The sequence below is a fragment of the Cellvibrio sp. OA-2007 genome (assembly GCF_000953825.1).
In the GTDB taxonomy this organism is placed as follows: Bacteria; Pseudomonadota; Gammaproteobacteria; order Pseudomonadales; family Cellvibrionaceae; genus Cellvibrio.
In genome coordinates, this window is the sequence record NZ_BBUL01000075.1 from 1 (window position 1) to 41,518 (window position 41,518).

Here is a 41,518-nt window from a genome sequence, read left to right on the forward strand (position 1 = left end):
TTGTTCGTTTGCGTGGATTGTTTCTTGCTCATGGATCACCTCTGGAGTAAGTTTACTCAGTTTCTAAGGTGTCCGATATTCGCGGTAGGGATCACAGATGCTGCAGTATCAAAAACAGATTTTTCTCACATTCAAAAATAGAAAATATATAACAGAATGAGAAAACAAAAAATCATCGCCCGTACGTTTATGGCCGATGATATTCGCTGGATAGTGGATTACAAAAGCAGTGATATCGAAAGCGGGGAAACAGAAGCAGCGTTTATCGCAAGAGAAATGGAATCCTATAAAGCCCAATTATTGCGTTATCAAAATTTATCAGCCATAGCAGAAACAATGCCAATAAAAACGGCGCCTTATTTGATCAGCATTGAGAAGTTGGTTGAAACGGTGTAAATAAAAAACCCGAGTGCAGGCTCGGACTTTTGTAAGTTAATCACATTATTTTATAAGTCTTCACAGCAGTAATATCTTAGCAATCCAAAAATTTGGAACTGACGATATATGGCTTGATTAATTCCTAGATATATAGCCTCTATTTTTGAGCTTCCGCTTTGGGCACGTTACTCCCCTAAAAACTGTTGCAGTTTACAAACGCGATTACGCAATCCACCCCAACCAATTCACTCTTACCCTGCCGGCAGAAAATTTCGTAAATCACACCTGCCCGCAAACACAAAACCGCATTAAAGACTATTGCCGGATATTACGCCAGCGGGTATTACAGGATATTACATGAGGGGTTTTGTAGATTATTACTCCCCAAGAACAGCCTGCACGTATAGGATAGCGGCTGTAATTTTTACGATGATGAACCCAATGTATTCAACTATAAAAAACGAAATACTTTTAGCTGCTTTAGTGAGCATGGCGGTGCTGCTGGGTGTGTTTGTTGCGCTTGAGCAGTTCACCGCGCTCAATGCGCTGCAATGGTTGCTGCTTGCCGATGGTTTGTGGGCTTATGTGTGCTGGCAGTTGTGGCGGCGGGTGGAGTTGAACCGCGCGGATGAAAGTGCGCCGCTCTACCCTACGTTGGGTTGGGCAAACCGGTTGACTTTAGTGCGTGGTGGGTTGATTGCATTGACCGGGGGATTTTTGTTGCAACCGCAGACGGCAGGATTGATTGCTTGGGTTCCGGGCGTACTGTATGCGGTTGCGGCGCTGCTTGACCGCATGGATGGATTTATTGCGCGCCGCACCAAACACACAAGCTTATTGGGCAGCGAATTGGACACAGTGTATGACGCGCTGGGTTTATTAGTAGCGCCGTTACTCGCCGTGGGTTACGGCAAGGTTCACTGGAGTTTTTTACTGGTAAGCGCGGCTTATTATATTTTTGTGTGGGGCATGTATTGGCGGCGCACACATAATTTGCCGGTTTACCCGCTCATGCCCAGCCTTTTGCGCCGCACCCTTGCAGGTTTTCAGATGGGTTTTGTCGCGTTTGTTTTATTGCCCTGCTTTCACGCGCCCTTAACAACACTTATGGGTATAGCATTTATGCTGCCAATTTTATTCGGGTTTATTGTAGATTGGCTTGTCGTGAGCGGCAGGATTCCAAGCAATACACAGAGCCGCGTTTTTTTTGATCGCCTCGCACAGTTCAGCCAATATTATTTTCAACCATCGTTGCGCACACTGCTGTTTGTTGTTGTTGTTATTTTTATCTTCCTCGAAAAAACTCATACACCGATATCAATACAGACGAGCTTACTGCTATTAGCCGCCGCCGCCCTGCTCGGCTTCGCTGGCCGCGTTGCGGCGCTGTGCATCTTAATAGTGATTACTTTGCTGCAAGGAGAAAATGTACTTAATGCGGTGAACGCGGCAATAATACTAAGCAGTGTTTGGTTGATGTTATTAGGCACTGGCCGGTTTAGCATCTGGCAGTGGGATGACCGCTGGGTTAACCGCCGCGATGGTGAGGACAGCCATTAATGCAGCGCGCTAAATTATTTACTTTTTTACTTTGGCTGTGCGCATTGGCATTAGCTGCCTGGACACTCGCACAATTACCGCTCGCCGATATAACCACCAGCATTACCACACTCAGCGCAGCGCAATGGCTTGTTTGGATTGGGCTAAATTGTGCAATTATTTTGCTACTCAGCCTGCGCTGGCAAATATTGCTACAAGCTTTAGCGGTGCCGATCAATTTTTTCAGGCTGTTAATTATTCGCCAAGCGGGGCAAGCGGTAAGTTTTATTACCCCCGGCCCACAATTTGGCGGCGAGCCGCTGCAAATTTATTGGTTGTACCGCTACGGGTTGCCCTTGCGCAAAGCACTGTTGTCATTGGGTTTGGATCGCTTTTTTGAACTCTGGGTTAATTTTTCAGTGCTGTTATTGGCGGTACTGATTTTACTTTTTGCGACTGGCGATGGCGGAAACCCTACAATTGGCGATTGGAAAAATGCGTTGCTGCCGCTTTTGTTATTTTTAGGGTTAATGTTGTTACTGGCTTGGGTATTAATAAAACAACCAAACTGGATTAACGCGCGCCTTGAACGAGTCGCCGCGCGCTGGCAACACAATTATCGGCTCAGCAAGATTAATCAACACTGGCAATCATTAGGCGATGATTTACGCAATACGCTACGCACACAAAGAATGCGATTTACCTGTGCGATTGTTTTATCGCTGCTCGGTTGGCTGGGATTATTGGGTGAGCTGTATTTGATTTTACGCTTTGTGGGTATTCAGGCGGATTTGCACAGCTTTTTGATTATTCTAGTGGCAATGCGCATGGCTTTGTTACTGCCTATGCCCGGTGGCGTTGGTACATTGGAGGCGGCGGTACTTTGGTCTTTTACTACGCTGAATTTACCGGCGAGTGCAGCACTGGGTGTGATTGCTCTAATGCGTTTGCGCGATGGGATTATTTTGCTGGTTGGGCTTGGGTGTTTGCGTTATAGATCAAAAGCTGGATCCCCGCTGCGCGAGGATGACGACTCCCTACTTGATGAATCCGCAAACGAGAATAACAACTCCCATTAATACCAGAACATTCTCATCGTCACTCCCGCTTGCGGAAGTCCAGCTTATTATTTTGCTTTAAAACCTATCGATCCCCGCGCGACTTCGGTTTAAAACTGCTTGCGGTACGCCGCCCAGCAGGTGGCATTTTCCCACAATTTAATATTGAGTGAACCTGTTCCGGGTGGATTAATCAGCGCGATGATTTTTTCATTAATGATGCGGCTGAAATGTTCGATACTGGGGTTCAATCCGGCGAATTCTTCTTTTTCATTCAGCATACTATCGCGAAAATAGCTGACCACTTTATCCAGTGCGGCTTCTATTTCTACTATATCGACCAAATAACCGTGTTTATCCAACTGGTCGCTTTCGATACTTACTTCTGCTACATAGTGATGGGCATGGGGAAAGTTTTCACTGCCCCAGTCACCGCCGATTAGGAAATGGTTGGCAATAAAATCGCGGGTTACTGCAACGGTATACATAAAAATCTGCCTATATTGAAATTAAAAAGATAAACGAAAAAATGGAAATCAGTTATGCAGGTGCATAGGTAAAAACTGCCTGCAGAATTTGCTCAGGGGTTTGATGCAATTGCTGATAAATCGCAGGGGCATCGCACAGTGGCGCGCGATGGGTAATCAAATTACTTGGCTGCAATTTGCGCAGCATGTGCCAGCAAAGTTCAAACCGGCGCGTTTTACTCCAGCGGCCACTCAACTCCGGTGCAAGGCTGCTAACCTGGCTCGTAGTAATGTGCAACCGATTGCGATGCGCATCACCACCCAGAGCAATCGCTGCAGATTTATTACCGTACCAACTGCCGATCACAATGCGGCTGGCAAACCCGGTTAAATCTATGGCGAGATTTAACGCATCCGGCACGCCGCTCACTTCATAAATTAAATCGGCACCTTTAATATTTTCGCTGCAATACAATTGAGCGTTTAACATTTTCATGTCAGTTGCAGAAAATGGATCGGATACACTATTCGCACCTAACTGCAAAGCGCGCTCACGGCGTAAGGCAATGGCATCTACGGCGTGCAGTTGTGCAAGCGGAAATTGCGCCAATAAACTTGCGAGCAACAAACCGACTATGCCCTGCCCCAATACCACAACCCGTTCACCCAACGCGGGCTTACCGTCTTGCACTAAATTTACAGCGGTTTCCATATTGGGTAAAAACACGGCGTCTTCTGCGCTGATATCATCGGGCACAGGGATAAGATTTTCGGCGGTGGTTATAAAATGGCTTGCGTGGGGTTGAAACGCAAATACACGCCGCCCGAGCCAATCTGCATCTACTTTGTCACCCACACGGGTCACTATACCGACGCTGGCATAACCGTATTGCAGCGGATACTGCAGTTGATTTTGCAGCGCACTGATATTTGCATCCAGCGCCATGTCATTGGGAATTTGCCCGCGATACACCAACATTTCTGTTCCGGCGCTGATTGCAGAGCATTCGACGGCTATTAATAATTCATCATCGCGCAATTCGCGCACCTGATGCTCACGCACTTCAACTTGCTCAATATCGGTGAACCAGAGTTGTTGTATAGGCGGGATTTTTTTTGCTGGGGAGATAGTCGTCATGCTGCGGTATCGCCATAGGAAATATTTCCCCAGAGGATGAGATCATCACCCAGACGTTCGGAGAAAAAAGGATTTAATTTTGGTAATGCGGCGCGCGACGTTTGCTCTAAATCTTTAACCGCTTTGTAACCGCCAACAAATTGCGGCGTAATGGTGAGCACAACTGCATCCACCAAACGCGCCGATAAAAATGCGCTGATCACACTTGCACCGCCTTCCACCATCAAACTCTTGATGCCACGATTCCACAATAATTGTAATGCGTGCGGCAAACACACGCGGCCATCGGCATCGCCTTGCAGCGCGGTGATATCCAAACCCTCAATCACTGCGCCGTGATCATCCACCGTGGTTAACACCCAGCAGCGTTTATCGGGCAGGCAACATAAACGCGCCTTGGGGGGCATACGCAATTGGCTATCCAACACGATGGGCTGCGGATTTTGACCGACCCAGTGGCGCACGGTGAGCTGCGGGTCATCACTTAACACCGTGCCAATACCCACTAAAATGCCGTCGTGAATACTGCGCAATTGATGGGTTAAACGCAGCGATTGTTCACCACTTAATGCCAGTGGTTCGTCGCAGCGCAGGGCGATACTGCCGTCGAGACTCTGTGCATAACTGAGTGTGACAAAAGGTCGGCCAGTTGCGCGAAATGCTTTTTTATTATCAGACAGCCAATGTTCAATTCGTTGATTCAGATTCATGCATATCACTGTGATGGAGCGTTTATTGTGGTGGGCTTTGCGCAAGCCGAGCGCAACCGCGATCTTACGGCGCACTCTCACATTAGGCAAGGCAACTAACCCAATGATTCACAGGGGTGTGAATCACGCCGTTTATGCTGGCAATCACACTGCGACTCATGGAGAATTGCACCGCTACTGTTGAAGAATTGTGTTGCCATAGTCGGCTGAAAATTTTCTAACTATGTTATGTAACGAACAATTCAGGTCACGAACAATCTACGAGCAATGGCGTAATGGCGGTTATTTATTTTGCAATTCCCGGTGATATCAACACCTTAACCGGTGGCTATGCTTATGACCGGCGTTTGATCGTTGAGTTGCAGGCACTGGGTCACACTATTCACCTGGTTCAATTATCCAGTCGTTTTCCCGCACCAGATGCAGCGGTACTCGCTGCTACCGCTGCTATATTTGCTACCCTGCCCGACCAAAGTATTGTCATTGTTGATGGCCTCGCGTTTGGCGTTATGGATATTATCGCCGCAGAACATGCCGCGCGCCTCAATATTATCGCACTCTGCCATCACCCATTGATGCTGGAAACGGGATTAACACAGCAGCAAACGCAACAACTTTTTTTATCGGAACAGCGCGCACTGCATGCGGCCAAGGCCGTAATAGTGACCAGTGCAATGACGGCAAAAATTCTCACTGAACAATTTGTCCTTCCCGCAGCGAAAATCACCATCGCACTGCCGGGAACGGATGCACAAACCTTTGCACCCTGCAACGGCAATCCGCCGGTGTTATTAACCTTGGCCACACTCACACGGCGCAAAGCGCACGATGTATTGATCGACTCACTCGCTCAAATACAACACCTGCAATGGACTGCGCGTTTTGTGGGCGGAATGGAATTTGACTCGGACTGGGTTTTAGCATTGAAAAATAAAGTGGCCGATTACGGGCTGGAACAACGTATAGTCTTTGTCGGCAATGTCACTGATTCAGCGACAGAATATTCTTCGGCAGATGTGTTTGTATTGCCCTCACTGTTTGAGGGCTATGGTATGGCATTTGCGGAAGCGCTGGGTTTTGGTTTACCGATTATCGCCGCGCGCGCAGGCGCAGTACCTGATGTAGTGCCCGAAAGCGCGGGCATACTCGTCGCACCGAATGATTCAACCGCACTCGCCCACGCATTACAAACATTATTGACGGATAAGAACTTACGCCAGCGCTTGCAAACAGGTGCACAAGCCACCGCAAAAAAATTACCTCGCTGGGCTGACAGTGCGCGCACTGTCGCACAGCTGCTTCAGCAACATATTCCAAAATGAAAAGTAAAAGTGAGTCATCCTATGAGTAGTTTTTCAATCACTTGGCTGGATTTACGTGAAAATGCCGATTTTGCTGCACGCGATAAATCCCTCGCGACACAAGCGTTGGATTGGCTCGGCCAGGCAACCGATCCGATTTCACCTGACCGGATTATCGTTGATTTGGGTGCGGGCACCGGCGCAACTCTGCGTGCACTGACCAAACTTGGCGCCAACAATTTGGTGTGGCGACTGGTTGATTTGGATGGAAAATTATTAGACGAAGCCCTGCGCCGCCACGGCAAAAACTATTTGATTGAAGACTACCAAGCGGATCTGAATGTGATTGGCGAATTACCTCTGACCGGCGCACATATAATCACCGCCTCGGCATTGATGGATTTGGTCTCAGCTGAGTTTATCGATGCCTTGATTGATCGTATCAGTGCACACAAAACAGCATTGTACTGTGCGTTAAATTACGATGGCACAACCCAATGGATACCAGCGCATCCGCTCGATGAAAAAGTGCTGTCCGCTTTTAATCAAGATCAACGTAAAGACAAAGGTTTTGGCCCGGCACTCGGCCCTGACTGCACTGAGTATTTAACACAAGCGCTGGAAAACAGGGGTTATACCGTTTCAATCGCCCAGAGCCCTTGGCAATTAATGGCAAATGATGCGCAGCTGCTAACAGAATTAATCAATGGCATCGCAGCTGCAATTGATGAAGATTATGGATTAAATACTAACGAATTAACCGAGTGGAAAAATTTTCGTATATCGAACATAAACAACGGCAGTTGTGTTGTCGGCCACTTTGATGTGCTCGCGCTGCCGCGTTAATGATTTGGCAATGAAAAAGCCTCGATAAACTTATTGCGTAATTTATCCATGCGCCACACCGGCGCATCGACAGAGGGCACCATGCCCGCTGTCCAATCCCACTGTTCTATTGCTTTTATTACCTGTGGGTCACGCGCGATTATATGAATGGGTACATCCATGCTACCGGGTTTAGTGCGATCTGTTTCACCGGTAACAATCGGCGCGGGTTGATGATCGCCCAATACCAATACCACTAAATCATCATCACCGTAATTCACAATATAAGACGCAATAGTTTGCAGTGCATATTCGATTGACAACCGGAATTGCAAACGAATGCGCGCATTATTTTTCCAGACTTCTTCCGGGCTATCGCCACTGCCTGCTTGCGTATTAAACACAGTGCCATCACCCACCGCATTCCAGTCAATTAATTCAGGAATTGGCGTCCAGGGGGCGTGGGAAGAAATTAATGCAATTTCAGCCATCACTGGAATTGAGGATTTTTCCGCAAGTTCACGTTTATGAAAAGCAGACAAAGTGTATTGATCCGGCATAGTCACCCAATTAAAGGGCTTGCCTTGGTAACCGAGATTGCGCGAGTGGTAGATATGATCGTAGCCGTAATAATTTCCCTCTGGCCAATCCATAGTGATCGCGGGCATAACCGCCACTGTGCGCCAGCCTGCTTGATTAAACAGGCGGTTCAACGTGGGCTGTTTGCTCATCATCAAACTGTTGTAAGTGATTTGATTGTCAATCCACACACCTGACAAAGCCGTGCCATGGGCGAGCCAACTTAAACCACCCACGGTGGGGGAGGTTAAAAAGCCGCTGCGCATTGCAAAACCTTGCGCCTCCAGCTCAGTGGAAACTTGCTCTAGCAGCGGGCGCACATGGGGTGAAAATTCCGGATTATCCAGCACTGTGCGACCATAGGATTCCACAAATATCACCAGTACATTTTTACCTTGCAAACGGGAAAATAACGCGCGGTATTGATCAACGAATTTTTCGCTTTTATCTAATTGCGCATTGAAGGTTTTGAGGTCGGCAAGCGTCGCAACAACGGCGCGCGCGTGGTTGGATAAATGCTGATAGAACTGCATGGATGCTTTTATTGAACCGCCAAAAAACAAGGCAAACCAAAACGCCGCACCAACAAATAATCCAGCTATTAACACCAATGGTGCGCGCTGCTCAGCTTTGCGCAACAAATGCTGCACGCGCCCCAAGACCCAAAACGCCGCCAGGGTGATGCTCAACACCAACAATATTAATAATGCGGCCACCACTAACGCGCCCACTTTACCAATCGCACCGTTGAGCAAGTTCATACCATTAGCAAACAAATAGCCATCAAACACCGGATTAAATGGCCGCGCAAATACGTTAAACGTTGCCATATCGGCACACTTAAAAATAATTCCCAGGGCTAAAAACCCGGCCATTATCCAGCGCAGAATCAAACCCACACGCCCGCGCAACAGCAGGAGCACACTGAGCACTAGAATCTCTACAGGAAAAAAATAAAAGGATGAAATGCCCAGCGCATCAATGCGATTGGGAACGAGCAACGCAACCATTAACAAGGCAAGCGCAAAACAATGCAGACCAAACGACAAATAGGCGGGAGAAGAGCTCGTTTTATTCATGATATAAAGCTACGGCGACCTGAAATTTCTAATTATCGCTCAAGCTTATCATGCCGGGATCATTCAGGGCGATGCGCATAAAAAAACAAGGCGGTGGTTAGCCGCCTTGTTGATCTTGCAGTTTTGTACCAGCCGTTTAGGGATTAATCATCTGCCTTCACAATGGCTTGAATCAAGTTAGGGTAAAGCTGGGCACCCGAGGCGCGATCAAACAATGCCATGCCTCCGTTACCGCCGTAACCATTATCCCAATACACCGGTACCATGCCATGAGTGTAGGCAGATTTGGTGATGTATTCGTTCCAGTAGTTGCGATAGGTTTCGTGATCTGCAACGTTGGTGCGTGAAACCACACCGTACTCGCCCAGAATGACCCCGATACCTTTATCCACAAAATTGATTTTCATTTTTTGAAATTGTGCATCGGTATAGGCTTCATTTGCCCAGGTTTCCGTCGCATTGGGATTAGTCGCATTTTTGCCCCACTGGGTAATATTGCTGCTGGTGTTCAAGGTGAAGTTGTAAGGATCGTAATAATGCACTTCCATCATTAGACGATTACTAACGGTATCGGTCGGGATTTTTGCAAAATTAACCGTGTGATCGATATTGGTATTGAAGCCTTGCACTACCAAATGACGAGTCGCATTTTTTCCACCGGTCGCACGCACCGCGGTAACAAAAGTTTGGTTGAAACTATTTTGCACTGTGTAGTATTCGGCAGTGGGTGTGCCGTAATCGCCATCAACCATCACTTCGTTAGTACCTGCAAAGAGCAAGCGATCATCGTAGTTGGCAAAACGCGTGGCGATCTGCGTCCACATAATTTTCAAACGATTATTGACATAGGCTTGTTGCGCATAGGTGGGTTGCATCCAGCCATTATCCCAATGGATATTCATCACCACATACATATCCGCGTTTAGTGCGTAATTCACCACCTGCTCAACACGATCCATCCACGCGGTTTGAATCACAAAATTTTGCTCGTTTGAAAATTTACTCCATGCGACAGGCAAACGAATTGTTTTAAAACCTGCTGCTTTCACCGAGTTAATTAATTGCTGGGTAATTAAGGGATTACCCCAATTGGTTTCACCGCCGATTGCATCCAGCGAGTTACCCACATTCCAACCAATACCCATCAACTTAGTCAGTTGTACGCTGGTTACACCAGCAGAACTTAACGATGAACTGCTCGAAGAGCGACTAGAAGAAATACTGGAGCGAATACTTGAGGAACTTAGCGAAGAGCTGGATGAACTCGATTGCACACACGCGCCACCTGTTACACCAAACGGCGAAGGCTGGCTGGTACAGGTATTGCGGGAAATACAACTCTTATTGTTTTCATAGCCCCAGCCACTTTGCGTAGTCACGCACAAAGGATAAAGCGAGCCGTACCAGTTACATTGCTGTACGCCCGAACAAGCCGATGTTGATGAACTAACGGATGAGCGAAGGCTTGACGAAGACACACTACTCAATGACGAAGATACGCTACTCAATGAAGATGAGCGACTTGACGGAATATTCGATGAAGAGCTGTATGCACTGGTTGAAGTAGAAGAAGCACTGTAACTATTCGTACAAATACTGCCGTACACAGTAGGCGCTTCAATCGCGCCATTGCCATTAACCTGCACACCGACTGAAATGGTTTGACCTGGCTGGATGTTAGCGTTCCAACTTAAATTGCTAGCAGTGTATGGGTTGCTGCCAGTAACCGCTGCATTCCAACTGCCAGTCACACGATTATTGGCATAACTCCAATTCACACTCCAACCATTGATTACCGTAGACCTTATGTTGGTAATTTCTATGCTGGCCGTCGCACCACTTCCCCAGGAGTTATTCACTACATACTTACAGTTGGCGATGGGCGCTACAGAACTTAGCGCAAGCGAACCTTGCGCCGCGAACATACCGGCACTCAACAGTGCGGCGGTCGCGAGTTTTTTAAGCTGCGAGATATTCATCAGGGAGTGCTCCTGTTGTTATTGATTTTTAACCCGACGTAAGGACACATCCTTTCGGCCGGGAGGATCTGCCGTGGACTAAATACAGCGGCGCTATACAGCATCTACGAGGGAAAATATCGAGAAAAAGCTTTGTTATCAAAATAGTCAGCAGGACTACATACTAACGACTAATGCGATAAATAAGACTTGAAATATCCGGTCTAATGGTGGCTTTTAGTGACAGAAAACTGAATATGTGACGGGATTCACAAATAGAAATGTTTTTATATATGAAAAATTGAGATCACTATTCGGTTTTTCGGCCGTGAATGACATACAAAACAGCTTAATCATTTTTACTAATTGTTTTTTGTTTTTATATGAAAACAAAAAACATCTGTAAAGCAGCCCCGCTGTGAACAAATGTTTCAAAACAGGCTCCAGTCCACATTTTCATTACCGATGTTTATGTTTAAAAGCAAACCATATATGTATTATAAATCCGCAATATAGACATCAATAACTATATCCATAAAGGCAGAATTAAGGCCTACCTAGAACCAGCAACGAATCGGCAATAGCTTGGCAAATATCTCTGCACAAGCGTTTAAAACTACATAAAAAATAGCCAAAGCACTTTGTTGTTCGAACCTATACCGCAGTGATATCCAATATCGGTATGTGATCGCCTACCCACCCTAGCCTCTTGGCCTTGGATTGGCTTGCCATGTTCGATAACGGTGCTTCCCAAAAACCACTAGATTCGGGAACTTTATGAATTCGTCCACCACTACAAACCTACTTAAACTCTCAGTGCTCAGTGCTGGCATTATGCTGGCTGCTAGCCAACATGCCGGAGCAGCTTGCAGCTATACCGTCACAAACAATTGGGGCAACGGATTTACCGGTGAGATCAAGGTCACCAACAATACCGGCCAAACAGTCAACAACTGGTCGGTGTCATGGCGAGAACCCGGTGCGAGTGTGACTAACGCGTGGAATGCAACACTGAGCGGAGCTAATCCTTACACCGCGAGCGCTTTAGGTTGGAACGCGACACTGGCTCCCGGGGCATCGGCCAGTTTTGGTTTTCAAGCGAATGGCACCGCCAGTACACCAACAGTAAACGGCAGTTTGTGTGGTGTGGCAACCTCATCTACCGCGACCACATCCAGCACTCAATCAAGCACTCCGGCTGTCAGTTCGAGTTCGAGTATAAAAAGCAGTGTTGCCGTTAGCTCCAGTAAAAGTTCTTCATCCGCTGCATCCTCCATCCCTGCAGAAAGCAGCTGGATTTTTGAAGAAAGTGCGGTGGGATTTTGTAGCAACTCCGGGGTGATCGATACCAAACATTCTGGCTATACCGGCACTGGTTTTATCGATACAGAAAATGTTATTGGTGCATCTATCCTGTGGAGCATCAACGCTGCGAATAACGCGAGTTATAACATGCAAATTCGTTTCGGCAATGGTGGCAGTGCCGCGCGACGCGCAAGCCTTGAAGTTAATGATATTTCAATTAAAACGCTGGATTTCCCCACCAATAGCAATTGGACGCAATGGCAAACCGTTAATGTCAGCGTGCCATTTAAGGCAGGCGTCAACAGTGTAAAACTTGTTGCAGAAACGGCTGATGGTTTAGCTAATATCGATAGCATTAGCGTGACAGGCAATGGCGTAACACCTGCCGCTTGCCCTACTGCACCAACAACACCAGCCGCGCAGGATTGCAACAGCGTTACATCGCAACCTATTTTGCAAGTCGCAGCAGATGGTTCGGCCACTTACAAAACTATCGCGGCGGCACTGAATACGATTTCGAGTAGTAACACTACACCTACGCAAATTCGCATTAAACCGGGCACCTATCGCGAAAAATTATTGATCACCAAACCCTTGGTAACGTTTTGTGGACAAACCGGAAAAGAAGCATCGACAATTTTGACCTACAACGATGGTGCCAGCACCTTGAAGGCCGACGGCACTGCAATTGGCACATCCGGCAGCGCGAGTGTAACGATCAAAACAAATGATATTTCCATGGAAAATATCACCATCGAAAATTCATTCGGTATTGGTTCACAGGCGGTTGCGTTATTGGCGCAAGGTCAGCGTTTGCAGTTCCGCAATTGTCGTTTGCTTGGCAATCAGGACACTCTCTATACCCACAGCGGCACTCAGTATTATCGCAACTGCCATATTCAAGGCACTGTTGATTTTATCTTCGGCGCAGCAACTGCAGTTTTTGAAAACAATACCATTCACAGTGTCGGTGGCGGCTCTGCTCTAACTGCGCCTAGCACAGAACAAACCGTGCCCTACGGGTTGGTTTTTCTCGGCGGCAAAGTCACTGCCACACCCAATGTCGCCAAAGGTTCAGTGGCGCTAGGCCGCAACTGGAGACCTTATGGCGCAGCCGCCTATATCCGCACTGAACTCGGCCAACATATTTCTGCTGTGGGCTGGGTAAAAATGAGCGAGAACACCTTGGATACTGCGCGCTTTTCTGAGTATTTAACTACCGGTGCGGGCGCCAATACTTCTGCTCGCGCACCGCAATCCAAACAATTAACTGCAACACAAGCAGCGACTTATACCATCGGCAATATTTTTGGCAGCTGGCAACCCAGCTATAGCAAATAAAAAAAGATTCATCATCTAGTACTGAAATATTAATAACCACTTTGGAAATATTATGAAAAACTCAAACAAGATTTTTTTCACACCGTTCAAAACAACATTTGCAATAAGCGCTTTGGCGATGGCGATAGCCTCACCCACATGGGCAGCATGCAGCTATACAGTGACCAACAATTGGGGCTCAGGATTTACCGGGGAAATCAAAATAACTAACAACACCAATCAATCAGTAAATGGTTGGTCGGTGTCATGGCAGGAGTCCGGTGCGAGTATTAGCAATACATGGAATGCAGCACTCACCGGCAGCAATCCTTACACTGCCAGTGCCTTGGGTTGGAATGCAACTCTGGCCCCCGGCGCATCGGCCAGTTTTGGTTTTCAAGCAAATGGCACAGCCAGTGCACCAAAGGTGAGTGGCAGTTTATGTGGTGCAACCAGTTCATCGGCGCCCAGCAGTAAATCCAATTCAAGTGTGGTCAGCTCCAGTCTTGCAAGCTCAATTAAAGCGAGTGCACCAAGCAGTTCAAGCAGCAGCAAATCATCAAGTTCGATGGCGCTAACCAGCAGCTCCACATCAAGCAGTAGCTCGAGTACACCGGCAACCTCATCGTTCACAATTCAAGAAGAGCAAGCCGGTTTCTGCCGCGTAGATGGCATCGCCACCGAAAATACTAATGCCGGCTATACCGGCAATGGTTATACCAATACCAATAATTCACAGGGCACTGCGATTGCGTGGGCAGTAAATGCAACAACCAGCAGCCGTCACACAGTGACCTTCCGCTATGCGAATGGCGGAACAACAAATCGCAATGGAGCACTCATCATTAATGGCGGCAGCAACGGCAATTACACCGTACAACTGCCGACAACCGGTAGCTGGGCAACATGGCAAACCGTGAGTATCGAAATAGATTTGGTACAAGGTAACAATAGCGTGCAACTCACCGCGCTTACAGCCGATGGCCTGGCGAATATCGATTTTATAAAAATTGAAGGCGCGTCCACTAACGCGGGCAATTGTGGCGGCGTAAGCAGTAGCAGCGCAGCATCTTCCGTAAAATCCAGCTCCAGCGCAGCAAGCAGTTCCGTGCCAGCAACAGGCAACGGCACAATGCTTACCTTAGATGGCAATCCAGCCGCAAGCTGGCTCAACAAATCGCGCACTAAATGGAATACATCACGAGCAGATGTTGTACTTTCTTATCAACAATCTAATGGCGGCTGGCCAAAAAATCTCGACTATAACTCGGTGAGTACAGGCAACGGCGGCAGCGATAGCGGCACCATCGACAACGGCGCAACCATTACTGAAATGGTGTACCTCGCCGAAGTTTATAAAAATGGTGGCACCACCAAGTACCGCGATTCAGTGCGCAAAGCGGCCAACTTTTTAATCAATTCGCAATACAGCACCGGCGCGTTGCCGCAATTTTATCCACTGAAAGGCGGCTATGCCGATCATGCAACGTTTAATGATAACGGCATGGCGTATGCACTAACGGTACTGGATTTCGCAGCAAACAAACGCGCACCGTTTGATACGGATGTATTTAGTGATGCAGACCGCGCAAAATTTAAAACTGCAGTAACCAAAGGCGTTGATTACATTTTAAAAGCGCAATGGAAACAAAATGGAAAATTAACAGCCTGGTGCGCACAACATGGCGCGACTGATTATCTACCCAAAAAAGCGCGCGCTTATGAGTTGGAATCGCTCAGTGGTAGCGAGTCTGTTGGTGTGATTGCATTTTTGATGACTCAGCCGCAGACAGCACAAATCCAAACCGCCGTTAAAGCGGGTCTCAACTGGTTCAATAGCCCGAACACCTATTTGGAGGGCTACACTTACGACTCTTCCAAAGCATCCACGAATCCTATCGCCCCGAAAGCGGGCAGCAGAATGTGGTATCGCTTTTATGACTTAAATACCAATCGTGGTTTTTTCAGCGACCGCGATGGCAGCAAGTTTTATGACATCACATTGATGTCGGAAGAGCGCCGTACCGGTTATAGTTGGGGAGGTTCGTATGGTGAAAGTATTATTAGTTTTGCGCAAAAGGTTGGCTATCTATAATACTTTTCTATGACTGAAAATATTGCGCCCGGTGTTACAACCGGGCGCAATAACAAGAGAAAAATATCATTAATCAACTGCATTAATAACACCTAGCCCACGCAAAAATGCGCGTTGTGCTGCTGGAGTTTGCTCGCCACTATAGGGTAGAAGTGTCCAAGTTTCTGTGGCAGACATAGATTCGTCGGGCTTGAGTGTTTTGTAGGGCGCATGTACCTCCAGCTCTAACAATCCCTCATCTGGATTGGCATTTAAAAATTCTTGATAAAGTTCAATTTGCCCCTGCTCTGGATGAATCGCATTTTTCGGCTGCAGAGGAAATTGGATCAGCAATAATTGTTGGTCGCGAAATGCCGCTAACCAACCCTGCTCCGGCTGAATAAAAATTTTGCCTTTTCGCCCTTGGTGTGTAACAGGCGAAAAATTTTCCAACGCAAATAACCCCTCACTGAAATTATGTTCCAGCTGCCCATAGGTTGCGTCGGTAAAATGCTCAACGCGCACATCATTCATGCTCGCCACCGGCACATATACATTTGTTGTATGCGGCACACGGGTGTTAAACCAAATATCCCACGCAACACTGGAATCGCGAATGTTTTGTGCGGTGACATCCACACGAATTTGGTTAGGTTTTCCATCTACCAATGCAAACGTTTTTTGCATAGCTACGCCTGACACAGGGCTATTGGGGCTTTGCATAATCACGCGCTGTGGTGTTTTTTCCTGCAGCGTATTTTTCGCGAGAATTAAAAAAGGATCTGGCGGCCACACCGCTTTTGCGGCTGCACGCGCTGGATTTACCAGCTGATGCACCCACCATTGGCTCTGCGGACCTACCCAGGTTTCGTGACCAAAATAAGCAATATTATTCGCATTTGGCGTCACAGCAGGATTAGGTTCGCTGACAACTGCAGCGCCCACACGCAAAAAATTGGGCTGATCAACCAGACCAACCGATACAACACGGCCGCCAATATCCGGTGTAACTTCAACAGCAACCGTACCGTTGCTCAATGGAATGCGCGTAATTTCTGCTTGCGCAGACAGCGCAGTAAATAAAGACATATACAAAAAAATCCTTACTAAAAAGATAGGAGGAATAGGCATGATTGATCTCTCACTCAATATTTTTTGTAGGTTTTTTTGCAGTGTGCGACAAAATCTACGCTGGATATTGTCTGCACTGAGTCGCTTTATATCGGGATTAAATTAGCTGATATTAGAGCAGTGGCTTGGAACTCAGTATTTGCAGTAATTGTTGCAGGTGCACGGAGGACTCATAACCTAATGGAGTGAGATAACCACCATCAACTTGAGTTGTTAACTGTTTTTCAAACAGGCGGCGGGTTGCGGCGATAATTTCACTCGAAGCATCTGAGTGAACCTTTAATCCGGACTGACTGGTACTGGTATCAAACATACGCAGCACTTGCATTTCGGCAACTAACTCTTGGGATATTGGCATAGTCATTCTCCGTTATTATTGATTTTTAACAGCGCATCTTTGTAACACCAAAGCAGCAAATCCTTTGGGTCATTCAGTTATAAATAGCATAGCTAGCGCGTATCACCAAAATAATTAGCAAAAAAAACCGACCAAACACAAAGTGAAAGGTCGGCAACTAGACAGTTTTAGGGGTAACACCTGGAATCTGGCAAGTGGCCGGGAGCTGTAATAAAACCGCTCCACCCACCTGAATCCATTGAAAAAATCATCCTTGACCGAGGCATCTCTCCAAATGCCTGTCCATACTCACTCTCACTCGGTTGCTTACTTCACTACAGTTATTGCAGTGGAGGGTAAGCATTGTTCACTAAAATTTGGAATGCGCCCTTAAACCAGCGACCCGCCACCGGCGCATTAGCCAAAGCTCCAGTAGTGGTGCCAGCCGCATTGGTGTAGGTTGGATCGCAATTGCGGTCAAAACCTTTCGCTGGATCTTGAGGGTCAAATGACAACTCCTTAGACGCAGCGCCATCAGATTCACCTGGCGGCTTCACCCATACATACGCATCAATACCTGCAACTGGCGCAGCTTGTGGACGCTCACCTATACCACCGGGCTGGTTACACCAATTTCCACGGTGTGCACGACGATCAATACGCGATTGATCTACGAATGTATCCAGCACGGTGCTAGTAGATACAGCAGTCGGACGATTTGGACCACCCCAACCATTACGTGATGTGTCTACCAACATACCAATGGTTGATGGGAAACCAGATGCAATCATCGCGGTACGCCACGCTTGCACAAACGAAACTTCGCTGAAGTGAGGATTCCACTCGTAGAATTTCGCTTGGCGAGTTTGGGTACCACCACCAGTACCGAATGAACCGTTCGCCAATGAATCCAGGAATGGCTCGTACAGCGGCGTATAACCAGATGTGTTAGAAACGAAACCAGCGATTGAATTTACTCCACCTGTTGCACCTTTAATTGCATTGCCAATCAAAGTAACGGCCTTGCCGAAGTTGTCAGTCCAACCCAGCCAACCTGAGTGACCTATATCAACATAGCTGTACACGTTAGTAATTGGATACAACTTGCTCAGTGTGTAACGGGTATTAGCCACATAACCATGAGTTGGGTCGGTCGCTTCTTGACATGCAGGCGTGCTCAAGTTGGTAACCAGGTTTGGCAGCGAATCCGGCTCAATAATCGCGATAATCCGCAGTGATGCGTATTTAGGATCAGAGAAAATTCCGGCAATGACATCGACATACTCGGTGCGGTAGCGTGCACTACCCTCAGCAGTTTGTTTTAACTCGCCATTCGATGCCAAGGCATGACAATCACGATTTGGCAGGTCATACACAACAACTTGAATCACATTCGCTTTTTGCGCCAATGCGGCATCCAAGTGATCGCGCAGGCCGAAGCTGCCATCGGTCGGTGCAATAGCGCCGATGCGATCCATCCACACCGCAGTGTTATAACCGGCAACTTTTGAACCATTGGTTTCTGCCTGAGCTTTAGCAGACCAGATTGGATCTACGTACCACTGGGCACCCACAAATGGATTATCCATACGCACGCCAGGCGTCACGCTCGATACTGATGAACTTGAGCGTGAACTAGGTGCAATAGATGAGCTCGTGCTCGGAACTGAACTTGACGTAGTTGCAACACTTGAACTACTGGGGACCACAGAGCTAGTTGTTGCCACAGAAGAACTACTTGGCGCGACTGATGAACGCGAGCTTGGCGTTACCGAACTGGTAGTCGCAACAGATGAGCTACTCGGAACAACAGATGATCGAGAACTCGAACTAGGAGCAATGCTACTGGACGAACCACCTACGATATTGGTACAGGTTGAGCGCGCAATACAGCTCTTGTTGTTCTCCCAGCCCCAACCGCTTTGCGTGGTAACACACAGAGGGTAAAGGGTGCCATACCAGTTGCATTGTTGGCCGCCATTATTAGGCGCGCTGGAGCTGCTCACCACAGGAGTAGAGCTGCTAGAGCGAGAAGAGCTAACGGACGGGATGCTCGAAGGTGCTGACGAACTAGTTACTACCGTGCCGGAGCAAATACTGCCCGTAACGTTCGGAATTTCGGCCACACCGCCGCGCTTATCAACCTGAAATCCGAAACTGGTCGATTGCCCTGGCTGTAAAGTGCCATTCCAGCCCATATCTTTTGCACTGTAGGGATTGCTACCACTGAGCTGAGCATTCCATGAGCCTGTCAGGCGGTTGGTTGCATACTGCCAACCTACGGTCCAACCAGTTACTGCGCTATTACCGCTATTGGTAACCACAATTTCACCTGTAAGCCCGGTATTCCATTCATTGCTGATTTTGTAAACACAGCCGGCTGCTGCACCTTGACTAGCCGCAGCTAAGCCAAGGCTTAACAGCGCAGCCAAGCCATACGTTTTACTTATTGGAGTTGTCATTCAAGTTCTCCTGGATCCTATGAGGAAGGCGTAAAGCCTCGTTATTATTTTGCGCCAACGGTGACGGCGCTGACTTTTTCTACATCCCGGTATATCGCAAGGTATTTGCCAGCATCTGAGCAATCTATGCATAGTTTGTTTGCGCAATCTTTACGATGAAGTGCAATTTAGAGAGTGACGCCAGCTCAGCAACATACTCGCTCGCAAAAACAATTACGGAATATCTCAAAATGTAGAAGAAGGACGAAAAAACATGCAAAAACCATCTGAATCACACTTTTTATTATTATTTAAAGCAAAATATGCTGCTAACCCCTAACAAAAACGTCCAGCGATGGCAGCCCTGCAATAATATGATTTTATCTACATCACCGTCCGAGACCCGGCTCACATTGTACACTTGCACACTAGAAAATCTATCAGATTTATGTTTGCGCAACCCTTTAAGCGACAAAATTTTCAAAATTGCCGCTCGCGGTGAAAATTGCTCATCGGAACCATGCAACCAGCTCAATAATAGCCACAGGAAACTATTTTCACTTCACTGACGAACCACAACCCACTTCAACGGATTAAAACGAACCAAAATCTGCACAAAAAGCCAATACATAAACAACCTTTTACCTATGAATAGAACCCACCCATGCTTTTCACCTCATTCAACCTACATCTCAAGAAAATAGATCTGCTTTGATTTTTATGCATTGTTTGCGCTATCATTTTAGGGTAATTTATCCAGCGTGCTTAGACTTAAGAGCACACAGTGAACCGATGCAACCAAAAAAGAACACACTCATAAAAAACTACAGTTCGCGTCACAAAAGACAATAACAACAATAATTTTTATTTATAAATACATTTTTACCCACAATCACCATTGTATCGAGAGCCACCCCTGTAATACCCAAACCTTATTTTTGTAGTGTTTGTTTAATCCTAGTTATTCGGTAAAAGTTTGTTAGCGCAACCACACAATCAAAATAGACAAAGGCGTAAATCATCATGTTAAAAACCCTCATTGTTTATGCTCACCTCCTGGCTGCTTGTGTAGCTATCGGTATTTTACTTATCCAAGACCTGGCGCTCGCCAAATCCAAAGGCAGCCCACTATCGGCTTCCGCCATCAAAGACCTCACCCGATCGGCCGAAATCATGTTTATCGCCCTGATCGCCCTGTGGATTTCCGGCCTGTCGCTAGTGCTGATCGGCTATTTAGACAACCCGCAGCAGTATTTAATGAACCCCAAACTCTGGGCCAAATTCACCGTGGTCGCCGTGCTAACCCTGAACGGTATCGCGCTGCACTACTTCAGCTTCCCCCGCGTTACCTCGCGCAAAGGGCTGCTGGGGCTGCCGACCTTTGAACAAATTCTGGTGACCCTTACCGGCGCCCTCTCCTCTGTATCCTGGCTGTTTGCCTGTTATCTCGGCATCGCCCGCCCCTGGAATTACACCGTGGACTACAGCTTTGTCATGTTCATCTACTCAGGCCTGCTGATTGGTGCATTTATTGTGGCCGGTGAAGTCTTGCGCGCCATGCGCAGAGCAGAACCCGAGCCTCCTATGCTCACCGAACAAATTCGGATGAACACCTCCCGTAAGTTTGATTGATCTGTAAACCCGATAGTTGCTATCGGGTTTTGGTCGTGATGACGGCGCTGTAACAATCATTGCGACCCGCTGCACCTGTTTGCTTTACCCGTTCCGTTTGTTTTACCCGTTTTGACAATAACGATGTTGATGACCGTTGCCAGTGCAAGCTGGCATTTACCTCCGAGGAAGACACTATGAGTAGCTTTAAAGCCTCTGCGATCACCCCTCGCCTGGATGGAGCCCTAACCCGCTCCCTCTATGCGGTAGGGTTCTCCCTGGCTGTATCCACTCTCTCCACTGCCGCACATGCTGGTTGCCAGTATGTGATTAACAATCAGTGGAATAATGGATTCGACGCCAAGATAAGAATAACCAACGATGGGACTAGTACGATCAATGGCTGGAACATCAACTGGCAGTACAGCGGCGACAACCGCGTTACCAGCAGTTATAACGCCACCCTCACCGGCACTAACCCTTACTCTGCTACCAATCTCAGCTGGAATGGCACTATTGCGCCCAACCAAACGGTTGAATTTGGTTTTCAAGGCAGCAAAGGTGCGGCAGCGGCACAAATACCTACCATTACCGGCGCAGTATGTGGTGGCACCACAACCTCTTCGGTAGCACCTGCCAGCTCATCTACACCTTCATCAATTCCCGGTGTATCCAGCTCTCGCTCTTCTGTTTCTTCCAACGGCACCACCCAAGGTGTAGCGCCACTGGTAGTGCAAGGCAACAAAGTGACTGCTAATGGCCAGCCAGCCAATCTAGCGGGCATGAGCCTGTTCTGGAGCAATACCGGTTGGGGCGGTGAGAAATACTACACCGCACAGACCGTGTCCTGGTTGAAGTCTGATTGGAAAGCCAATCTGGTGCGTGTTGCTATGGGCGTGGAAGATGCAGGCGGCTATTTGACCGACGCATCCAACAAAGCCCGTGCAACAACCGTGATTGATGCGGCGATTGCCAACAACATGTATGTGATTATCGACTGGCATACCCATCACGCTGAAGACAATAAAGCTCAGGCGATTACCTTCTTCAAAGAGATGGCAACCAAGTACGGCAACTACAACAACGTGATTTATGAGGTGTACAACGAGCCACTGAATATTTCATGGAGTGGTGTACTTAAGCCTTATGCGACTGACGTAATCAAAGAAATCCGTGCAATTGACCCGGACAACCTGATTATTGTGGGCACGCCTAACTGGTCGCAAGACGTTGATGTAGCAGCCAATGACCCTATTACTGCTTACAGCAACATCGCGTACACCCTGCACTTCTACGCAGGCACCCACAAACAATCCCTGCGCGACAAAGCACAAACCGCATTGAACCGTGGTATTGCCTTGTTCGTCACCGAGTGGGGTTCAGTGAATGCCGATGGCGGTGGCGCTGTCAACACAGCGGAAACCAACACCTGGTTGAGCTTCCTCAAAACCAATGGTATTAGCCATGCTAACTGGGCACTGAACGACAAGGCAGAAGGCTCTTCTGCGCTGGTTCCAAATGCCAGTGCTAACGGTGGCTGGACGGCAGCGCAATTGACGGCTTCTGGCACCTTGGTACGCAACAACATGATTAGCCAGAACAGTGGAACAACCTCCAGTGTTGCCCCCTCCAGTGTTGCCCCTAGCAGCTCACGCTCTAGCACCCCAAGTTCAGTGGCACCAAGTTCAGTGGCGCCGAGCTCTGTAGCATCTTCTGTGAACAACGGCGCAGGCGTTCTGTTCAGCGAAACCTTTGAAAGCGGTGCGGTCAATACTCAACCAAGCGGTTGGGAAAACTTCATTGGCTGGGTTCCAAACAACAGCAACACCACCTCTGGCGCACAATATGCGTTGATTGACAGCGCCAAGTCCTACAGTGGTAGCAAGTCTATTCACTTCAAAGGCGGCGCGGCACCTGCGCAAATCATCCGCGCTCTGCCGGCTGGCACTCAACGTCTGTATACCCGCGCCTACGTCAATATGAGCGTTGCGATGGGCAATGTGGCCGGTGATAACCACGAGCATATTCTGGGCCTGAAAAAGACCAAAGATGCCAACGATGAAATCCGCGTGGGTCAAATCAAAGGGGTTTTAGGTACCAACCATATCCCAAGCGATAACATCGCGCCAAAAATGAGCCAGTGGTACTCAGGCCCACAAATGGCGGCCAATACCTGGTACTGCGTTGAGGTGGATTATCTGGCCGATCAAGCCTATGACACCTTGAAAATGCGTGTGAACGGCAATGAAGTTCACTCCATTACCTCGGCTAACGATTGGAACAACGGCGCCTTGGGTGCTGATTGGATGAGCGATAAGTTTAACTATGTGATGTTTGGTTTCCACAGCTTCAGCGGCCGTTCTGCTGACGTTTGGATGGATGACATTGTGGTATCTACCCAACCTATCGGTTGTGGTGCGACACCACCACCTGCAAGCTCAAGTGCACCAAGCTCGGTTGCTCCTAGCAGCTCAAGCGCACCAAGCTCTGTAGCGCCATCGTCATCGGCACCTTCTTCTGTGGCTCCAAGCTCTTCAGCGCCAAGTTCTGTAGCACCAAGCTCAAGCAGTCGCTCAAGCTCTTCTGTTGCTACAACTGCAGCATGGACTCTGGATACCACCGCGTCTTACCTGAACTTTGTGACCACTAAAAACACCCATGTTGTCGAAGTGCATAACTTCACCAGCATCAGCGGTGATATCAGTGCAGCAGGTGTGGCTACCCTGAACATCGATTTGAGCACGGTGAATACCGGTATCGCCCTGCGCGATCAACGTATGCGCGACCTGTTGTTTGAAGTGACCAGCTTCCCCTCTGCGACTGTGACTGTGGCGGTACCTGCCACGTTGATCAGCAGCTTGGCCGTTGGCCAATCGGCTACCACGGATATCTCTGCCAACCTGAATCTGCATGGTGTGACCGGTGCGATTACCACCAAAGTCTCCGTACAGAAACTGTCAGCTAACCGCGTCCTGGTACAAAGCTTATCGCCCATCCTGATCAAGGCTGGCGACTATGCACTCACCGATGGTGTAGAAGCCCTGCGTGCAGCGGTTGGCATCGCATCGATCAGTGTGGCCGTGCCTGTGGACTTCGCGCTCGTCTTTGACGCCCGTTAATTGGATGAAGCTTAGAGAGAACCTATCATGAAAAAATTATTGAAACTGTCGATGCTCTCCTGCGGGGTAACCCTGGGCATCATGGCTTCCAGCGGCGCTATCGCCCAGGGAGCCTGTAGTGTGAATTATGCTGCCGTCAACAGCTGGGGCAATGGTGCGCAAATTACCACCACCATCACCAATACCAGTGCCGCTAAAACCAGCTGGGAACTTTGCTGGACTTACGCGGGCAATGACACCATTGCCAACCTCTGGGATGGTGTACACACCCAGACCGGCAAAAATGTCTGTGTGAAAAACGCCGGCTACAACCCTAACCTGCCAGCCAATGGTTCGGTGTCATTCGGGTTTATCGTCAACAACCCAGGTGCCGTACCCACCGCCTTCACCCTCAACGGTGCAGCCTGTGGTGGTGCCGCCAGCAGCGTATCCAGCGTGGTACCGAGCAGCGTGTCATCCAGCAGCAAAAGCAGCACACCCAGCAGTGTGTCTTCCAGCAGCGTAGCGCCCACCGTGGCCGCACGCTGGTTGCTCGATGCCAGCAAATCCACCTTTAACTTCGTGACCGTGAAAAAGAGTGTTGCCGGTGCTGAAACCCCCGAAAGCATGACCTTCAGTCAGCTCGAAGGGACTGTCGCCACCAATGGTCAAGCCACACTGACCATTCCGCTGGCCAGTATCAGCACCAACAACGTAGTGCGCGATCCACGTATGCAAAGCATGCTGTTTGAATCCAACTACTTGCCTAGCCTGCACTTCACCACCCAGCTCGACCTGGCGGCGATTGATGCCATGGCTGCAGGCAGCACCAGTGTGCAACCTGTCACCGGTAATCTGGTTCTGCACGGTATAGTGAAAGCATTGACGTTCGACGTGCTGGTAGTAAAACACGCCAACAACAGCGTCAGCTTCTCGCCGCGCAAACCGATTGTGATCAACGCTATTGATTTCGATCTGAATGCCGGTGTTGAAGCCCTGCGTGCTATTGCAGGCCTCTCAACCATTGGTGAGAAAGTACCGGTTTACTTCAAGATGTTCCTGAACCGTGACAACCCCACCAACGTGCCTGCCATCAGCCTCGCCACTGCACCTGCTGCGGCTACTGGCTTGACCGGTACGGTGAGCAATGCCACTGGCGCTGCCAACCTCAACTGGGCGGACGTTAGCAATAACGAAAGCGGCTTCCTGGTTCGTCGTAAAGGTGCCGATGGTCGCTGGATGACAGCAAGCAACAATGCAGCTAACAGCGTTAGCTTCATTGACACCCTGACTGCCGCTGGCAGCTATGACTATAAAGTCATCAGCTACGCCGACAGCATTCCTGCTGCTGCGACTACTCCGTTGTCACTGGTCTATGCCGGCACAACTGGCTCTTCGGTGTCCTCTGTTAACTCTTCAACCAGCAGCTCGGTAGTTACTTCTATTAGCTCCACTAGCTCTCGTAGCTCCAGCAGTACCGGCGCATTAGTAGGCAATGCTGCTAATGGGAAAACCTTATGGAGCACTCAAAGCTGTATAGGCTGCCATGGTGTAGATGGCGCTAAAAATGCTAACGGTACTGCAGCTGCGATTGCGCTTAACCCGAACCGCACTTACTATCGCCACAGAAGTGATACGCAGGATCGCTCTCTGCGAGACTTTATTGCGCTGTGGATGCCACAAGGTGGTGAGGGTACATGTACTGGCCAATGCGCGGCAGATTTGGAAGCCTATATCTGGACATTCCGCAAACCCAGTGACGGCATTCCAGATGTACCGGTGAGTAAGTTCAGCTGTCCATCCAATGCACAAAGCTATGGTCAAAGAACCTTGCGTTTGCTGACCAAATTGGAATATCAACGCTCAGTCAGAGACTTGGTAGCTTATCAAGCGGATGTAACTGCAAGTTTGCCCGATGACTTTGTGTCAGGTGCATTTGTTAACAATAACACCCTTGCGATTGATAAGACACGCTACACCAGTTACTTGGCCAATGCTGAACGTATTGCCACTGACGTAGCAACACGCTGGAACGCTGTCCTTAGCTGTACTCCATCAACCGCTTGTGCAAGTACATTAGTAAACACCTTGGGTCCACGTATTTTCCGTCGCCCTTTGACTACTGATGAACAAAGTGCTTACCTCGCAGTTGCTAATGGCACTACCGGTGGCCGCACTGTTGCTGATGGTATGCAAGTTGCCCTGACCGCAATGTTGTCATCTCCACAGTTCTTGTATCGTTCCGAAATCGGAACCCTGTCAAGCAGCGGCGTGTACAAACTTGACGGTTACGAAATGGCAACTTACATGGCTTATACCTTTACCGGTACTACGCCAAGTACTGCTCTGATGACAGCAGCAGCTAACGGCACGTTAAATACAGTTACCGGTATTCGCGCCCAAGCAGCTACTTTACTTAACTCAGCCAATACCAAGTTACTCCTGACAGATTTGGTAAACCGCTGGTTAGCTACCGACAAGATCGAAACCCTGACCAAACCGGCTATTAGTGGTTTCGCCACTCTTGGTGCCGACATGAAAAATGAGCTGGGCAAAAACTTTGCCTACGCGATGTTGGAAACCAATGGTTCGTTTGCATCCGTGTACAACCCATCCTATACCCACGTCAACGCTCGCTTGGCAACACACTATGGTTTGGCGTTGAGTGGCACTCTGGATGCAGACGGTTTTGCTCGTGTAACAACCAGCGACCGCGGTGGTATTCTGACTTCAGGTGCATTCTTGTCGCGTTACGCTAGCACTACTGATTCGAACATGATCACTCGTGCCGTTGCGATTCGCCGTAAGTTGATGTGTCAGGATATTCCTGAGCCACCATCTGGTGTTAGCTTGGACCGCGAAGCCTTGTTTGCGCAAGACCGCGCGTTCTACGAAGCGCCAACCACTACCCAACACATGATTTTCGACCGCATTACTGCAGGAACCACCTGTTCTAACTGCCATGCCGAAATCATCAACCCATTGGGTGGCGGATTGGAAAACTTCGATACAGCTGGCCGTGTTCGCTCAACTGATCTGAAAGGTAATGCAATTGTGTCTAGCGGTACTTTCTACTCGCCCTATCCACAACTCCAGTTCCTGAATGATCCGGATCGCGTGCTCTACTCACCTGAGATTAAATTCAACGGTGCTAAAGATCTCGCACGTACCATTGTTGAACATCCGGAATTATCGAGCCTGGCCCAGACCTGTCTGGCAACCCAGTTCGTAAGCTACAGTTCAGGTATCAACTCAATCTTCCTGATCGATTCTGATAGAGATGTTGGCTACAAGCGCATCAGCAAAGACGAAGAAAACGCTTACCGTTGTGATGTGACTGATTTGACCAATGTACTATCAACTAGAGGCCCACGTGCAATGCTTGAAGAAATCCCAGCATTGGAATCTGTGATGTACCGGAAGGAGTGGGTGCGCTAATGCGCGCCCCTTTTCCCCTCGCCTTGTTAACGAATTGGAGTAAATAAAAATGAGATATAGAGACTGCTTCGATAAAGAGCGCAGAGACTTTCTGCGTATCGTACAGCGCGCCGGTATTTCTGCCGGATTGCTGCAAGCTTCCAGCCTGATTGGCGGAATCATGTTGGCGCGTGTTGCAGAGGCACAAAGTGGCGTACCAACCAAAAGCTGCTTGGTGTTTTCTGGTGGCGGCTGCCAACCTAACCTGTGGTACCCAACAGGCGGCACCTTACCTGCCCAGTCGGCACCACTGCAAACCCATTACAGCAAAATCGCCATTATGAAGAGCGCCAAGTTAACTGGCGCTGGCCATGGCATCATGTTCCATCGTTTTGATAACGGTAGCTTTTCCAAAGACAGTTTTGATGTAAACATGGGGCGTACCATCGGTGCAAACTATCCGGTTAAATACCTAAACGTAGGTACCACCGAAGAATCACAACTGAGCCGTGAAGGCACTGCAAGCAGACCAACCATCACCAGTCCTCAGACCGCACTGGACATATTGTTTAGCGGTGGCACCACCACCACTAGCGGTGTCGCGCCAAGAAAATCGATTGTTGATTTGCACTACCCTGCAGTTAACAGTTTGAAAACCAAACTGGGGCAGCATGAGAAAGAAAAATTGGATAGCCATTTCACCGCGATCCAAGAAATTGAAGCGGCAATTGGTTCTGGTAGTAGCGGTGGCGGTAGTAGCGGCTCATGCCCGAAACCAGCCAGTACTGCAGTCACTGGTTTCGATGCACTGGCAAAAATGCAAGTAGATATCGCTGTGTTAGCACTGAGCTGTAACTTAACTGCATCGGTATCTGTGGCATTTGGTTCAGATGCGCACAACCATATCTTTGATAAGTTAGGTGGTCGCTCATCGCACCAATCGCACCACTTTAACCAAGCGCAATACACTGAAGACATCGCTTACATGCAAGGTTTGACTAAATACCTGATGGACAAGCTCAATACAGCTGGCCTGTTTAGTTCAACTGTTGTGACACAAGTGTCTGATATGGGCCTTGCAGATGCTCACGGCAATGACGATGTACCTATGTTGGTTGCAGGTGCAGGCATCACCGGCGGACGTGTGCTAGATATCGGCGGCAAAACCCAAGCGGATATCTTCCATACCCTTGCACTGAAATTAAAAGCAGATCAAAGCCCTAACAGTACTGCTTACCGTAACTGGGGCGGCTCAGTTATCGCAGGTCTGTAAGCCCTTAAGCTTTGCGGTGCCAGATTGCTATTGTCTGGCGCCGCAAAGCGATTTCATTTATATTCCCCCGCTGTAATTTTCGTTTTAATAAAACCGCATTTAGCTGCATCAAAAAAATTCCCCGAATAATCCTATAAAAATAACGCGAGAAAAAATAATGATCAGAGACTCCCACCATAATTTTGGTATCGTCAGTATTTTCTTCCATTGGTTAAGTGCCGGCTTAACTTTGTTTTTATTTGGCCTTGGCGCTTACCTGACTAGCTACGGCTACTACTCACCAGACTATTTGGAAATCGCACACCTGCATTACGCGATGGGCGTCATTTTATTTGGATTGGTCTGCATCAGGCTGCTGTGGCGCCTTACCAGCAAAACCCCGACAACACTGGTGGATTCTCTCCCCGTAAAAATGGGAATCGCACTGAGCAAACTGGTACTCTATGTTTGTTTGTTTACAATTTTGATTAGCGGTTATTTCATCTGCACCGCTGAGGGGCAATCAATTAATGTATTTGGCCTATTCCAAATGCCGTCAATCGTACTTTTAGAAAATGAGCAGCTCAATATCGCAGGCTTAACTCATAAATATGCCGCCTGGGGGTTAATGGCACTGGTAATAATTCACGCTGGCGCTGCGCTTGTGCATCACTTTTTTAAACGCGATCGCACTCTGGTGCGCATGCTAAAACCAAATAAGCATTCAAGCTAAGTTCGTAAAAAAAATAAAACCCGCCAGATTATCGCTTATGCGTTGAAAATTTTTCTCACCTCATCGGCAATAATCTGCGCGCCCTGCTCTACCACACTGGCATCCTGGCAATAAGTCACGCGAATACATTCGTGACAGTGCTGCCAATCGCCCGCCAATCCGGGAAAGAAATGATGACCGGAGACAACTAAAACGCCGCGCGCTTTTAAACGTTGATACAACTCCTCACTGCTAATCGGCAAATCTTTAAACCAGAGCCACAAAAAAATCGCCCCTTCCGGCTTGTGGATAAAACACGGCAAGTCACCAAGATGCTTTTTAAAGGTTGCAACCGCGTGCTCCATCCGCGCGCGATAAAAAGGCGCTATGACCTCACGGCTTAATTGCAGAATTTTTCCCTCGTCCATTAAGTGCCGCGCGAGTGCCGGGCCAAAATTGCCGGTGGCTAAACTTAAAATGGTATTAGCTTTGGCGAAAGCGCTAATTACCTCGGGATTGGCGATCACAATACCGGTGCGTGCACCGGGCAAACCCAACTTGGAAAGGCTGAGCACCAGGATGGTATTGTCGTTCCAGTGCGGCTCGGCATCGGCAAAAATAATATTCGGGAAGGGCGTGCCATAAGCACCATCGACAATAAACGGCACTTGATGCGCACGCGCTAATTCATCGAGCTTTACTAATTCTTCATCGCTGATGACGTTACCGGTGGGATTAGTCGGGCGCGACACGCAAAGTGCACCCGTCTCATGAGTGATCTTGAGCTGTGAAAAGTCCACGTGATATTTAAAAAAAGCATCGGGCAGCATTTCAATACTGGGGCGCGTAGCGGTAAAAAAATCCGTGCTAATACCCAAATCGCTATAACCCAAATACTCCGGGGTAAGCGGTAATTGAATGCGCTTTTTGAGGCCATCAGCGTATTCGCCGGCAAACAAATTAAACAAAACAAAAAAGGCCGATTGACTGCCATTGGCGAGCGCAATATTCGCCCGTGTAATCGGCCACTGATATTCGGTGTGTAGTAAGTTAGCGATGCTATCCAGTAAGCCGGCATCGCCTTGTGGCGGTTGGTATACACCTAAAAGCTGATGAGTTTCGTGGGAGCTATTAAGTGTTGCACGCAGCGCGTCTTCAAACGCCTGCTCCATTGCGGGAATGCGTGCGGGGTTTCCGCCGCCCATAAAAATCATATTGGGATTAACGCGCAATGCTTCGCCCAAGTCATCCATTAAAGAGACTATGCCGGCATCCGTACAGAGTTTTTGCCCAAAGCGAGAAAATTGCATAAAAATACCGGTAGATTAGTGGCCGCAATTGAATGCGGGGCAATCTAGCGGGTCAGGTGAAAAAAAACTAGCGGATTAGATCAATCTAAATTTCTTTTTAGATCAATCCAAATTTCTTTAACGTCGCCGCCAGTTTTTCTGGATTGACTGGTTTTTGAATAAACTCAATAGCGCCCAATTGCGTAACACGCGCATGAGCAGTCGGCTGAATATCGCCAGAGATGACAATAATCATGGTGTCTAACCCTTCCGCTTTTACCGCTTCCAAGACTTGATAGCCATCCATTTCCGGCATAGTCAGATCGAGAAATACCATCTCGCCCTTGCCTTCGCGAATAGCTTGCAAACCTTCAACACCATTGGTGGCAAAGGTGATATCGACATCCCAGCCTTCAGGGAGGGAGCGCGCGACTTGCTTGCGCGCCATCATAGAATCATCACAAATCAGTAGAGGTGTCGCCATTGGGTAAACGTTTCTTTTAATTGATGAAATGAGAGATACAGGTTAAATACTGACCTGACCATTTAGCACAAGAGTCAAAAATCAGTGAGCACTGAAGAGTATAGTCAGGGATTTTTACCCAGAGCGAGTTTTTTACCCAGCTTTGCGTTGCATTAATTAGCATCAAGCGCTTGACTGCGCGGCACAACAGGCTGCCACTCAAAAAGCTCAGCCACCGAAACATTCAATAATTGTTTACTACACCCATCCACACCGCCCAAAACACGCATCGCCTCCTGCCCCCAAGGCACATGGGCAAGATCACTTTGATCCTCAGGAAGCTGACGGGGCAAGGCTAAAATATCGCTCAACTGATTCAAGCTTAGTAGCTGAAGATTCTGACTGAGTAAATAATCCCCTTGATAATCCGTACTAATCACATGCTTTTTCACCAATGCATCGCGGAGACCTTGCCACTGCCCTGCAGCCAACCCTTGCGCAAGCTCCCGTTCCGTTACCGCCGCCCCCTGACCCGATGCGCTGTAACAGCGCCACAGAATCATTAAACTGGCAAATAGATCCGGATAATTGCGATCCCGCAGCACCACTTGGTGCGCGCCAATGGCATGTACAAAGACCGCGCCCCCCAAAATCACCGTCCAAATCAAATTGACCCACAACAAAAACAGGGGCAAAGCAGCAAAAGCACCGTAAACCAGGGTGAATGACGAATGGCCAACAATCCAGCCAAACGCCGCTTTTAATCCCTGAAAGCCGAGCGTGGTAAAAAAACCACCGATCATGGCGTGCCTTACTGACACCTTGCAATTAGGTACAGCGACAAACAACAGCGTGAACGCAGCCCAAGTCAGAATCCAGGGTACCAGACGGAAAATCCACTCAATGACCCCCAAACTATCGTAAGGGCCGACCAACAAACGCAAAGACGCCAGATAAGTGCTCATGCCCAATGCGGCGCCGAGCAGTAGCGGCCCCAAACTCAGAATTGCCCAATAGAGTAAAAAATTGGCGACGCCGCGCCGACCGCGTGATACTCCCCAGATGCCATTAAAATTTTGCTCGATATTTTTGAGCATCAAATAGGCAGATACCAACAAAAATGCCAAACCAAATGCAGTCAGATTGCGCGCTTGTGCGGAAAAGTCTTTCAGGTATTTACCCAGATCCTGTTCACTATTGGGCAAAAAGTGTTCGAATAACAATGATTGCAATTGATCGCCAAGATCCTGAAAGGCCGGGATAATCGAAAACATGGAATAGGTCACTGTCATCATCGGCACAGTGGCAAACAGGGTGACGTAGGTGAGCGATGCGGCACTCTTCTGGCATGATTTGGCTTGATACTGGCGTATCATCAGCGACAGAAATCCTCTCAACCAACGATATCGTGTATGGATAAACTCAACAAATGAGGATGAGCGAAGCATAACGTTAAATCCTTAAACCAAGTCGGGGCGCAGCCGTTATAATCTGCCGCTGCCATTATGAATAAACCTTATCAAGAGACAATTATGGTCACACTTTATCACAACCCGCGCTGCTCAAAATCGCGCGAGGCACTGAGCCTGTTGCGTGAACAAGGCCAGGAACCTGAGATCATTCTCTATTTGGAAACACCGCCCAACGCTAAAACCCTAAAAGCCCTACTGAGCAAATTAGGCATAGGCGCGCGCGATTTATTGCGCAAAGGTGAAGATGCCTACAAAGAGTTGAATCTTGCCGATGAAAAGCTCAGTGAAGCGGCGCTGATTAAAGCGATGGTAGAAAACCCTAAACTCATTGAACGACCGATTGCAATCAATGGCGACAAAGCCGTGATCGGCCGACCACCCGAACACGTAAAGACCATTCTATGACACCGTATATTTTAGTTTTGTACTACAGCCGCAACGGCTCAACCCTCGAAATGGCAAAACAAATTGCGCGTGGTGTTGAACAAGTCAGCGGCATTGAAGCGCGCTTGCGCACTGTACCTGCGGTATCCACCGTCACCGAGGCCACCGAAGCAGCAATTCCCGCCAGTGGTGCGCTTTATTGCAGCGAAGACGATGTAAAACATTGCAGCGGTTTAATTCTCGGCAGCCCTACTCGCTTTGGCAACATGGCCGCGCCGATGAAATATTTTCTCGATGGCACCAGTGGCCTTTGGCTAAATGGCGATTTAATCAATAAACCCGCCGCTGTATTCACCTCAACTTCAACCTTGCATGGTGGGCAAGAATCCACCCTGCTCTCCATGATGCTACCGCTGTTGCACCAAGGGATGGTGATTGCGGGCATTCCCTATAGTGAAGCAGCCGTCAGCAGTACCCGCACGGGCGGCACTCCTTATGGTGCATCCCATCTCGCCAGTGGCGACACCCCCACCAAACTGAGCGGCGACGAAATTGCGCTGTGCCAGGCGCTGGGTAAACGTATAGCGACACTCGCATTAAAACTCATTCACTGAAACTTCAAACTGAAGCTCCCGAATAAAACACAAGGTTGATGTATGACTAACACGCCAGAACACAATGACACACGCACCGATGAAAAGCCGAAAAAAGTCATTGTGATTACCGATGCGGATTCGGCAATACTCTTTAAAAAATTACGTATTGGCCGGTTGGTCGTGCGTGCCAGTTACATCAGCCTACTGGTGTTATTTTCGCTGCTAAACCTTATCAATGAAAATGGCAAAATCGCGCTCTGGCTGCTGCAAATTATTCCGCTACTGATTTTTATTCCCGCTTTCCTGCGCGAAACACACCGCACTTATAGCTGGCTGTGTTTTGTTGCTCTAATGTATTTTGCGGTGATCATTCCACTACTAATGAGCCGTTGGTTGTGGAGCGATTGGGTAATCACCTTACTAGTGAGCGCCATGTTTATCGCGGCCATGATGACCAGCCGCTGGCTGCAATACTGGAATTATTATTTGTCTACCAAAAGCAACCATTCTTAAAATTTTTCAGAAGGAAGTTATTGTGTCTGTGAATTATTACGAGCCGCCTGCGGCGCCCAATTCCGCGCAACCCAGCCCAGCACAACCTAAACCCGCTGCACCGCAACTGCCCGCGCCAAAAAAACGCAGCGCGTGGAGTATTTTTTTTGGTGGCTTAGGCGCGGGTATTACCTGGTTTCGCAATGCGTTGATGAACACCTTGTTTATCGTTTTTTTGATTATTTTTATCGTCGCTATAGGCTCAAGTGCACCCAAACCACTACCAGACACCTTTGCGCTGCGTCTGGCGCCCACGGGGCTATTAGTCGATCAACGGAGCTATATAGATCCAACCAGCTTGCTGCTATCCGATGAAGATCCAGAAGAAAACGAAACGCTGGTAAGTGATATTGTTGAAGCCATCAATAAAGCGGCAAAAGACAAACGCGTCAACTTGTTGGTATTGGAACCCGGTCGCTTGCTCGGTGGCGGCATCAGCAAAATGGATGAGATTGGCCAAGCGTTAGAAAACTTTAAAAGTGCTGGTAAAAAAATTATCGCGGTCAGCGACAACTACTCACAAGACCAATATTACCTCGCCAGTTTTGCCAATGAAATTTATCTGCACGAAATGGGCATGATCGAAATTACCGGCTACAGTCGCTATATGAACTATTACAAAACTGCGCTGGATAAACTCGGGGTCACCATCCACGCCTTCCGCTCCGGCAAATACAAAGATTACTTGGAACCCTATCTGCGCGACGATATGTCAGCGGAATCCCGCGAGCACAATGCCCAGTGGATTAACGAACTCTGGGGCAACTACACCGGAAAAATTGAAAACCGCCGTAAATTGCCACCGGGTAGCATCAACGATTACGTTAACAACATTGATGCCCACATGGCCTTAACCACCGGCAACAGCGCACAACTGGCATTAGAAAAAGCATTGGTCGATAAAGTAGTTTCGCGTCAAGACATGGAAAAAATGTTGGTTGAACAAGCGGGGAAAAGCGATGATGGCTATTGGTATAATGGCGTTGGGGTAAAATCCTATTTGGCCGATATTCGCAAGCACCCCACACTGGATAAAAATAAAGTTGCCGTTATTGTTGCCTCCGGCTCTATTGTTGATGGCTACCAGCCCGACGGCAGCATCGGCAGCGAAAGCATGCTGGAATTATTGCGCCAAGTGCGCGATGACAAAAGTATCAAAGCCCTGGTAATTCGTATCGACTCTGGCGGGGGCAGCGCCTTTGCGTCAGAAATTATTCGCTCAGAAATTATCGCCCTGCGCGAGAAAAAAATTCCTATTTATATTTCCATGGGAACAGTCGCTGCATCCGGCGGCTATTGGATTGCCACCGCAGGCGATAAAATCTGGGCGCAACCCACCACCATCACTGGCTCAATTGGTGTCTTCGGAGCGTTCCCGACACTGGAAAAATCCCTGCAAAAAATTGGTATTAATACTGACGGCGTAGGCACCACCGAATTAGCCGGCACTATGCGGTTGGATCGCCCGCTGTCTGAAAAAGCCAGCAAAGTTGTGCAAATGGGCGTCGATCATATTTACCAGCGTTTCATCACCCTGGTAGCCGATGCACGCAAGCAAGAAGTCAGCGCAATTGATGAAATAGCCCAAGGTCATGTATGGACGGGCAACAAAGCCAAAGAAATTGGTTTGGTCGATGAACTGGGTACCCTAAAGGATGTAATTGTGGCCATCGCACAAACAGCAAATCTCAGCAGCTATCAAGTTGAATTTGTGCAGCGCCCACTTTCCCCCAAAGAAGAATTGTTGCGCTCACTAACAGGCGGACAAGCAGGCAAGCTTGCACCCACATCCTTATTAGAAAAATTCACCTCACTCAATGTATTAAACAATCTCGCTCCCACCTTAAAACCGCTCAGCGATTTACAACGCATGAATGACCCGCAGGGAATTTATGTGCAATGTTTGGATTGTGTGGCGCCTTAATAGTGCACATTAAGAGATTATTAATTCAATGGATCTGGTAACACTGGTCAGTTTGTTTAATGCAGGGATGCTGTCTATCGCAGTACTTGGTTTTTTAATGTTTATCACTACACCTGCTTATCGCGGTGTATGTGTGCTGCTTGCGTTGATAGGGATTGCAGCTATTACCAATGTGCTTGAAGACCTGCGCATCTCCGGTGAGCTACATTTAATTTCCCCCATCTTTGTGCTGGGTTACGGCCCAGCTTTGTATTTTGCCGTTAGACGGTTAATTGGCGGGACTGCCGGTTATCAAGCGGTTTGGCATTTTTTGCCGATGTTATTGGTCATACCTTTCACTGCTCATACACAACTTATTATTGCGGTGGGAACCGTCTGGCGTATTGCTTATGCTCTCTTAACACTAAAACTTATTATCGACTTCAATCAGCAGCTAACAAAGCAACGCTCGGATGCAGCTGAGGTTTCCTTGGCTTGGCTTGCTTGGTTAATTGGTGTCTCAACCCTGTTCAGTGCGCTGGATCTACTCAGGCTTAACTTTCAGATAGAATTAGGCGCACAGCTAAATACTATCGGCTACGCGGCGAGCTCTTTTATTTTTCTCATCGTCTGTTTGTTACTAATCTTAATTCTCAACAATCGCCGCGCGAGCTTGGAAACTGTAACAGGCACGACAACTACTGAATCCTCTGGTATCAATACTGAAGCAAAAAAAGGCGAAGAATCAGCCGCAGACTATCAAAGCCTGTTTGCGATTCTCGATAAAGAAATCCTTGCGCAGCAATGGTATTGCCAACAACGGCTAACGCTTAATCAATTGTCAGATCTGTCTGGAATGGCAACGCGGGATATTTCCCGATCTATCAATTTGGTCGCAGGCATGTCATTTAATGATTACATTAACCAGCATCGCATTGAGAAGGTCAAAAATGCATTAAGTGCTCACAACAATATCAACCTCACTGATTTAGCTTTCGCCGCGGGATTTAGTTCAAAAGCCACTTTCAATCAATCATTTAAGAAAGCAACGGGGATGACACCCAGCGAGTTTCGCGATACGACTCTCGCTCAAAACGTCCAGAAACAAGATTCCAGCCGTTTAGTATCTCGCGATTAGACGAACGCAACACCTATCCATGAAATAGTGCTTTCCATCTACTCAAAGGAAACGCACTTATGAAAACACCAACAGTCACCACCCGATTCCTCATTCTATTTATTGTCGCAATTGGTCGCTTGTCAGCCTACGCCAGCGATACTGACAAAAATGCCGACTTATCTCTTTATATTGATAATGTACACATTCTCAATATAAATACTGCTCAAATAATTAGAGACCAACAGTTGCAAATACTTAACGGCAAGATCACTGCTATTAAGCCTGCACGCACTCCGATTACAGACGAACACCATACACGACATGATGGCAAGGGGTCTTACGTCATGCCCGGGTTAATTGATATGCATGTTCATGCATTCGACCCCGCCGCTTTTACTATCGCGTTGTCTCACGGCGTTACCCACGTGCGGCTGATGAACGGCGTAAAAGAACATTTACAGTGGCGCAAAGAGCTTGAAATCGGCAACAGGATTGGCAGCACCCTAACGGTGAGCAGTCCGATTATTTCCGGTTTTAAAAATGCACACATACACTACTCAGCCCAAACACCTGCCCAGGCAAGCAAGGCAGTGATGAAAGCCAAACAACAAGGCTATGACCTGATAAAAGCCTATGGCAATTTGGATGCGCCGGTGTTGCAAGCTTTATTGCGCGAAGCCAAAAAACAAAAGATCCCCGTTGCCAAACATGGCCCTCACCCGGCACCTGATATGGAGTGGAATACGCTGGCGGGATTACAATCGCTGGAACATGTTGAAGATATTTTTCAAGGGTCACTGAATTATCAGCAGGACCAGCAAAAGCTGGATGAAACTATTGTTAAATTGAAAACGCTGAATACACCCATTACGCCGACCTTGAATATTTTTTGGCAACTCACTGAAATCAGCGCACAAAAACAAACCTTTATTGATGCGTTACCGAAGGGTTATATTTCACCCATTATCGCGCTGGAGGAAAAACAAAACCAAGTCAAACGCTGGTCCAAAAGTTCAGTAGAGATGGTTGAACACAATCAAAAAACATTCGCCTTCTTACAGGAAATTACCCGCGAGCTCTATCGAGCTGATATTAGTCTGTTGGTTGGCTCCGACTCAGGTGTATTACTATCGCCCCACGGCTTGGCCACCCATAAAGAGTTAGAATTAATGCAGCAGGCGGGGCTTCCCTCAGTTGCAGTTCTGCGTGCTGCCACTATTAACGCAGCTAAAGTACTGGGTAAAGAATCAGAGTGGGGGCAGGTCGCCATTGGCTATAACGCCGACCTAATTTTGTCTGAAGATAATCCGCTGGAGAATTTATCCACACTTCAGAGTCCCCACGCCGTGGTAAAACACGGCCAGTTTTTCTCCGCATTACAATTACAAAAACTACGCGAAACAGCAATTAAAGAACGAAGCTTTTGGCAGGAGCTAAATACTTTGCGAAACGCTGGCGAGCTTTAATTTTTATCAGCCCTATAGATTTTTATTGTGCGCAGTTTTCCAATCCACCAATCCAAGCTGCTATAACATCCACTGCCGCTTGATCAACCAAATGCGAGCCCAAGGGTGGCATTTGGTTGTCATCTCGCGCTTTCATACGCGCAAGCAATACTGAACGTTCAGGCTCACCCGGTGCAATGATACGTGCGTTACTGATACCCAAATCGCCCGCTACTGGTTGCATATTGCAAGTGAAGGTTGACGACAAAGTTGTGCTGAATCGCAAATCCAGATTTACTGGTGTGGGGCCGCTTGGGCTATGACAATTACTACAATTACTGTGCAAATAACTGCGCGCACGTTGCGCGAGGGTTGCGCTGGTATCATCCAGCGCGAATAGTGTTTTTGTTTTTTGTGCAGCTGAAATCTCGGAGGAAAAGATATTGATATGGCCAAGCGTATCCAATTGATGTGCAGTGACACCACTCGCGGTGTAGCGAATAGCATTATTGAGTTGCAGAGTTTCCAAACCCAATACAAAGTTTGCGACCTGTGTATGACAAGTGAGGCATTGGCCGCGACTGGGGTATTGCCATTGAACACCTTCAATTAGTTTTTCTTTGCCGTCGGATAATAAGCGCGCGTCCGTTTGATCGTCGCGCCATTCGTAACTAAAACCCTGCCAGCCTAGTTCACCGCGTGCAAACAACCGTGTTTCTATATAACGGTTATTTAATTTGAAATGTTTCATCAACACACTGCCGACAGGAAATAAAAAATCACCGGCACTGGTTAAATCGATTGATGTGTTATTCGGCAGCGATAAATAGCGTTCCTTTTCTGCCGTATCAGACCAAAACGGGCTGGCAACTTTATAGGGGATCATAGCCGCAGCAGGCAGTGTTGGATTTGCCGAGTTGACACAGCCTGTTGCCGATAAATTCGCGGCCATTGTGCCCGGCTGCAATTCTCCACCAGTGGCCTGCATTTTTACGATTTGCACACCGGCACCTGATTGGCCAAGTGCATACAGCTCACCTAAATTATCTTGCGCGAAAGACACTATATTGAGGGGCACATTACCGTGACTACTAACACTAACAGTGCCGCTGCTGTTACGTGTGATTGACTGCATGGTATTAACGCAGTAATCGGTGAAAAAATATTTTCCGTAAGCGGCAGGATATTGTGCCCCGCGATAAACATAACCGCCAATCACTGAGCACACGCCAGTATTGTGACTAATCGACAACACCGGTTTTATTTTATTAGCCATAGAGCAATTGGCGCGTCCGCTATAGCAAAAGTCACCTTCCATATCACCCCAGCCGTAATTTCCTCCAGCGGTTACCAAATTAACTTCTTCCCATGCACTCTGCCCCACATCGCCCACCCACAATTCATTAGTTTTCCGATCAAAACTAAAACGCCAAGGATTGCGCAAGCCATAGGCCCAAATTTCAGCTGCACCGCCAGTAGTCGCAAATGGATTATCAGCAGGAATTGCGTAATTGCGCCCGCCACTGATGTTATTGACGTCAATGCGTAAGATTTTACCGAGCAGATTATTTTTATTCTGTCCGTTCTGCTGAGGATCACCCCCACTGCCACCATCACCGGAACTAATATACAAATATCCGTCGCTGCCAAACGCAACTTGTCCGCCGTTGTGATTCGAATAAGGTTGATTGAACCGCAGCAAAATAATTTCTGAATCGCGATTAATCACTCCATTGCTAGATACTTCAAATCGAGTCACGCGAGTCTCCAAATTATTACTCGCGTTGCGCCCAATATAATTGAAATACACATAGCGATTCACGGTGAATTGCGGATGAAACGCCATACCTAGCAAGCCAGTCTCACCGCCAGAAAAATCTACGCGGTCTTCAATATTTAATACTTCGGTTAATGTATTGACGTTAGCATTATTTTGAAAACGCACTACCCTGCCCGACTGCCGTGTTGCGTACCAATAGCTATTGTCATTGGGTGCCTGCAATAAATTGGTGGCGTTAGCGATATTCGGCAGAGAAGGAAACACTGCTTGCCAATTAATACTGATCGGTGCACTGGCGGTAATTGGCGCAGGTGCAAGGCAAGTCGTATTGGATGGACGAACGGCCAAACCCGATACAATGCTCGCTGCACTGGATGAAAGAGCAGAAGAAAAAACAGCTGAAGAATTAATCAGGCTTGCTGATGACTGTGCAGTGCTTGTTGCAATGGATGATGTGGATTTATTACCGGAACCTGAACTACCGCCACCACAGGAAATAAAACCCAAACAACTGGTAATAACTAGCCATTTTTTTACGCAGGTTTTCATAGTGATTACCTCGTAGTGCGATAAGCCGAATGGGAAAATTTAATGCTCAATCATGCGCTTCATTGCTCCATGCAATCTTGCTAACCGATCACACTCCTATCGGTTGCCCATAAAAAAGCCAGCGCAATGGCTGGCGAACTGCTTATTTATTGTTTCATCGTCACTCCCGCTTGCGGGAGTCCAGCTTTTAGTAATTAAGCCTATGGATCCCCGCTACGCGAGGATGACGACTCCC

The 41,518-nt window shown here is 48.0% G+C and carries 30 protein-coding genes; 18 read left to right on the plus strand and 12 right to left on the minus strand.

Translation table 11 applies throughout. From position 1 onward, the window contains the following. Nucleotides 1–156 precede the first annotated feature (156 nt). From AWU77_RS04255 to AWU77_RS04265, 3 genes are all read left to right on the plus strand, one after another. A complete protein-coding gene (locus AWU77_RS04255) occupies nucleotides 157–396 on the plus strand; it encodes a hypothetical protein (RefSeq protein ID WP_152625262.1) in 240 nt (79 codons plus the stop codon). A gap of 423 nt (nucleotides 397–819) precedes the next feature. Continuing rightward, nucleotides 820–1,938 (plus strand): CDP-alcohol phosphatidyltransferase family protein, encoded by a 1,119-nt coding sequence (locus tag AWU77_RS04260; RefSeq protein ID WP_193747493.1) that lies wholly within the window; start codon nucleotides 820–822, stop codon nucleotides 1,936–1,938. Then, entirely contained in the window at nucleotides 1,938–2,996 is a 1,059-nt protein-coding gene (locus AWU77_RS04265) for a lysylphosphatidylglycerol synthase transmembrane domain-containing protein (protein ID WP_084618041.1), read from the plus strand. The genes AWU77_RS04260 and AWU77_RS04265 overlap by 1 nt, the downstream gene beginning before the upstream one ends. A gap of 89 nt (nucleotides 2,997–3,085) precedes the next feature. On the opposite strand, the gene AWU77_RS04270 is transcribed toward AWU77_RS04265, so the two are convergent. From AWU77_RS04270 to AWU77_RS04280, 3 genes are read right to left on the minus strand one after another with little or no spacing between them, the layout of a single operon-like run. After that, nucleotides 3,086–3,463, minus strand: coding sequence for a 6-carboxytetrahydropterin synthase (locus AWU77_RS04270; protein ID WP_062059653.1), 378 nt, complete (start codon nucleotides 3,461–3,463; stop codon nucleotides 3,086–3,088). A 52-nt stretch (nucleotides 3,464–3,515) separates the two neighbouring features. Further along, nucleotides 3,516–4,580 carry a zinc-binding alcohol dehydrogenase gene (locus AWU77_RS04275; protein WP_062059655.1) on the minus strand — a complete coding sequence of 355 codons (1,065 nt, stop codon included), beginning with the start codon at nucleotides 4,578–4,580 and terminating at the stop codon, nucleotides 3,516–3,518. Continuing rightward, nucleotides 4,577–5,290, minus strand: a complete 714-nt coding sequence (locus AWU77_RS04280) for a RibD family protein (protein ID WP_062059657.1) — start codon at nucleotides 5,288–5,290, stop codon at nucleotides 4,577–4,579. Before AWU77_RS04280 ends, AWU77_RS04275 begins: the two co-directional genes overlap by 4 nt. 275 nt (nucleotides 5,291–5,565) lie before the next feature. On the opposite strand from AWU77_RS04280, the gene AWU77_RS04290 reads away from it, so the two are divergent. After that, a complete protein-coding gene (locus tag AWU77_RS04290; RefSeq protein WP_062059661.1) occupies nucleotides 5,566–6,612 on the plus strand; it encodes a glycosyltransferase family 4 protein in 1,047 nt (348 codons plus the stop codon). 21 nt (nucleotides 6,613–6,633) lie between these two features. Further along, nucleotides 6,634–7,437 carry a class I SAM-dependent methyltransferase gene (locus AWU77_RS04295; RefSeq protein ID WP_062059663.1) on the plus strand — a complete coding sequence of 268 codons (804 nt, stop codon included), beginning with the start codon at nucleotides 6,634–6,636 and terminating at the stop codon, nucleotides 7,435–7,437. Here AWU77_RS04295 and AWU77_RS04300 read toward each other — a convergent pair. Next, nucleotides 7,434–9,074 carry a sulfatase-like hydrolase/transferase gene (locus AWU77_RS04300; RefSeq protein ID WP_062059665.1) on the minus strand — a complete coding sequence of 547 codons (1,641 nt, stop codon included), beginning with the start codon at nucleotides 9,072–9,074 and terminating at the stop codon, nucleotides 7,434–7,436. The genes AWU77_RS04295 and AWU77_RS04300 overlap by 4 nt on opposite strands. A gap of 143 nt (nucleotides 9,075–9,217) precedes the next feature. Then, a complete protein-coding gene (locus AWU77_RS04305; protein WP_062059667.1) occupies nucleotides 9,218–11,053 on the minus strand; it encodes a cellulase family glycosylhydrolase in 1,836 nt (611 codons plus the stop codon). 756 nt (nucleotides 11,054–11,809) lie between these two features. Here AWU77_RS04305 and AWU77_RS04310 point away from each other — a divergent pair. Together AWU77_RS04310 and pelA are read left to right on the plus strand one after the other, a co-directional pair. Further along, complete coding sequence (locus AWU77_RS04310; protein WP_062059669.1) at nucleotides 11,810–13,678, plus strand: pectinesterase family protein; 1,869 nt, start codon at nucleotides 11,810–11,812, stop codon at nucleotides 13,676–13,678. A gap of 52 nt (nucleotides 13,679–13,730) precedes the next feature. After that, the gene (pelA, locus tag AWU77_RS04315) at nucleotides 13,731–15,752 is read left to right on the plus strand and encodes a pectate lyase (RefSeq protein ID WP_084618043.1); all 2,022 of its coding nucleotides are present in this window, start codon (nucleotides 13,731–13,733) and stop codon (nucleotides 15,750–15,752) included. 69 nt (nucleotides 15,753–15,821) lie between these two features. Here the strand turns inward: pelA and AWU77_RS04320 are convergent, their stop codons facing one another. The 3 genes from AWU77_RS04320 to AWU77_RS20055 all read right to left on the minus strand — a co-directional run bounded on the left by AWU77_RS04320 (nucleotide 15,822) and on the right by AWU77_RS20055 (nucleotide 19,661). Then, nucleotides 15,822–16,820 (minus strand): DUF4380 domain-containing protein, encoded by a 999-nt coding sequence (locus tag AWU77_RS04320; RefSeq protein ID WP_062059671.1) that lies wholly within the window; start codon nucleotides 16,818–16,820, stop codon nucleotides 15,822–15,824. 154 nt (nucleotides 16,821–16,974) lie between these two features. After that, a complete protein-coding gene (locus AWU77_RS04325; protein ID WP_062059673.1) occupies nucleotides 16,975–17,220 on the minus strand; it encodes a TIGR02647 family protein in 246 nt (81 codons plus the stop codon). Nucleotides 17,221–17,540: 320 nt separating this feature from the next. Further along, entirely contained in the window at nucleotides 17,541–19,661 is a 2,121-nt protein-coding gene (locus tag AWU77_RS20055) for a glycoside hydrolase family 6 protein (RefSeq protein WP_084618047.1), read from the minus strand. 1,002 nt (nucleotides 19,662–20,663) lie between these two features. On the opposite strand from AWU77_RS20055, the gene AWU77_RS04340 reads away from it, so the two are divergent. From AWU77_RS04340 to AWU77_RS04365, 5 genes are all read left to right on the plus strand, one after another. Next, nucleotides 20,664–21,272, plus strand: a complete 609-nt coding sequence (locus tag AWU77_RS04340; RefSeq protein WP_062059677.1) for a DUF2214 family protein — start codon at nucleotides 20,664–20,666, stop codon at nucleotides 21,270–21,272. A gap of 176 nt (nucleotides 21,273–21,448) precedes the next feature. Continuing rightward, nucleotides 21,449–24,370, plus strand: coding sequence for a cellulase family glycosylhydrolase (locus tag AWU77_RS20655; RefSeq protein WP_062059679.1), 2,922 nt, complete (start codon nucleotides 21,449–21,451; stop codon nucleotides 24,368–24,370). 27 nt (nucleotides 24,371–24,397) lie between these two features. Then, complete coding sequence (locus AWU77_RS04350) at nucleotides 24,398–27,787, plus strand: DUF1592 domain-containing protein (protein ID WP_062059681.1); 3,390 nt, start codon at nucleotides 24,398–24,400, stop codon at nucleotides 27,785–27,787. A 49-nt stretch (nucleotides 27,788–27,836) separates the two neighbouring features. Further along, on the plus strand, nucleotides 27,837–29,039 hold the full coding sequence (locus AWU77_RS04355) for a DUF1552 domain-containing protein (protein WP_062059683.1): 1,203 nt from the start codon (nucleotides 27,837–27,839) through the stop codon (nucleotides 29,037–29,039). Between the two features lie 157 nt (nucleotides 29,040–29,196). Then, the gene (locus tag AWU77_RS04365) at nucleotides 29,197–29,751 is read left to right on the plus strand and encodes a cytochrome b (protein WP_084618049.1); all 555 of its coding nucleotides are present in this window, start codon (nucleotides 29,197–29,199) and stop codon (nucleotides 29,749–29,751) included. Between the two features lie 35 nt (nucleotides 29,752–29,786). On the opposite strand, the gene AWU77_RS04370 is transcribed toward AWU77_RS04365, so the two are convergent. The 3 genes from AWU77_RS04370 to AWU77_RS04380 all read right to left on the minus strand — a co-directional run bounded on the left by AWU77_RS04370 (nucleotide 29,787) and on the right by AWU77_RS04380 (nucleotide 32,930). After that, the gene (locus tag AWU77_RS04370; protein ID WP_062059688.1) at nucleotides 29,787–31,040 is read right to left on the minus strand and encodes a valine--pyruvate transaminase; all 1,254 of its coding nucleotides are present in this window, start codon (nucleotides 31,038–31,040) and stop codon (nucleotides 29,787–29,789) included. A gap of 97 nt (nucleotides 31,041–31,137) precedes the next feature. Further along, entirely contained in the window at nucleotides 31,138–31,503 is a 366-nt protein-coding gene (locus AWU77_RS04375) for a response regulator (RefSeq protein ID WP_062059690.1), read from the minus strand. Between the two features lie 152 nt (nucleotides 31,504–31,655). Further along, a complete protein-coding gene (locus tag AWU77_RS04380; RefSeq protein WP_062059691.1) occupies nucleotides 31,656–32,930 on the minus strand; it encodes a YihY family inner membrane protein in 1,275 nt (424 codons plus the stop codon). Between the two features lie 84 nt (nucleotides 32,931–33,014). Between AWU77_RS04380 and arsC the strand changes: the two genes are divergently transcribed. From arsC to AWU77_RS04410, 6 genes are all read left to right on the plus strand, one after another. Beyond that, entirely contained in the window at nucleotides 33,015–33,359 is a 345-nt protein-coding gene (arsC, locus tag AWU77_RS04385; protein WP_062059693.1) for an arsenate reductase (glutaredoxin), read from the plus strand. After that, a complete protein-coding gene (wrbA, locus tag AWU77_RS04390; protein WP_062059695.1) occupies nucleotides 33,356–33,952 on the plus strand; it encodes an NAD(P)H:quinone oxidoreductase in 597 nt (198 codons plus the stop codon). Before arsC ends, wrbA begins: the two co-directional genes overlap by 4 nt. Before the next feature lie 42 nt (nucleotides 33,953–33,994). Continuing rightward, entirely contained in the window at nucleotides 33,995–34,447 is a 453-nt protein-coding gene (locus AWU77_RS04395) for a DUF2069 domain-containing protein (RefSeq protein WP_062059698.1), read from the plus strand. 22 nt (nucleotides 34,448–34,469) lie between these two features. Next, the gene (gene sppA, locus AWU77_RS04400) at nucleotides 34,470–36,410 is read left to right on the plus strand and encodes a signal peptide peptidase SppA (protein ID WP_238582301.1); all 1,941 of its coding nucleotides are present in this window, start codon (nucleotides 34,470–34,472) and stop codon (nucleotides 36,408–36,410) included. Nucleotides 36,411–36,543: 133 nt separating this feature from the next. After that, nucleotides 36,544–37,527, plus strand: coding sequence for a helix-turn-helix transcriptional regulator (locus tag AWU77_RS04405; RefSeq protein ID WP_193747494.1), 984 nt, complete (start codon nucleotides 36,544–36,546; stop codon nucleotides 37,525–37,527). A gap of 59 nt (nucleotides 37,528–37,586) precedes the next feature. Beyond that, nucleotides 37,587–38,975 carry an amidohydrolase family protein gene (locus AWU77_RS04410; protein ID WP_062059702.1) on the plus strand — a complete coding sequence of 463 codons (1,389 nt, stop codon included), beginning with the start codon at nucleotides 37,587–37,589 and terminating at the stop codon, nucleotides 38,973–38,975. Between the two features lie 22 nt (nucleotides 38,976–38,997). Here AWU77_RS04410 and AWU77_RS04415 read toward each other — a convergent pair whose 3' ends face one another. Continuing rightward, complete coding sequence (locus tag AWU77_RS04415) at nucleotides 38,998–41,283, minus strand: PQQ-dependent sugar dehydrogenase (protein WP_062059704.1); 2,286 nt, start codon at nucleotides 41,281–41,283, stop codon at nucleotides 38,998–39,000. Between the last annotated feature and the right edge of the window lie 235 nt (nucleotides 41,284–41,518).

Coding starts and splice junctions, on each gene's coding strand:
- AWU77_RS04255 (WP_152625262.1), top strand. CDS start 157: ATGAGAAAACAAAAAATCATCGCCCGTACGTTTATGGCCGATGATATT.
- AWU77_RS04260 (WP_193747493.1), top strand. CDS start 820: ATGTATTCAACTATAAAAAACGAAATACTTTTAGCTGCTTTAGTGAGC.
- AWU77_RS04265 (WP_084618041.1), top strand. CDS start 1,938: ATGCAGCGCGCTAAATTATTTACTTTTTTACTTTGGCTGTGCGCATTG.
- AWU77_RS04270 (WP_062059653.1), bottom strand. CDS start 3,463: ATGTATACCGTTGCAGTAACCCGCGATTTTATTGCCAACCATTTCCTA.
- AWU77_RS04275 (WP_062059655.1), bottom strand. CDS start 4,580: ATGACGACTATCTCCCCAGCAAAAAAAATCCCGCCTATACAACAACTC.
- AWU77_RS04280 (WP_062059657.1), bottom strand. CDS start 5,290: ATGAATCTGAATCAACGAATTGAACATTGGCTGTCTGATAATAAAAAA.
- AWU77_RS04290 (WP_062059661.1), top strand. CDS start 5,566: ATGGCGGTTATTTATTTTGCAATTCCCGGTGATATCAACACCTTAACC.
- AWU77_RS04295 (WP_062059663.1), top strand. CDS start 6,634: ATGAGTAGTTTTTCAATCACTTGGCTGGATTTACGTGAAAATGCCGAT.
- AWU77_RS04300 (WP_062059665.1), bottom strand. CDS start 9,074: ATGAATAAAACGAGCTCTTCTCCCGCCTATTTGTCGTTTGGTCTGCAT.
- AWU77_RS04305 (WP_062059667.1), bottom strand. CDS start 11,053: ATGAATATCTCGCAGCTTAAAAAACTCGCGACCGCCGCACTGTTGAGT.
- AWU77_RS04310 (WP_062059669.1), top strand. CDS start 11,810: ATGAATTCGTCCACCACTACAAACCTACTTAAACTCTCAGTGCTCAGT.
- pelA (WP_084618043.1), top strand. CDS start 13,731: ATGAAAAACTCAAACAAGATTTTTTTCACACCGTTCAAAACAACATTT.
- AWU77_RS04320 (WP_062059671.1), bottom strand. CDS start 16,820: ATGTCTTTATTTACTGCGCTGTCTGCGCAAGCAGAAATTACGCGCATT.
- AWU77_RS04325 (WP_062059673.1), bottom strand. CDS start 17,220: ATGCCAATATCCCAAGAGTTAGTTGCCGAAATGCAAGTGCTGCGTATG.
- AWU77_RS20055 (WP_084618047.1), bottom strand. CDS start 19,661: ATGACAACTCCAATAAGTAAAACGTATGGCTTGGCTGCGCTGTTAAGC.
- AWU77_RS04340 (WP_062059677.1), top strand. CDS start 20,664: ATGTTAAAAACCCTCATTGTTTATGCTCACCTCCTGGCTGCTTGTGTA.
- AWU77_RS20655 (WP_062059679.1), top strand. CDS start 21,449: ATGAGTAGCTTTAAAGCCTCTGCGATCACCCCTCGCCTGGATGGAGCC.
- AWU77_RS04350 (WP_062059681.1), top strand. CDS start 24,398: ATGAAAAAATTATTGAAACTGTCGATGCTCTCCTGCGGGGTAACCCTG.
- AWU77_RS04355 (WP_062059683.1), top strand. CDS start 27,837: ATGAGATATAGAGACTGCTTCGATAAAGAGCGCAGAGACTTTCTGCGT.
- AWU77_RS04365 (WP_084618049.1), top strand. CDS start 29,197: ATGATCAGAGACTCCCACCATAATTTTGGTATCGTCAGTATTTTCTTC.
- AWU77_RS04370 (WP_062059688.1), bottom strand. CDS start 31,040: ATGCAATTTTCTCGCTTTGGGCAAAAACTCTGTACGGATGCCGGCATA.
- AWU77_RS04375 (WP_062059690.1), bottom strand. CDS start 31,503: ATGGCGACACCTCTACTGATTTGTGATGATTCTATGATGGCGCGCAAG.
- AWU77_RS04380 (WP_062059691.1), bottom strand. CDS start 32,930: ATGCTTCGCTCATCCTCATTTGTTGAGTTTATCCATACACGATATCGT.
- arsC (WP_062059693.1), top strand. CDS start 33,015: ATGGTCACACTTTATCACAACCCGCGCTGCTCAAAATCGCGCGAGGCA.
- wrbA (WP_062059695.1), top strand. CDS start 33,356: ATGACACCGTATATTTTAGTTTTGTACTACAGCCGCAACGGCTCAACC.
- AWU77_RS04395 (WP_062059698.1), top strand. CDS start 33,995: ATGACTAACACGCCAGAACACAATGACACACGCACCGATGAAAAGCCG.
- AWU77_RS04410 (WP_062059702.1), top strand. CDS start 37,587: ATGAAAACACCAACAGTCACCACCCGATTCCTCATTCTATTTATTGTC.
- AWU77_RS04415 (WP_062059704.1), bottom strand. CDS start 41,283: ATGAAAACCTGCGTAAAAAAATGGCTAGTTATTACCAGTTGTTTGGGT.